Source organism: Paenibacillus arenilitoris (assembly GCF_014705655.1).
GTDB classification, from domain to species: domain Bacteria; phylum Bacillota; class Bacilli; order Paenibacillales; family Paenibacillaceae; genus Pristimantibacillus; species Pristimantibacillus arenilitoris.
In genome coordinates this window covers 1-57,671 of the sequence record NZ_JACXIY010000038.1, presented here as the reverse complement: position 1 = coordinate 57,671, position 57,671 = coordinate 1, and the positions used below count along the sequence as shown (strand labels likewise).

General features: G+C 52.6%; 34 protein-coding genes and 3 pseudogenes (1 of these 37 running past the window's edge). 26 read left to right on the top strand and 11 right to left on the bottom strand.

Annotated elements, in window-relative coordinates:
• The 7 genes from IDH41_RS25410 to IDH41_RS25380 all read left to right on the top strand — a co-directional run.
• Positions 1–562: the end of an ArsA family ATPase gene (locus IDH41_RS25410; RefSeq protein WP_190866161.1), read on the top strand. It extends 650 nt beyond the left edge of the window; the window shows 562 of its 1,212 coding nt (coding positions 651–1,212); the start codon falls outside the window, past its left edge; its stop codon occupies positions 560–562.
• Complete coding sequence (locus tag IDH41_RS25405) at positions 552–812, top strand: hypothetical protein (RefSeq protein ID WP_190866159.1); 261 nt, start codon at positions 552–554, stop codon at positions 810–812. Before IDH41_RS25410 ends, IDH41_RS25405 begins: the two co-directional genes overlap by 11 nt.
• Positions 813–853: 41 nt before the next feature.
• Positions 854–1,243: a hypothetical protein gene (locus IDH41_RS25400; RefSeq protein ID WP_190866157.1), complete on the top strand. Its 390-nt coding sequence runs from the start codon at positions 854–856 to the stop codon at positions 1,241–1,243.
• A gap of 129 nt (positions 1,244–1,372) precedes the next feature.
• A complete protein-coding gene (locus IDH41_RS25395; RefSeq protein WP_190866156.1) occupies positions 1,373–2,197 on the top strand; it encodes a DUF4097 family beta strand repeat-containing protein in 825 nt (274 codons plus the stop codon).
• 266 nt (positions 2,198–2,463) lie between these two features.
• Positions 2,464–2,778, top strand: coding sequence for a glycoside hydrolase family protein (locus tag IDH41_RS25390; RefSeq protein ID WP_190866154.1), 315 nt, complete (start codon positions 2,464–2,466; stop codon positions 2,776–2,778).
• A gap of 380 nt (positions 2,779–3,158) precedes the next feature.
• Positions 3,159–3,554: a gamma-glutamylcyclotransferase family protein gene (locus IDH41_RS25385; protein WP_190866152.1), complete on the top strand. Its 396-nt coding sequence runs from the start codon at positions 3,159–3,161 to the stop codon at positions 3,552–3,554.
• A 264-nt stretch (positions 3,555–3,818) separates the two neighbouring features.
• The gene (locus tag IDH41_RS25380; RefSeq protein ID WP_190866150.1) at positions 3,819–4,376 is read left to right on the top strand and encodes an NADPH-dependent FMN reductase; all 558 of its coding nucleotides are present in this window, start codon (positions 3,819–3,821) and stop codon (positions 4,374–4,376) included.
• 3 nt (positions 4,377–4,379) lie between these two features.
• On the opposite strand, the gene IDH41_RS25375 is transcribed toward IDH41_RS25380, so the two are convergent.
• Both IDH41_RS25375 and IDH41_RS25370 read right to left on the bottom strand, forming a co-directional pair.
• A complete protein-coding gene (locus IDH41_RS25375; RefSeq protein WP_190866148.1) occupies positions 4,380–5,591 on the bottom strand; it encodes a low temperature requirement protein A in 1,212 nt (403 codons plus the stop codon).
• Positions 5,592–6,300: 709 nt separating this feature from the next.
• Positions 6,301–9,561, bottom strand: a complete 3,261-nt coding sequence (locus IDH41_RS25370) for an FIMAH domain-containing protein (RefSeq protein ID WP_190866146.1) — start codon at positions 9,559–9,561, stop codon at positions 6,301–6,303.
• A gap of 342 nt (positions 9,562–9,903) precedes the next feature.
• Here IDH41_RS25370 and IDH41_RS25365 point away from each other — a divergent pair, with 342 nt between their 5' ends.
• From IDH41_RS25365 to IDH41_RS25300, 14 genes and pseudogenes are all read left to right on the top strand, one after another.
• Positions 9,904–10,668 (top strand): DeoR/GlpR family DNA-binding transcription regulator, encoded by a 765-nt coding sequence (locus IDH41_RS25365; RefSeq protein ID WP_190866144.1) that lies wholly within the window; start codon positions 9,904–9,906, stop codon positions 10,666–10,668.
• A gap of 13 nt (positions 10,669–10,681) precedes the next feature.
• Positions 10,682–11,458, top strand: a complete 777-nt coding sequence (locus tag IDH41_RS25360; RefSeq protein WP_190866142.1) for an alkaline phosphatase family protein — start codon at positions 10,682–10,684, stop codon at positions 11,456–11,458.
• Positions 11,446–12,744, top strand: a complete 1,299-nt coding sequence (locus tag IDH41_RS25355) for an MFS transporter (protein WP_190866141.1) — start codon at positions 11,446–11,448, stop codon at positions 12,742–12,744. Before IDH41_RS25360 ends, IDH41_RS25355 begins: the two co-directional genes overlap by 13 nt.
• Positions 12,741–12,932 carry an NUDIX hydrolase gene (locus tag IDH41_RS25350; RefSeq protein WP_190866139.1) on the top strand — a complete coding sequence of 64 codons (192 nt, stop codon included), beginning with the start codon at positions 12,741–12,743 and terminating at the stop codon, positions 12,930–12,932. The genes IDH41_RS25355 and IDH41_RS25350 overlap by 4 nt, the downstream gene beginning before the upstream one ends.
• A gap of 425 nt (positions 12,933–13,357) precedes the next feature.
• Positions 13,358–14,614, top strand: a complete 1,257-nt coding sequence (gene fabD, locus IDH41_RS25345) for an ACP S-malonyltransferase (RefSeq protein ID WP_190866137.1) — start codon at positions 13,358–13,360, stop codon at positions 14,612–14,614.
• Positions 14,599–18,003: a thioester reductase domain-containing protein gene (locus tag IDH41_RS25340; protein ID WP_190866135.1), complete on the top strand. Its 3,405-nt coding sequence runs from the start codon at positions 14,599–14,601 to the stop codon at positions 18,001–18,003. Before fabD ends, IDH41_RS25340 begins: the two co-directional genes overlap by 16 nt.
• Positions 18,004–18,056: 53 nt before the next feature.
• Positions 18,057–19,394, top strand: coding sequence for an FAD-binding oxidoreductase (locus IDH41_RS25335; protein ID WP_190866192.1), 1,338 nt, complete (start codon positions 18,057–18,059; stop codon positions 19,392–19,394).
• 36 nt (positions 19,395–19,430) lie between these two features.
• Positions 19,431–20,555, top strand: coding sequence for a 4-hydroxyphenylpyruvate dioxygenase (gene hppD / locus IDH41_RS25330; protein WP_190866133.1), 1,125 nt, complete (start codon positions 19,431–19,433; stop codon positions 20,553–20,555).
• Between the two features lie 18 nt (positions 20,556–20,573).
• Positions 20,574–21,758, top strand: a complete 1,185-nt coding sequence (locus tag IDH41_RS25325) for an aminotransferase-like domain-containing protein (RefSeq protein ID WP_190866131.1) — start codon at positions 20,574–20,576, stop codon at positions 21,756–21,758.
• A 6-nt stretch (positions 21,759–21,764) separates the two neighbouring features.
• On the top strand, positions 21,765–22,493 hold the full coding sequence (locus IDH41_RS25320) for a thioesterase II family protein (protein ID WP_190866129.1): 729 nt from the start codon (positions 21,765–21,767) through the stop codon (positions 22,491–22,493).
• Positions 22,487–24,886 (top strand): non-ribosomal peptide synthetase, encoded by a 2,400-nt coding sequence (locus tag IDH41_RS25315; protein ID WP_190866127.1) that lies wholly within the window; start codon positions 22,487–22,489, stop codon positions 24,884–24,886. Before IDH41_RS25320 ends, IDH41_RS25315 begins: the two co-directional genes overlap by 7 nt.
• Positions 24,887–24,942: 56 nt before the next feature.
• Positions 24,943–34,341, top strand: a pseudogene (locus IDH41_RS25310) (amino acid adenylation domain-containing protein); the annotation flags it as partial.
• 755 nt (positions 34,342–35,096) lie between these two features.
• The gene (locus tag IDH41_RS25305) at positions 35,097–36,413 is read left to right on the top strand and encodes an MFS transporter (RefSeq protein ID WP_190866123.1); all 1,317 of its coding nucleotides are present in this window, start codon (positions 35,097–35,099) and stop codon (positions 36,411–36,413) included.
• Complete coding sequence (locus tag IDH41_RS25300; RefSeq protein ID WP_190866121.1) at positions 36,410–37,126, top strand: 4'-phosphopantetheinyl transferase family protein; 717 nt, start codon at positions 36,410–36,412, stop codon at positions 37,124–37,126. The genes IDH41_RS25305 and IDH41_RS25300 overlap by 4 nt, the downstream gene beginning before the upstream one ends.
• Positions 37,127–37,794: 668 nt before the next feature.
• On the opposite strand, the gene IDH41_RS25295 is transcribed toward IDH41_RS25300, so the two are convergent.
• Positions 37,795–40,800, bottom strand: coding sequence for an NHL domain-containing protein (locus IDH41_RS25295; RefSeq protein WP_190866119.1), 3,006 nt, complete (start codon positions 40,798–40,800; stop codon positions 37,795–37,797).
• A gap of 51 nt (positions 40,801–40,851) precedes the next feature.
• Between IDH41_RS25295 and IDH41_RS25290 the strand changes: the two are divergent.
• Together IDH41_RS25290 and IDH41_RS25285 are read left to right on the top strand one after the other, a co-directional pair.
• Positions 40,852–41,395, top strand: a pseudogene (locus tag IDH41_RS25290) (TetR/AcrR family transcriptional regulator).
• Between the two features lie 516 nt (positions 41,396–41,911).
• Positions 41,912–42,706 carry a nucleotidyltransferase domain-containing protein gene (locus IDH41_RS25285; protein ID WP_190866118.1) on the top strand — a complete coding sequence of 265 codons (795 nt, stop codon included), beginning with the start codon at positions 41,912–41,914 and terminating at the stop codon, positions 42,704–42,706.
• On the opposite strand, the gene IDH41_RS25280 is transcribed toward IDH41_RS25285, so the two are convergent.
• Together IDH41_RS25280 and IDH41_RS25275 are read right to left on the bottom strand one after the other, a co-directional pair.
• Positions 42,643–42,918: a MerR family transcriptional regulator gene (locus tag IDH41_RS25280; RefSeq protein ID WP_190866116.1), complete on the bottom strand. Its 276-nt coding sequence runs from the start codon at positions 42,916–42,918 to the stop codon at positions 42,643–42,645. The two genes, IDH41_RS25285 and IDH41_RS25280, sit on opposite strands and share 64 nt — an antisense overlap.
• 43 nt (positions 42,919–42,961) lie before the next feature.
• Positions 42,962–43,782: pseudogene (locus IDH41_RS25275) on the bottom strand (NAD(P)-dependent oxidoreductase).
• Between the two features lie 267 nt (positions 43,783–44,049).
• Here IDH41_RS25275 and IDH41_RS25270 point away from each other — a divergent pair.
• Positions 44,050–48,222: a glycerophosphodiester phosphodiesterase family protein gene (locus IDH41_RS25270; protein ID WP_190866114.1), complete on the top strand. Its 4,173-nt coding sequence runs from the start codon at positions 44,050–44,052 to the stop codon at positions 48,220–48,222.
• Positions 48,223–48,303: 81 nt separating this feature from the next.
• Here the strand turns inward: IDH41_RS25270 and nikE are convergent, their stop codons facing one another.
• The 6 genes from nikE to nikA are packed head-to-tail and all read right to left on the bottom strand — an operon-like array spanning position 48,304 to position 54,594.
• Positions 48,304–49,110: a nickel import ATP-binding protein NikE gene (gene nikE / locus IDH41_RS25265; RefSeq protein ID WP_190866111.1), complete on the bottom strand. Its 807-nt coding sequence runs from the start codon at positions 49,108–49,110 to the stop codon at positions 48,304–48,306.
• A complete protein-coding gene (gene cntE, locus IDH41_RS25260) occupies positions 49,107–50,324 on the bottom strand; it encodes a staphylopine family metallophore export MFS transporter CntE (RefSeq protein ID WP_190866109.1) in 1,218 nt (405 codons plus the stop codon). Before cntE ends, nikE begins: the two co-directional genes overlap by 4 nt.
• A complete protein-coding gene (nikD, locus tag IDH41_RS25255) occupies positions 50,321–51,154 on the bottom strand; it encodes a nickel import ATP-binding protein NikD (RefSeq protein WP_190866107.1) in 834 nt (277 codons plus the stop codon). The genes cntE and nikD overlap by 4 nt, the downstream gene beginning before the upstream one ends.
• A 14-nt stretch (positions 51,155–51,168) precedes the next feature.
• Positions 51,169–52,002, bottom strand: a complete 834-nt coding sequence (gene nikC / locus IDH41_RS25250) for a nickel ABC transporter permease subunit NikC (protein WP_190866105.1) — start codon at positions 52,000–52,002, stop codon at positions 51,169–51,171.
• The gene (gene nikB, locus IDH41_RS25245) at positions 51,999–52,943 is read right to left on the bottom strand and encodes a nickel ABC transporter permease subunit NikB (protein WP_190866103.1); all 945 of its coding nucleotides are present in this window, start codon (positions 52,941–52,943) and stop codon (positions 51,999–52,001) included. Before nikB ends, nikC begins: the two co-directional genes overlap by 4 nt.
• A 16-nt stretch (positions 52,944–52,959) precedes the next feature.
• Positions 52,960–54,594: a nickel ABC transporter substrate-binding protein gene (nikA, locus tag IDH41_RS25240; protein WP_190866101.1), complete on the bottom strand. Its 1,635-nt coding sequence runs from the start codon at positions 54,592–54,594 to the stop codon at positions 52,960–52,962.
• A 254-nt stretch (positions 54,595–54,848) separates the two neighbouring features.
• Here nikA and IDH41_RS25235 point away from each other — a divergent pair, with 254 nt between their 5' ends.
• Both IDH41_RS25235 and IDH41_RS25230 read left to right on the top strand, forming a co-directional pair.
• A complete protein-coding gene (locus IDH41_RS25235) occupies positions 54,849–56,714 on the top strand; it encodes a DUF2075 domain-containing protein (RefSeq protein ID WP_190866099.1) in 1,866 nt (621 codons plus the stop codon).
• Between the two features lie 69 nt (positions 56,715–56,783).
• On the top strand, positions 56,784–57,638 hold the full coding sequence (locus tag IDH41_RS25230; protein WP_190866097.1) for a glycerol kinase: 855 nt from the start codon (positions 56,784–56,786) through the stop codon (positions 57,636–57,638).
• Positions 57,639–57,671: the final 33 nt, after the last annotated feature.

Genomic DNA, 57,671 nt, shown 5'->3' with positions numbered 1-57,671 from the left:
AAAAATGGTCATATCCGAAGCAAGACGGGCGTTTACTTACCTGAACCTGTTCGGCTTCAACACGGATGCCGTCATCGTCAACCGCGTCCTCCCCGCAGAAGCGGGTACCGGCTACTGGTCGGCGTGGCGGGACATCCACGCCAAGTATGAAGAGGAAATCCGCGCTTGCTTCAGCCCGCTGCCGATCTTCCGCATCCCGATGATGGAAATGGAGGTGCACGGGCTGCCGATGCTGAAGCGGATCGGCGATGCGGCCTTTGCCGGAAGCGATGCCGCGGCCGTGCTGTACCGGGGGAGAATTCAGGAGATTCGCAAGGAAGGCGATCGGTACGTTCTGGACCTTACTCTCCCCTTCATCGAGAAAGAGCAGCTGCAGCTCAGCGAGAAAGGCGACGAGCTGACCATCCAGGCCGGCCCTTACAAGCATAAGGTGCTATTGCCGCGGACGCTGCAGGGGCGGCCGATTACCGGAGCGCGATTCGCGGGGGAGAAGCTGTCGATCCGGTTTGGCGAGCGGGCTGCCGATAACGACACGGAAGAGGTGGAAGCAAATGGATCGTAACACGCGGTCGACTCTGGAAGCGATCGGCGACGTGCTGAACGGCCTGGACCACTTGCGCGAGACGATCATGGGGGATGTTGTCCCGGCGGAGGCGCTGCGGCATTTCCGTTCGTCGCGCCGGGAAGCGCTGCTCGGGCTGAGGAGCGTGTTGGATCGCTCCATCGAGCAGCTGGCCGAACGGCCTTCCCCGGATTCGCGGGCTTCGACGGGAAAGAAGTCCAGCCGTTCGGTCCCGATTTCCGATGAGTAGCTGATTTTACCATCCATAACATTCATTGGAGGTGCATGGCTATGGACTGGCAAAGTATTGCACTGATAGCAGCCGGGGCCATCGGCGGTATCACAGCTGCGGCTCACGGCATACTGATGCAGCGGCTGATCATCAAGCCGATCGAGGCGGTCTTCGCGGCGAACGGGCGGATAGCCGCACCGATGCAAAAGCTCGTGTGCTTGCTTCTTCATTTCACCACGCTCAACTGGTTCATCAGCGGGCTCGTCTTGATCGCCGCCGCAATCTGGTTCAAGCCGGACGCACGGCTCGTGACGGGCCTGCTTGCAGGCAGCTCTTATTTATATGGCGCCGTCATCTCGCTATGGGTCATGCGCCGCCCTCATCCCAGCTGGATTTTGATGTCCGTTTCGCTTCTTCTTATCGTCTTGGGAATTTCGCCGGTTTCATGAGGCGATCCCATGCCAACCTCGACCAAGGTCCGGGGCAAACACGGCCGCCGGACCGTTCCTGCCGGAAGGGGCGGTGTCTATAATGGAGAAGTCGGTAGAGATAAGGGATAGAAGCGGGAGGAAGAAAGCATGCGAAACTATATACAAATGGGAAAATTCATGCTGCTGGCGATGGTGGCGATCGGGCTGGCGAGCTGTTCGAGCCCGGTAACGTCGCTGACGGGTGCGGTCGAGAATGCCGTCATCGGCGAAGCTTCGGGTTCGGGCGAGCCGGAGAGCAGAGGGAAGGAAACGTTCGAGGCCGATGCGTTCGACAGCATCCGGGTCGCGGCGGAAGCGATGGAAATTTTCGTCACGAGGGGCACGGGCGACAGCGCCGAGGCGGAGCTGCTGGTCGACGATACGATCAAGAGCCGCTTCTCGTTCGAAGCGAAGATCAAATCCAGAGCGCTCGTCATCGACGTGGAAGAGAAGGAGCCGTCCGGCCTTTTTAACAAAGGGGTGCAGGAGGGCGAGCGCAAGCTGTTGATTTCGCTCCCGGACAAAACCTACGACGAAGTGAAGATCGAGAGCAGCTTCGGCATCGTTGCCGCTTCCGACCTGAACTCGGACAAACTGGACATTCAGGTCGACGCGGGCACGATTCGGCTGAATCAGGTGACGGGCGAAATGACGCTCAAGACGAACGCGGGCGATATCGAAGTCGAAGGGCTGAAGCTGGAGCGCGATTTGTCGGCGAGCGCGGACGTGGGCGAAATTCGGATCCGGCTGGACGAAGCGCCGGAGGCGGCCGAGATCGATCTGAGAACCGACGTCGGCGAAGCGACGGCCGAGCTGTCGGATATCGATTACAGCAAGAACGCCGCGAACGAGAAGGTCGGCACGATCGGCTCGAAGGGAGCGCGGATCGAGGCGCATACCAGCGTCGGGGCCGTGCGGGTGGATACGGAGTAATCGGACCGGGACAGGCAAGACGAATGGAATAACGGGGATACGGGGACTGCTTCTTCCAAGCGGTCCTTTTTTTTGTCGGCTTCGCCCGTTTCTCGCCTCTTGAACGCCGCAATGAACGGCCGACGGCCGGTTCGCCGCAGCCGATGCCGTTTCTTCGGGGGAAAAGTCTCGGCGATGTCGAATAGAAGATAAGAGTGTAGGGATGATGGCTGTTCCCCGCAAACAGTCGGAACCGCCGTTAAGCAAACGAAGAGAGGATGAATCGAATGAAAGCACCTTTATTTCGGGATCCGGTATACGACGGGGCGTGGGAGCGGGTCGGGATCATTCTCGATCAGCCGGGTACGCGCGAGGACGACGGCGCGATCGGCCTGCATGCCGACGTCGTCGTGCAGGGAGAACAGGCCTTTATCTTTTATTTCACGCATCCCGGAAGGAACGAGGCGCCGAGCCTGGAAGGGATGGAGGGCCGGTACGAAAGCCGCCGCTCTTCGATCCAGGCGGCCCGGCTCGACGTCGTCGACGGCGTGCTCGTCTGCGACCGGAACGAGCCGTTCGAGCTCGAGCTGCTGCCGGAGTAGGCGGGAGCGAGCGTCGGGGGCGCGATGAGTCGGTCGAGCTCGAGATGTTGCGGGAGTAGGGGCGGGCGAGAGAGGGGTTGTTACGAGTCGATTGAGCTTGAGCAGCCACCGGAGTAATAGGGGGTTAGCGTTGGGATTGTGATGAATTGGAGCTCGAGCAGCCACTGGAAGCAAGCGCAGGCGAGCGTGGGGTCCGTGCAGACGGATGCGAGCGAGTCGCGGGTTGTCGTGCGGGCGGGGAAGGCCGGCGTTCTATGGGGCGCCGGTCTTTTTTTTCGCGCGAAACGCTGTTTGCGGACATCCGTATACCCTACAATGCAGCATAAGAAGCGGGCGGCGGCACGGTCGCTGTCCGAACGATAGACGAGAGGGGAAGAAAGATGCACAACGTATTCGTGTACGGAACGCTGCGCAAGGGAGAGGGCAATCACGGGCTGATCGCCGATGCGGCTTGCTTGGCGATGACGGCGAGCATCAAGGGCGTTCTCATCGACACCGGCCTCGGTTATCCGGGGCTGCTGGAGGGGGAAGGCGAAGTGGCGGGCGAGCTGTACGTCGTGTCCGATCGCCACCTCGAGCGGCTGGACGAGCTGGAGGAGTATTTCGGCGAAGGCGATGAGGAGAACGAATACGACCGGGTCGAGGTGGAAGTCCGTACCGACGGCGGCTCGACGAGGGCGTGGGCTTATTATTACAAGAAGGCCGGCTATGGCGATGCGGCGGCGGGAAGCTATCCGTCGTTCCCGGATTGGAAGGCTTATCGGATGAGGGGATGATGGCCAGATGGTCTGGCGGTTAGTCCCTTGCAATTCTGGCGTAATCAATCGATGCGCCCCGCTCCCGAAAAAGTCGACTGCGGCAGAGCAACCGATCAGATAAGAAACCTAGCCTCTCCGAAGCAGAGAAGCTAGGTTTTTTGTTCATTCTTTGGGGATCAGTGCTGCCCTCTTAACCGCGGCAAAGAGGGGTTCCCGTGCCGAGCGGCGAAATCGTATGTGCGCGGCAACGTGCTCAAGCACCCGAATAAGGAGGAACCTGACATGAAGAAAATCGGCATTATCGTTGGCAGCTTGAGAGAGCAATCGTTCAATCGGATCGTTGCGGAGGCGATCCCCGAGCTTGCGCCCGGGGCCGAGTACGCGTTCATCTCGATCGCGGAGCTGCCTTTGTACAACGGAGACTTGGACAAAGGGCCCGGACCGGAGCCGGTTCGGCAATTCCGCGAAGCGATCGCCCAGGCGGACGGCATCGTCATCGTCAGCCCGGAATACAACTCGGGCATCCCCGGCGTCCTGAAGAACGCGCTCGACTGGGCTTCGACGCCCACCAAGACCGCGGCGCTTCTCCGCAAGCCCGCCTGCGTCATCGGCGCCACGCCCGGGGCGAAGGGCACGATGATGGCCCAGCAGCAAATCCGCCAGACGCTGGAGGCCGTGCAGGTGTTCGTGCTTCCTTTTCAGAAAATGTATATCTCGCAAGTGACGGACAAGGTCGATGCGGACCGGCGCCTGTTGACGGACGAAACGACCCGCAGCTATTTGCAGCGCTACGCGGAGGCGTTCATCCGCTGGATCGATCAGGCATCAACGCTGAACTAGACGCTAGACGGAGCCGCTAAGCTGATCCGCCGACGGCACGCGGCACATCCGATCCGAGTAGCGCGAGCCCCACAGGGAGACGCCGACCAGCACGAGACTGGACAGGACCGACAACAGCATCGCGTTCATGAAGGCGGACGCCGCGCCGAACGCCGCGAGCGCGACGAGCCCCGTGACGTAAGGCGCCGGGAAGACGCCCGACACGATCCGCATGAACAGGACGTTGCCGAGCAGGAAGAGGGCCGGTCCTCCCAGAATGACGGCCGTCGTTGCGGCTTCGATATGGCCGACCGGATGGGCGAGCACGAGTTCGTCGCCGACCGCCGTCACGATAATGCCCGCAACGAGCAGCAAATGCGTGTATGTGTAGGCCGATCTGGCGACCCGGCCGGGATCGGAGGAATGGGCGATGAAGTAATGGCCGGTCTTGGCCGTCGAATCGAAGTAAATCCACCACATAGCCGCCGTGCCGACGAAGGCTGCCGCGAAGGCGGCTAGCGTGGCCGGGTCCCACGCGAGCTTGGAGAAGGTCGCTCCGGTCAGCAGGATCGACTCCCCTAGCGCGATAATAATGAACAAGCCGCAGCGCTCCGCCATATGCGACCCTTCGACGTTCCAGACGACCGTCGGCGTTCGGCCGAGGCGAGGCGTCCAGAATCCGAGCGATGGAGCCGCGTATTCCACCAGCAGCGCGACGATCCAAAGCGCAAGCCGCCATTCGCCCTCCGCCATCCCCCCGGCGATCCATAACGTACCCGACAGCATCAGCCAAGCGAGTATTCGGACGAAGCTGACGCGAAGCTCGGGCAGCCCGTCGCGAAGCATCCATACGGTATAGGCGGTCCGTCCGACTTGAAACAGCGTATAAGCGACGGCAAAATAAAGTCCGGTCGACTCGAACGCTTTCGGAATCGAAGAGGACATGACAAGCCCGAGCAGCATGAGCGCGATCAGCAGGACGCGAACGTGCTTGCTCTCGGGATTCAGCCAGTTGATGACCCAGGCGGTGAAGATCCACGCCCACCAGACGGCCATCGTGAGCAGCGCCAGCCGAACGGCGCCTTCGATCGTGAAATTTTCCAGAAAGGAATGCGATAGCTGCGTTACGGCAAATACAAAGATCAAATCGAAAAACAATTCAATGAACGAAACTTTCCCCGAGTCGATGTTTCCTCGGGTGCGCAGCAGCACGGTTCTTGCGGACAACGGCTTCATCCTTTCTCCTGAACGATATAAGAAGTCCAAAATGGCTAGCTCTTATTGTAGCATGGACGGGAAACGGAAGTCTCGGAAGGAAATCGGGTTTTCAAAAGAGAAAGACGGACATCCTGCGGAATGCCCGTCTTTCACTTTTATTATTTCTTTTTCGTCGATTCGGCTGCTTCGGAATCCTTGTTGTTGCCGGGGCTCGGCTTCTTGTTCGGGTTGTTTTCGCGCGACACGGTCCTTAACCTCCTCCTGCCTTATTCCCAATCCATTGTGCCCCGTTGCCTCCCGGAATATGTCATTTCGTCGCAAATCAAACGGGGCTGTCCCAAAAGCAGGTGTGCTCGTCTTGATGAAAAATCGGCGGGACGGCATTCTTCGAACCGACAGCGCGTTTCATTGCTCGCTCCCGAGTTTGGGACAGTCTTTTTTAATTTCAAAAACTGATATTAAGTGCGAAAGAAAGGGGTGCAGTAGGCGTATAGTTTCAAATATTGAAACTAAAGCGGTTAATATCGAAAGGGATAGCGCGAATGGAATCGTTTAAATTCAAATATTGAAACTAACTAAGGTAGGTGTGGGGTTGAGAGCGATTTAGTTTCATTTTTTGAAATTAGCACCGTCGGTCGTCTCATGGTCAAAGAAGCTATACAGGGCTGTCTCTCAGACCGGTTCACGGCCTTTTGAGACAGCCCCCGCTGCATTACTCGTTAACAGATCACGCCTGCTCCAACCGGTCCACGAACAATTCCGCGTAGTAGGAAAGCGTCCGCTTGGCCTCGGCGGAAATATGCTTTTGCATATTTTTGGCCTCCAGCTGCGTCATGTATTTCTCCAAAAAGCGAAGGGCTTCTCTATTCGAGCCTTTCTCCAAGTGGTGCTTCGCCTGCTTCAAGCTGTTCGCCAGCTGGGCGGCGAGAGGCTTCTTCAGGTCGCCGGTCGCCATGTACTGCGCCATGTAGTTCTCCAGCACCGTGACGAGTCCCGGCGTCGCCTTGACCCGGTTCGACGCCTCGGATTCGCCGGCGGCGTTCTGCGCCTTGACGTAGTAGGTGTAATCCACGCCGGGCTCGGCCGTGCGGTCGTAGAACGTATGCACCTTGGCCGCTCCGACGTTCTCGACGACGCCGTTCGCTTCCCGGTACACGTTGACCTGGGTATCCCCGCCGCCCGAGGTCCAGATGAGCCCGACAAAAGCTTCGCCGACCAGCCCGACGACGAGATCGGCTGGCTTGCCGGGAACGGGCATTGCGATCCGCAGCGGCTCCGTCGGCGCCGTCTCGCCCATCTCATTGACCGCGGTAATCCGGTAGCTGTAGCCCGCGCTGCTCACGCTGACGCTTTCGTCGACGTAGGAGGCCGATGCGACGCGGGCGATGAAGGCAAAAGCCTCTTCGCCGTCCGCTTTCCGGTAGACGTTGTAGCTTTCCGCGCCGTCCGCCGGCGTCCACTGGAGCTCGAAGGAATCGGCGCTTACTTCCCCGGCCGCCAGTCCCGAAGGCACCGCGGGCAGGGTCACCGGCGCCTTCGTCGTCGCCTCGACGCTGCCGGAGCGCTCGGATTCGCCGCCGATTCCCGTCGCCGACACCCGATAAGAGTAGGAGGCGGAAGGATTTACCGTCTTATCGGCGTAGGCTGCCGACGCGGTCGTGCCGATTTCGCTATATTCGCCAGCCGAACCGTCCGCCCGGTACACGGTGTAGCTGATCGCGTCCGCCGCCGGCGTCCATGCCAGCTCGACGGACAAGCTTCTGGCCGCCGCTATGCTCAGTCCCGTCGGGGCGGAAGGCGCGGGCTGCGACGTATCGTAGACAGCTACTTCGATCGCCGCCGAGAGCGGAGATTCGCCGCCGGCGTTCAGCGCCGACACTTTGTATTGGTACGCGACGCCAAGCTCCGCATCGGCGTCCGCGTATTGCGTCTGCTCCGCCGCCGCGACCGCTCTGAAGTGAGGGTCCTTGGAGGAGGAACGGTAGACGAGATAGGCGTCCGCCCCTTCCGCGGCCGACCAGCCAAGCGATACCGCGCCGTCCGCCGCCGCCTCGCCCGCCAGATCCGCAGGCGCAGACGCGGGAGGCGCCGTTTCCGGAGCCGACGGCTTCAGAATGACGATATACGGGCACCTCGACGTGTTGTTGTTCGCGCCCATGACGACGCGGGAGCCCGCCGCGTAACGCTTCTTGTACAGCTTGTACGTCACCGGCTGGCTGTCGACGATCGTCTCGCCCGTATCCTCATAGTGGGCGGTCAGCCATTCGGGCTCCGTCGTAATCCTCGAATCGTACGCGACATACACGTCGGCGTCGGCGGCCAAGTAGAAGGAGAGCAGGTCGCTGCTCGTCGCGCTCCTTGAGCCGACGGCCGAGCGGATCCATTCGAGCCCCTTCAGGTGTTCCGGGATGGCGTCGAACTTGTAAACGCTGCTGCCGGTCATCCGGTCCCCGAACACGATGTCGCCGGACTGAAGATTGTTCCGGACCGACCAGTTGGCCGCATTCGCGCTGCCGCTCGCGCTGTTGTCGTTAATGACGACATTACGCAGCAGCTCCCCGTCCATGCTCGGCGCCGGCTCCGGCGTCGGCTCCGGCTCGGGCGGGACGGGCGGCGGCGTGAACGGAGGGCCGGACCAGGCCGGCGGCGTCATCGGGTAGTCCGCCGGGAAGCCGGGCGCTGCCAGCTCGTTCAAATACTCCTCCAAATTCGTATAGCCGTTCCCGTTGGCGTCGCCGTTGCGGTCCGCCGGATCGGCCGGGTTCAGACCGGCGGCCAGCTCCCAAGCATCGGGCATCCCGTCCCGGTCCTGATCGGCGGGAGCCGTATCTCTCGCCAGCGGCGGGAAGCCGCCGACATCGTCCTCGTCCCCGATAATGACGCCGGTCTGGTTCCGGACGCTGTTCATGACCCGCGCGTCCACCGCGTCCCGCGCGAGCGACGAGCCGGCGTGGTTCAAAATATGCTCGTACGCGGCCTCCGGCGTCTGCGTATGCACGAGCGGGTATTCGAAGCGGTCCGGCACGACGACGCTCGGCCGCTCCGCCTCGATGATGCCGGTGCCCGCGTCCGTGCCGTCGAGCCGGCCGTTCTTGTTGCCGTCGATCCGGTTGTCCGCCAGGTACACCTGATAATTCTCGTTGCCGCGGACGACGGCGTACTCGGGATCGGCCGAATTGCGGCCCGCGACAAAATAATTCCCGACGACGTTCCCGTAGCCCTTCGTCCCGGACTCGCCGCCCGCCACATAGGGGAAGCCGCCCCAGTTGTAGACGATGTTGTTCACGAAGTCGATCTGGCCCTTCGTCTTCGGGTTCCGGTCGTTGTTGTGGGCGTAGAGGTTGTGATGCATCGTGATCGTGTTCATCTCGATCAGGCCGCCCATCGAATGGGTCAGCAGGCCTTCGGAGATGACGGACCATTGGACGGTAATGTTGTTGGAGCGGGGATTGTCGTAGTCCTTGCTCTTGATGGACAGCACCTCGTCCGTTCCCCAGGAGAAGGAGGAGTGGTCGATGATGACGTTCCGGCAGTCTTCGAAATACATCGTGTCGTCGTTAAACGTCTGCTTCCCGATGCGGAAGCGCAAATACCGGATCACGATATCGCTCGACTCGATGAACCGGATGTTGTTCCCTTTGATCGTCACGCCCTCCCCGGGCGCCGTCTGGCCCGCGATCGTAATTCGGGATTTGTTCCTCGCCACGATCTGGGGAATCGTGATTTCGCCGGAGATGTCGAACACGATGGTGCGCGGCGTATCGCCGGCCGTCATGATGGCGTCGTGGAACGTTCCGGGTCCCGTCAGCTCGTAGCTCGTGACATGGTACACCTCGCCGCCGCGGCCGCCGGCGGTCGCATAGCCGAAGCCTTCCGCCCCGGGAAAGGCCGGGAGCTTCGAATTGTCCGCCCGCGCGGGCAAGGGCTGAAGCGGGTAAATCGAGCAAATCAACATCATGCTGAGCAGCAGTGCCAAAATACGCTTCATTTGCTTCCTCCTCCAAAGTCGATTATCGTTTGTTGCCGGTGAAGCCGTTCGAACGTTCCGCCTCCCTTCCTCTAAATGGGTTAGTCGTTCACGCTCATTATAGATAGCGCTTTCATTCGCGAACAATCAATCATTCCGCCACGGGGCGCACAAATCGCGGATTCGGGAGCGGCTGGCGGATCGGTTGGTGCGGGGAGGGATTGGTTGGTTGCGTAACGACCGGGGGAGTGGTAGCGGGAGGGGGGGCGGGATGCCTTACGGCTGCCGATGATGCGAAATCCTCTTGACAGCTTCCGGCGTTCGCCTTATATTGATTGTGTATTTGTGAGGAGTTGATTGCATTTGTTTGCAAATGAACGACGGATGAAAATTATGGAGCTGCTGGAGCAGAAGACGTCCGTGACCGTATCGGAGCTCATGAAGCGGTTCGGCGTGTCCATCGAAACGGTGCGGCGCGACCTGGAATACCTGGAGAGCCAGCAGGCGCTGAAGCGCGTGCACGGCGGCGCTGTCTCGAACCAGAAGATGAAGCGCTTCGCCAGCCTGGAGAGCCGCATGTCGGAGAACCGGGAGCTGAAGCGGCAGCTCGCCGGCATCGCGATCCGGTACATCCGGGAGGACGACACGATCGCCCTGGACACGGGCAGTACCGCGATGGAGCTGGCGCCGCTGCTCAAGGAGCATTTTCGCCGCTTGACGGTCGTGACGAATTCGCCGGAGGTGTTCGGGGCGCTGACCGATGCCGAAGGGTTCGAGCTGATCCAGATCGGCGGGCAGTACCTGCGCGGGGAGAAGGCGTTCTACGGCCATATGGCGCTCGATGCCGTCAACCGTCTGCATGTTGCCAAGGCGTTCGTGTTCCCTTCGGCCGTCTCGCTGCGCCACGGGGTAGGCGTGTTCGTCCATGAGCTGTTCGATATCCAGCGGGCCTACATTCACAACGCCGACGAAGTGTTCATTCTGGCCGACAGCTCGAAGTTCGAGATCGCCGCCACCGTCAAGCTGTGCGATGTGTCCCCGTCGCATACGATCATTACCGACCGGGAGCTGCCGGAGCCTATTTACAGTCTGTATAAGAAAAATGCCATTCCCATCGTAAAAGAATAGGAGCTGATCGATCGTGAGCGACAAAGTACTGCTGATTCTCGTCGACGGCATGCGTCCGGACAGTCTGGAGCTAGCCGGTCATCCTTATATTGCGGAAATGAAGGCGAAGGGGAGCAGCGCGCTGGATGCGCGGACGGTGATGCCGAGCGTCACGTTGCCTTGCCACATGTCGCTGTTCCACGCCGTTCCGCCGGAACGCCACGGCATCGTGGAGAACGTCTATACGGCTCAGGTGCGGCCGATTGCCGGGCTGTTCGAGCAATTGGCGGCGCATGGGAAGAGCTGCGGCCTGTTCCACAATTGGGCGGAGCTGCGCGACCTGGCCCGTCCGGGGGCGCTCGCCCATAGCTGCTTCATCTCGGGCAGCGTCTATACGTACGAGGCGACCAACCAAATGCTGACCGACCGGGCCATCGAATATATGAACGAGGAATCGCCGGATTTCGTCTTCCTCTACTTGGGGCTGGTGGACGAGATTGGCCATCGGCACGGCTGGATGTCGGAGGCATACATCCAATCCGTCTACGATTCGTGGGTCTGCATCGAGCGAGCCGCGCGCGCGATACCGGAGGACTACGCGGTCATCGTCATGGCCGACCACGGCGGACACGACCGGACGCACGGCACGGACATGCCGGAGGATATGACGATTCCGATAGTGATGAAAGGCGGCTCGTTCTCGCCCGGGCAGCGGATCGAAGGGGCAAGCATCATCGACGTTGCGCCGACCATTGCGAAGCTTCTCGGCGTGCCGGGCAACAAGGATTGGGAGGGCAAATGTCTCGTATAAGCGCGGCTGGGCAGGAGACGGAGACAGAGCCGGCATTGACCAAACAGCGAGTCTTCCTGTTCAGCGCCTTGTGCTGCCTCGTCTACTTCACCAGTTATATGACTCGGCTCAACTATGGGGCGGCCATCTCCGAAATCGCGGATTCGCTCGCCATCTCCAATCAGGCTGCCGGCATGGCCTTGATCGGAGGATTTATCGCTTACGGCGCCGGCCAGCCGATCTTCGGCCTATTGGGCGACCGCGTCAAGCCCCGGTACATGATAACCGCAGGGTTAACGGCAACCGCGGTCTGCAACCTGGCCGTCTCGGCGTTGCATGACATTTCGGTTATTACGGTCGTCTGGTGTTTTAACGGATTTTTTCAAGCGATGCTCTGGCCGCCGCTAGTGCGGATCATGGCGCAGACGCTGACCAGCGAGAACTATCGCAGGGCCAGCGTCAGCGTCTTCACGGCGTCCTCCGCCGGGACGATCGCGGTCTACTTGCTCGTGCCGCTCTGCATCTGGCTGTCCGGCTGGCGGCTGGCGTTTGTCGCTACGGCTGCGTTAGGGCTTGGCATAGCGGCGGTGTGGTTTGTCGGCGTCAAAGGATTTGCGGTGCGGGAGTGGATCGTGGACGAGAAAGCGGTCGAGCGTCCCGTACGGGAATCGACAGGTGCCCTCGTCATGGCCTCCGGCCTTCTGCCGATCATGCTGGTCGTCGTGCTGCAGGGGGCATTGCGCGACGGCATTACGACGTGGATGCCGACCTACTTGAACGAGGTTTACCGCTTCGGCAATTCCATCTCGATCTTGAGTACGGCCATTCTGCCCGTCTTCGCGATCGTGAGCGTGTCCGCCGCCTCGTTCGTTCAGCGGCTGATCGGGAACGAGCTCAAAACCGTCGCCTGCATCTGGGGCATCGCCCTTGCGGCCGCGGCCGGCCTGACCGCGGTCTATGCCTCGAATGCCGCGGCCTCCCTGCTGCTCATGGCCCTCTTGACGAGCTGCGCGAACGGGATCAACCTGCTGCTGATCAGCCGGCTCCCGATGCACTTCGCCCAATACGGGCGGATTTCGACCGTCTCGGGCCTCCTCAACGCCTTCGCCTACCTCGGCAGTGCCGTCTCCATCTACGGCATCGCGGCCATCAGCCATCATTTCGGCTGGAAGGCGACGATCGTCGTCTGGGGCGTAATCGCGTTGATCGGCATGCTCCTCTGCGCGCTGTGCGTCAGGAAGTGGGGGCGGTTTACGGCGGGGGGACCGGAGAAGGTGAAAGTGTTGCGGGTGAGCGTCAATGATTGAAGCGGCTGCGGAGAGAGCTGCTGAAGGAAATGGGTATTGAGATCGAGCCATATGCTGATCTTAGCGTGATTGAGCGTGACTATGGGACTGTGACGATTCGCTTAATTACTTATAAAGCAATGTATGCGAGCGGGGAGATTGCGCCGACGGATCACGATGAGGATCTTTGGGACCTTTTTTTGCGTTAAGGCGGAGCTGCTTATTGGTAGGGTTTCTTACAGGCAATCTGAACTATGACAAGGGAAATTCTCAACGATAAGGGCGGAACGGGGCGGCAGTTACTATTTAAATAGTCCGCAAGAAATGTTCCGCTTTTCGAATCGCAGTGTTATTATTTGGATGAAAATACGCACGGCTACAATTTTGTAAAGATTTCGCAAATCATTATCCAGTCTATCTTAGCCCTCAACTTGCAGACAAGGTGGGGGCTATTTTACGCATACCCGAAGGATGATGCGGCTCTGGACAAGTAACAAAGCGATAAAGCGCTCCTAAAAGTCTGAAAATTTCGTCATTTGAGCAGCCTTCGGTCTACATTCCATTCCAAAAATTTGAGGGGGGTGATTCTCCACAGAAAATAAAACTTAAAAATATCTTTTAGGAGGACAAATTATTGATTGCTCTATTATTTCCTGGTCAAGGATCTCAATACGCAGGGATGGGTAAAAGTCTTGCCGACGAATTCCCTATGGCTCGAAGAACATTCGAAGAAGCGGATGACGTACTGAAAATGAACCTGTCTTCATTATGTTTTGAGGGTGAGTTGTTCCAATTAACAAGAACGGAGTACACGCAGCCTGCCGTATTGACGGCAAGCGTAGCCGCATACCGTGTCTATATGGACGAGATTGGGCTTAAACCGGACTTTGCCGCCGGGCATAGTTTGGGAGAATTTTCCGCACTAACCTGCAGCGGCGCGATTTCGTTTGCCGATACTCTGCAAATTGTACGCCATCGCGGTCAATTGATGCAAGAAGCGGTGACAAACGGTCTGGGCGTCATGACGGCAATCGGTCAGGCCGATCGTAAGCGGGCCCGGGAGTTGTGTAAGCAAATCTCAACCAAGGAGAAGCCGGTTGTGATTGGCTGTTACAATGCCCCGGAGCAGCTCGTGTTATCCGGGCATGAAGAGGCCGTTAACGAGGTGGCTTCCGAACTGTTAAAGATCGAGGGAGTAACGGTTAATCCGTTGAATGTGAGCTCGGCTTTCCATAGTCCAATGATGGAGCCTGCTGCCGGTCGGTTTAAAGAAATACTTGCCCCCTATCGCTTCGGTTCAGGTGACTACCCGGTGATCTCTAATGTGACCGCTCTTCCGCATGAATCGCAGCATCTGATGGATCTCTTGACCCGGCAAATGACGGAACCGGTTCGGTGGCAGGAATCGGTCGAGTATTTACGGCTTCACAAGGTGAAGATTGCCATCGAGCTAGGGCCTAAGCAAGTGCTGCAAAGCTTAATGAAAAAAAATGCTCCTTCCATCCTGACCGTGTCTTTAGGAGAGACGGATGATCTTCCAAAGGCAAAGGGAGCGTTCAACCGGGAGAATGCCGAGCCTTCTATTATCGGAAAGTGTCTGGCGATCGCGGCAGCGACCAAAAATCGCAATTGGGATAACGAGGCTTATGCAAAAGGCGTAATCGAGCCTTATCGAAAGGTGAAGCAAATCGCCATGCAATTGGATCAATCCAAGCAAGAACCGACCAGAGAGCAGCTGGCAGGAGCTCTATCGATGCTGCGTTCCGTATTTGAAACGAAAAAAGTACCGCATAGCGAGCAACAAAATCGGCTAAAACCATTACTCCGAATGCCTGTCGTAAATGAGCTTATGCGAACGGAACAGGGGGATTTCACATGGCCAAACTTCTAAATTTTGATATAAAAAGCAATAAAAGCAAAACGGAATCATCCGCACCAATCATTCATGAAGGATCGACCAAAGAAATTGCGATCATTGGTATGGCCATGCAATATCCCAAGGCGGCGGACCGGCATGAATTTTGGAGTAATCTGATTCATGAAATAGACTGTTCAGGCGATTTTCCACAAGAGCGCAGAGGCAACATCGAAGCCTACTTACGCTTTAAAAACGCTAATGATAAGATCAAGTATTTTCGAGGATGTTATCTGGAAGAAATCGATGGATTCGATTATTCGTTTTTCGGGATAACGCCGAAAGAAGCCGAGCTGATGGATCCAAACCAGCGATTGTTCCTGCAGACGGTTTGGCAAGCGATAGAAGACGCCGGTTATGGCGGCAAGAAGCTGATCGGATCCAATACAGGCGTGATCGTGAGCAGTGAAGGCGCCAAGCCGTTAAGCTACCAGACGATCGTCCAGGATGTAGAACCGGAATCGACTTATTTGGCCTACCCGGGGAATTCGGGGCCAATGACGGCAAGCCGCATTTCCTATTTATTGGATCTGCATGGACCGACGATGCTGATTGATACGTCTTGTTCTTCTTCGCTTAGCGCGATCCATGTTGCGGTTCAAATGCTGCGTAACGGCCAGATGGATCAGACGATTGTGGGCGCGATTAAGCTTAATTTGCTTCCGGTCGATATTGGATCGCGCGTGGGCATGGAATCATCCGATGGCCGGACGCGAACCTTCGCGGATAACTCGGAAGGAACCGCGCTCGGCGAAGGCTCTGCAGCCTTGATCCTCAAGCCGTTGAGTAAAGCGATGCGCGATCATGATCATATTTATGCGGTGATTAAAGGCAGTGCATCCAATAATGACGGACGTGCGATCAGCATAACCGCTCCCAATCCGATCACGCAGGAAGCCGTTATTGTAGAAGCGTGGAAAGATGCCGGAATCCATCCGGAGCACCTCTCTTATATGGAAGCGCATGGGACGGCAACCCAATTGGGCGACCGAATCGAGATTTCGGCCATTACGAACGCCTTCCGGCGTTACACGGATAAGAAACAATTTTGTGCCATTGGATCAGTCAAAACCAACTATGCCCATACGTATTCTTTGTCCGGCATAACAGGGGTCATTAAAGCGGCGTTAAGCTTACAGCATAAGAAGATTCCCGCCAGCCTACATTTCCATAAACCGAATTCTAATATTTCGTTTGAAGAATCGCCTGTTTATATCAATGATCAATTGACGGATTGGGAAACGGAAGGCATTCCCCGTCTTTGCGGAGTCAGTTCTTTCGGGATGAGCGGCACCAATTGTCACCTTGTGCTGGAAGAGGCGCCGCCAAGGAGGGAGGAACAGGCGGTACAGAAAGGTCCTTATTTGTTTACGCTCTCTGCCAAGTCGGAAACGGCACTGCGCGAGCTGTTGACCGGCTATGTGCGTGATATTGCCCGGAAACAGAGCGAACAGGCAAGTCTAAGGGATATCTGTTACACGGCGAGTACGGGAAGAGAGCATCATCCGCATCGTATGGCTATGGTCGTAAATGATTTACGGGACCTTGAAAGCAAACTATTGAAACTGGCACGGGACGGTTGGGAAGAAGCGGAAAATTATCAACACGCAATCGAGTCTTCTGAAAGGGAAGAAGCGAGTCGATATGCGGAACAAGCTCTTGAAGCCGGCACTGGGAAAGAGGGCTTGCTTCTAAGGCTGGCGGACTTATATGTAAAAGGAGCCGACATCGATTGGGACAAGCTGTACAGGAAGGAATCCGCGTACAAAGTGCCGCTCCCAACCTATCCGTTCGATCGCGTTCCATGCTGGATTCATATTCCCGATCGATCGGAATCGCCTTCAAAAACCGTCGAACTGACGGGCAGAGAAGATAACGACTATAGCAAAAAAGAGCAGGATGTCGCAGCGGTTTGGCAAAAGATCCTGGGATTAAAAGTGGTGAATATCCATGAAGATTTCTTTGATCTGGGAGGCGACTCCTTTATTGCGATTCAATTTGTATCGAAGCTCCATGAAACCTATCAAGTGGCGCTAAACGATCTATTCACCTATCGGACGATCCATCAGCTTGCCAAAAACATCAAGGAGCAATCGGACAGCCCCGAAGCGAAGCTGGAGAAATTAAAGAAGAGCTCACCGTCGCGAGCTGCGATTTCTGCGGAGATGCAGCGATTTATTCAAGAAGAAGCGAATAAATATGAGGCGCAATATAAGGAATTGGAACGTGTAGATCTGACACAGGTGAAGCATTACGCCAATATTTTGTTGACCGGCGCTACCGGTTACTTAGGTATTCACTTGTTGCACGATTTATTAAAAGAGTCGAACGGTCGTCTCCATGTCCTTGTCCGAGGCAAGACGCAAGCGGAAGCCGAGGCGCGGTTAGCCGATAAATGGAAGTACTATTTCGGGTTTGCTTTATTCGACCGAAATCGAGTAACCGTCGTAAACGGAGATCTGCTCTATGACAGGTTCGGTTTAACGGATGAACAATATGATTCTCTCGCCCAAACGATAGATTGTATCATCCACTCGGCCGCGACGGTGAAACATTATGGTCATTACTCCGAATTTGAAGAGCTGAACGTAAACGGCACGAAGCGGATGATCCGGTTTGCTCAGGAACATCAACCAAAAGATTTCAACTTTATTTCGACTACGGCGGTTTCCAAAGGAAGCATACAAAATCGCAAATGCGTGGTGTTTACGGAATACGATCATGATATCGGTCAAGAAGTAGGCCATCCCTACGGCGAAAGTAAATTAGCAGCGGAAAAGCTGATTGTAGAAGCTAGAAGCCAGGGATTAAACGGCAATATATTCAGGGTTGGGAATATTATGGGTCATTCCGAAACGGGCAGATTCCAGGAAAACATAGAGGACAACGGATTGTATACCATTATTCAGTCTATGGCTAAGATGGGGATTTTCCCTGACAGCAGTCAAGGCGAAATTGATTTTACCTACATCGACTATGTCAGCCGCAGCATCTGTCTGCTGTATAATCGGGAGCATTTAAAGAGCGAAACTTATCATCTGATGAACAGGGATAAAACCAGCTTCTGCGAACTGGGAGAAGCGGCAAAGGCATCCGGTTTAGCTGTGACAATGGCGCCTTATGAACAATTTATCGATTTTATGAGCGATAACTATACAGATGAACGTTTAGGCCCCTATATTCATAACCTATTGCTTCATTTCGGTTTCTTCGAGGAGCGGGAGGAGGAAGCGCGCGCACACTTTGTCATGCTCTCGGACAAGACCGAATGGTTATTGAAGCCATTTGGACTGGTTTGGAGAAGACCGAACCAAGAGCAATTGAAAAAAGTGCTGGATCATTGCATAGAGGTTCAATTTATCTGACGCGGTCGTAACGGGAGGAGAATAGGTAAGCCTTGTTAGAGGATCTGAACAAAATGATTCGCGACCCAAAACGTTTGAGTACGAGTGAGGCTATACGTCAGCAGCACGGCCGGGATCTTACCTCTTATCATGCCGGGCGTTTTCCTGACGTGGTTCTCTACCCTAAGGACAAAGAAGAGTTAAGAGAGATTATCGCTTATGCCAATCGGATCGGATGCCCTATCGTGCCTTTTGGACTGGGAACAAGCGTCGAAGGACAAGTCGTTCCCGTTCAAGGAGGAATCAGCCTAAATTTCACCCATATGAACCGGATTTTAGAGATTAGAGCAGATGATTTTGCCGTACGGGTGGAACCGGGCGTGACGCGAATGCAGCTTAATCGCGAGCTGAAGAAATATGGACTCTACTTTCCGATTGATCCGGGAGTCGATGCGACACTGGGAGGCATGGCAGCTACCAATGCCAGCGGCTGCAGCGCAGTACGTTATGGATCGACAAGAGAACAAATTTTAGGAATGGAAGCTATCTTGGCGGATGGTTCACCCATTCGGACCGGGAGCTTGGCCAAAAAATCTTCGGCAGGCTATAACTTAACCCAGCTGCTGGCGGGATCGGAAGGAACGCTTGCCGTATTTGCAGAGCTTACTTTGCGCGTATACGGGCTGCCGGAGACATTTCTGTATGCGAAAGCGGTTTTTCCCGATTTGCAGCAAGCTTGCAAGGCTGCGAATCGAATGCTGTACCGTTCGATTCAACCGAGTAAGATCGAGCTGGTAGATGCGTATACGATTCAGGCGATCAATTCTTACAAACAGACGAAATATGAGGAAAAACCAACCTTGTTCCTAGAGTTAAGCGGTTGGAAGAGCGCGGTTACGGCTGAAGTGGAACGAGTCAAAGAAATCATCCAGGAGGAGGGAGCCGGTGCTTGGAGCCATACGTTCGATGAATCATTCGGCGAGCAATTATGGGATGCCAGGCGACATGCGGCTCTTGCCATAGCGGCATTAGCACCGGAGAAGAAATTAATGACGACGGACGTATGCGTTCCCTTATCCGTTTTGCCGGAAGCCGTAAGCTTTGCCAGGGAAGTCATGCAAGCGGAGGACCTGCAAGGCGCTATTCTCGGACATATCGGCGACGGCAATTATCATGCGGTGTTTCCGATTGACCCGTCTGTTCCGGAGGAAGCGGCGAAAGCGGCGAAAGTCAATGAGCGGATCGTTCGCTTCGCGCTGGAGCGCGGGGGAACTTGTTCGGGAGAGCACGGCATCGGACTTGGAAAAAAGCAGTATCTCACCGAAGAGCATGGAGATGCCGTGCCGTGGATGAAAAAAATAAAAGAAGCGTTTGATCCGAACCATATTTTGAATCCAGGGAAAATCTTTTGATGAGCAAAGATGAATTGGACAGAGGAGGAGAAAGAGATGAGCAATACAAAGGTGGAGCTGAAAGCGGACCAATTCGTGAGCGACGTGTTTCCGATCGAGGATATCGATTATGTGGAAATTTTAGTGGGGAACGCAAGACAGGCTGTCTTCTATTATAGCAAGCTGTTCGGTTTCCGAATCGCCGGGTATAAAGGGCTGGAAACGGGCCACCGTGATGTTTGTTCCTATTTATTGCAGCAAGGCGAGATCCATCTCGTCCTTACTTCCGCCTATGAGCCGGAGCATCCAATCGCGAAGTTTGTTCATACGCATGGGGATGGCGTGAAGGATGTTGCGTTCCGCGTCAAACAGATCGAGAAGCTCTATCAAACGGCGATTGACAATGGCGGAATTCCAATCCAGCCGCCTCAGGTCATAGAAGATGAATATGGCAAGGTGACAATGGCACGGATCGGCGCATATGGGGAAATGGTTCATACGCTGGTTGAACGTACGGAATATACGGGATTCTTTTTACCTGACTTTAAGGAAGTCAATCAAAGCGTTTCTTCCTACGACACTTGCTTAACCCGCATTGATCATCTTGCCATTAACGTAGAAAACATGGACAAATGGGCGAAATATTATGCCAACGTATTTGGTTTCCATTTGTTGAACGCCTTCAATAAAGACGATATAAGCTCCGATACTTCTTCCTTGATGACCAAGGCGATGCAAAACGATACGGAACGAGTGAAATTTCCGATCGTAGAGCCTGCGCCGGGAAAAAAGAAATCGCAAGTGCGGGAGTTTCTTGACTATAACCGGGGGGATGGGATCGGTCATATCGCGGTTGAAACAGACGACATTATCAAGTCTGTCGAGAACCTGGAGAAAAACGGACTGAAATTTCTCTATACGCCGGACGCTTATTATAACTTGCTGCCTGATCGCGTAGGCGAGATCGATGAATCGGTCGATAGCTTGAATCGGCTTAATATTCTGGTTGACCGGGATGAGGAAGGTTATTTGCTGCAGATCTTTGCTCAACCGATGGAGGATCGTCCGACCCTCTTCTTCGAAGTGATTCAACGGAAAGGCTCGCGCGGCTTCGGAAACGGGAATATTAAAGCTTTGTTCGAAGCGGTGGAGCGCGAGCAATTAAAAAGAGGAAATTTATAGAGGCAGGGAGAGATTCGTATGGCTCAGCGGTTAGCGGCTTGGACGCAGCGGACGAAGCGTTCCGCGTTACAGGATATGCTTGAGTTAACAAGCGGTCCGGAGTATATCTCGTTTGGCTTGGGCTTGCCGAGTACGGAGTGTTTTCCGGCGGAGCAACTGGCAATTTCGGCGGGGGAAGTGCTGCTCCGGCAATCGGATCCTCTGCAGTACGGTCCTCCGACGGAACGGCTGAAGCGGCAAATTCAGCTGTTGATGAGTGAGCGCGGCGTTACGTGCAGCACTTCGCAAATTTTTCTCACTGCAGGGGCGCAGCAAGGTATCAGTTTATTGGCACGGCTATTGCTGGATCCCGGCAAGACGATATTGACCGAAGAAGTGACCTATACGGGATTTCTGCAAGCAGTGGAGCCTTATCAACCGCGGATTTTGACTGTACCGACCGATCCGGTCATGGGGATTGATGTGGAACAGGCGGAGAAGGTATTGCAGACTGGGGAGCGTCCGGCTTGTATGTATGTGATCCCGAGCGGTCACAATCCGCTTAGTTATACATTGAGCAGAGAAAAGCGGCAAAGGCTGGCTCAACTGGCGGCGGATTATGAAGTGCCGATTATCGAGGACGACCCCTATGGCTTCTTAGCCTATGAAGATAGCGAGATTCCGGCGGTCAAGTCGTTTCAACCCGATTGGGTCTATTATGTCGGATCATTTTCCAAAATTCTTGCGCCCGGCTTGCGATTGGGCTGGATCGTTGCGGGCGGGGAGATCGTCGAGAAGCTGTCTATCGTGAAGGAAGCGGCTGATATTAATACGAGAACGCTAACGCAGCAGATTACCGCCAACTTCCTTCAAAAAGACGAGTTTACCGAGCATCTTCAGCATTTGCGTCAGGAATACCGTTCACGGAGAAATAGTATGATCGATCATTTATATACGCAAATGGGGGACTATGCATCGTGGACAACCCCTTCGAGCGGGCTGTTTATTTGGGTTCGTTTTCCCGAATCGGTCGACACGATGGAGCTGTTCAGAGAATCGATCGCGACGGAGAAGGTCACCTTTTTCCCGGGCAATATTTTCGCCGTCAATGAAAGCCAAATGGCTGCTTCGTCGGTCCGGTTGAATTTTTCATTTAACAACCATGACAAGATCGAAGAGGGGATAACGAGGTTGTCCCGATTGGTGAATAGACATAGGAAGTGAATGAGCATGGAACGGAAAATAAGACTGTATTGCTTTCCTCCCGCCGGGGGAACGGCACAAATTTATTACAGCTGGTTGAAGTATGCGGATCAAGCGATCGAGCTCGTACCCATTGAGTTGTCGGGGCGAGGGAGGCGGCTTCCTCAGCCGTTATTAACGAATATAGCGGATATCGTAGAAGATGTATGTTCCATGATTCAGCCTGACATCGGGCAGAAGCCTTATATGCTCTTTGGTCATAGTATGGGGAGCTTGATTGCCTATGAGCTTTCAAGAAAGCTCATGCAGAGTGGAAATCAAGGCCCCTTGCATGTTTTTTTCTCGGGGAGATCCGTTCCGCATCAGCCGGCGAACAAAATACGGCATCAATTACCGGACGAGGAGCTGAAGAAAGAGATTTTCCAATTCGGAGGAACTCCCAAGGAGCTGCTGGATGATCCGGATTTTATCCGTATGTTTCTTCCGATTATCCGGGCCGATATGAAAGCGGTAGAAACCTATCGGGCGGAGGAGGAGATTGCCCCATTACCCTGTAACCTCTCCATTTTCAATGGAAAACGGGATCATTTGATTACTAATCTGGAAGAGTGGAGGAACTATACAACCGAACAAATCGAGTATCGGTTCTTTGAAGGGGGTCACTTTTATCTACTCGACCATGACCAAGAAGTCGTGGATCTCGTCAATCAAAGAGCGCTTGAATGCGTGAGGCAGATGAGGAGGGAATTATGTTAACGACGAAATGCCGATGCGTTACCTTTCGTTTTTCAAGTGAGCTTGTTGAAAAGCTTATTTCGTTTAGCCATACAGAACGAATAGAGCTTCAAGCTCCTTTGCTGACAGCCTGGGCCGGTTTATTTTATCGCTATACGGGACTGGAACAGATCGTTGTCGGCATCGGGAGGGAAGGAGAGCAGGACAAGGCGGTTCCGTTAGCTGTCGATTTTTCGGAGATAAATGGTTTTCGCGGCCAAGTAAAAGCGGTTCACGCGATGCTGCAAACCGTTTTATTCGATCGGGATGAAACGACTTCTGTATTTACCTGTTCGGCTCTTCCTTCTCTTGGCGGTCTGCAGGGAAAAAGTACAGTTACGCTGGAAATTGCGCGAGAAGGGACAAAATGGACAGCGTCGCTGCTCTATCCTGAACATGATTTCGAAGAAGCCGCGATTAGGCGTATGTCAGGACATTTGCTGCAGTTACTCGCGGGTTATATGAATCAACCGGAAGTCCCAATGGACCGAATTCCGCTGCTTACCGGGCAAGAAGCGGCGCAGCTGCTGCTTGAATGGAACAGCGCCGGAACGAAGCCGGCGGAGAATCCATGTATTCCGCATTGGTTCGAAGCACAGGTCAGGCGGACTCCCGATGCGGCGGCTATCGTCCATGACACAGACAGGCTCACTTATGCTGAACTGGATCAACGCGCGAACCGGGTAGCCCATTATTTATTGCAAAAAGGGATTGGTCCCGAGACCTTGATTGGCGTGCATATGGAACGGTCGATAGACATGGCGGCCGCCATCCTGGGGATTTTGAAAGCTGGAGGAGCTTATGTCCCGATGGACCCCGCGTATGCGTCGGAGCGGCTCTCCTATATCCTGGAGGATGCGAAAGCTCCTCTATTAGTAACCCAAGAGTCCTTGGCGGAAGCTTTCGCCGGGCGAGATATAGAAGTGGTGTGCATGGACCGGGATCGGGATGCCATTAGGGAGGCGGGAAGCCATCCTCCCCGTATTCCGGCGCCGATTCAAGGGGATCATCTGGCGTATGTCATTTATACTTCCGGCTCTACCGGGATACCGAAAGGCGTTGCCGTCGAGCATAGCAGCGTCATTGCTTTAATGCAATGGGCTCAGGAAGTCTATACGCCGGAGGAGATGGCCGGTGTATTAGGCTCTACTTCGATTAATTTTGATCTGTCCGTGTTTGAAATGTTTGTCACCTGGAGTATGGGCGGAACCTTGATTTTGGCCGAAAATGCTTTACAGCTCCCTCATCTGCCGGCAGCCGGCGAGGTCACCTTAATCAATACCGTGCCGTCGGCGATCCGGGAATTGGTAAGGATGAAGGCAATCCCTGCCTCCGTGCGGACGGTGAATTTGGCCGGCGAACCGTTAAAGCGCGCGCTTGTCGAACAAATCTATGAAATAGAAACGGTGGAGAAGGTCATCAATCTATACGGACCTTCAGAAGATACCACCTATTCGACTTTCAGCTATGTCGATCGAGGGCCGGAGCTGCCCGTTTTTATCGGTCGTCCGATACCCAATACGCAAGCTTATGTACTGGATAAACACTTGCTGCCCGTTCCGGTCGGAGTGCCGGGAGAGCTGTATTTGGGCGGAGCGGGGTTAGCGCGGGGGTATTGGAATCAGGAGGAGCTTACGAAACAAAAATTTATTTCGAAGGTATGGCGCAACCAATCGAATGAACGATTATATCGCACAGGCGACCTGGTCCGGTATGCGGCGGACGGCAACCTGGAGTACTTGGGCCGAATGGATCACCAAATCAAAATACGGGGATTTCGGATTGAGTTAGGAGATATTGAATCGACTTGCATGAAACATCCCGATGTGCAGGAAGCGGTGGTCGTTGCCAAGGCATTCAACTCGGCTGATGATTTACGATTAGTCGCCTATTTTACGACCAAGACGGAATATTCCCAATTGAAAAGAGAGTTAAAGATTTATTTGCAGCAAAAATTACCCGACTATATGATTCCGTCTTATTTCGTACCGCTGGAACAAATCCCATTAACGGCTAATGGAAAAATCGATCGCGGGGCTCTGCCTCAGCTGGAGATGATTCAAGCATCCCAGGTTGCTCCACGAAATGAAACGGAAGAGAAATTGGCTGCGATTTGGCGCGACGTTCTACAGCTGGAATCGTTGGGGATAGAGGATCCGTTCTTAGCCGTAGGCGGTCAATCGATATTGGCGGCACAGATCCTTGTAAGGATGCGTTCGGAATTTCAAATCGATTTGACTCAGCGAATGGTGTTCGAAGCCTCAACGATTGCCGAGCAGGCGCAAGTCATAACGGAAGCGCGGAAGCAAGGGATAAGAACGGCTTCCAATGTCATCGTTCCCCGAGACCGGGTGGCACGTCATCTTCAAGGATAAGGAGCAGCAAAAAAATGAACGAACAACATCAACCATACTATGTATTTCCGGCATCGGATGCTCAGCAGAGCCAATGGTTTTTCCGTGAAATGGCTCCCGATAGCCCCTTATACAATCTGCCTTATCTGATCCGTATGCAGGGTGTCTTAGATCGAGACGCTTTGGAAAAAAGCTTGCAAGCCGTTGTTGACCGGCATGAATCGCTTAGAACTTCATTCCGTATGGAGCAGGATCGACTGGTTCAAGTCATTGCTCTCGAACGATCGATATCGCTCCCTGTCTCCCGCCTCGATCGTTCAACCGGCATGGATCAGGAAAGCTGGATTCAAGCTTGGGCGATGGCGGAAGCCAGCCGATTGTTCGATTTGCAAGACGGTCCCTTGCTTCGAGCACACCTTCTGGAAGTATCGCAGGATGAGCATTATCTGGTCGTTACCATGCACCATAGCATTACAGACGGCTGGTCGATGGCTGTTTTTATTAAAGAATGGCTGGCCTTTTATCGCCATTTCGTTGAAGACCAGCCGATCGGCTTAGCTGAACCATCGCTTCAATATGCAGATTTTACGGAGTGGCAGAGAGAAAGATACGAATCGGGCGAATGGGCGGACCAGCTCGCTTACTGGAAGCGGCAATTGCAAGGCAGTCCGGCAGCCTTGCCATTGCGGGCAGATCGACCCCGCCCGCCCGTGCAAGCCTATCAAGGAGCTTCATATTCCTTCTCTATCGGCCCGGAACGGACAGAGGCCGCGGCAGCCTTCAGCAGAGAGGAAGGCGTTACGTTATTTATGACTTTATTCGCGGCGTATCAAACGCTGCTCTATCGTTATACGGGACAGGACGATCTGGTCGTGGGGACCCCGGTCGCGGGCCGAAATCAAGCCGGAATGGAAGATTTGATCGGTTTTGTCGCGAATACGTTAGCGCTGCGGAGTCAAATTGGAGAAGGCTGGTCATTTAGGCAATTGGTCGAGCACATTCGTCATGTCACGTTAGACGCCTACGATCATCAGGAAGTTCCGTTCGACAAAGTGGTCGATGAATTGCAGATTGAGCGGAGCGCCGCCCATTCGCCGCTCTTTCAAGTGATGTTTGTGTTGCAAAATATGCCGGTTGCGGCATGGGAGCTGCCAGGCGTTACCTGCACCCCGGTGTTGCTTCATAACCGGACGGCAAAGTTTGATTTGACTTTGACTATTGCGGAAGAGACGAACGGATTAACATGCTCCTTCGAATATAATACCGCTCTCTATCGGGAAGAGACGATTCGGCGCATGGCCGGTCATTTCGAACGATTGCTTCGGCATGGAACGGAAGCCCCGGATCAATGGCTGACCCGATTACAGATGGTCACATTGGAGGAAGCGGCGCAAGAAGCCGCCCGAATGAAGCAAAATAAACGTTATTTTGATACGGAACATGCGATTCACCAATTATTCGAGAAACGGGCTGCCCGTACGCCTCATGCAATTGCCGTTGTCTTTGAGGAGAAAGCCTATACCTACCAGGAACTGAATGAAAGAGCCAATCAATTGGCTCATGAGCTGGTGCAACGAGGGGTTCGTGCAAATTCGCTTGTCGGGATTTGCATGGAACGTTCTTTGGATCTGATTGTTGCGATTGTCGGCGTCTTGAAAGCAGGAGGGGCTTACGTTCCGCTGGATCCGAAGATTCCGTCCGACCGGTTACAATTCATCCTGGGGGATTCTCAGGTTAAGGCCTTATTGACTCAGAGCGAAGTGAGCCGAAGCTGGCCGTCGCTGACCGTGACGCCGATTCATCTTGATGCGGATTGGGAGAAGATCAGCCGGCAAAGCAAGAATAATCCGGAGCTGCCGGTGTCTGCACGCCAACTGGCTTATGTCATTTATACTTCCGGGACAACGGGCAAGCCCAAAGGCGTATTGGTCGACCACGGAAATGTGACGCGTTTGTTTGCCGCTACGGAAGATTGGTATCGATTTACGGATCGCGATGTATGGACGCTTTATCATTCGTATGCCTTTGATTTTTCAGTGTGGGAGATTTGGGGGGCTCTGCTCTATGGCGGAAAATTAGTAATTGTCCCGTTCTGGATCAGCCGTTCTCCGGAAGATTTTTATCAGCTGCTACAACAGGAACAAGTGACCGTGTTGAATCAGACGCCGTCTGCTTTCCGGCAATTGATCGCGATGGCCAGAACAGACCCGGGCCGGAAGTTAACCTCCTTGCGCTATGTCATCTTCGGCGGAGAAGCGCTCGATCTTCAAGGCTTGCGCCCTTGGTTTGAGCGGTATGGCGATCAAACGCCGCAGCTGGTCAATATGTACGGGATCACGGAAACGACGGTTCATGTTACCTATCGCCCGATTACCTTGGCGGATCTTGAAGAAGGGCAAGGAAATGTCATTGGCATTCCGATTCCCGATTTGCAGGTATACGTATTGGATCGGCATCTTCAGCCTGTACCTAAGGGTGTAGTAGGCGAAATGTATGTCGGCGGAGCAGGTGTCGCTCCCGGGTACTTACGGCGGCCCGAATTAACGGCGGAACGATTTATTATCAATGAAGCCGGAGAACGGCTCTATAAGACAGGCGACTTGGCCCGTTATTTGCCAAGCGGCGAGCTGGAATACCATGGACGAATGGATCATCAAGTGAAAATCCGCGGTTTCCGTATCGAGCTGGGGGAAATCGAGTCGGTCCTTAGCCAATATCCGGGCATTCGCGAAGCGGCTGCAGCCGTGAAGGAAGATGAGCAGGTCGGAAACCGGATTGTCGCTTATGTGGCAGGGGAAGAGGCCCGATTATCCGAACGGATGGATGATCTTCGTCGTTATTTACAGGAGCAATTGCCTGATTATATGATCCCTGCGGCATTTGTTGAAGTAAGCGCCATTCCGCTCAACCATAATGGAAAAGTGGATTATCGCGCTTTGCCGGCGCCTGATTTTACAGCTGTTCCAAGAAGTTATGTCGCTCCCCGCACGGATTTAGAGAAGAAATTAGCTGCAATCTGGGAGCAGGTGCTGCAGGTTCAACCGATTGGCGTTGAAGATAATTTCTTCGAAGCGGGCGGCGACTCCATTTTGAGCATTCGAATTTTGGGCGATGTGCGAAAGCTGGGGTATACGCTGACGGTGCAGGATCTATTTCGTTACCAGACTATTCGCGAATTAGCTCCTATCATTGAAAGTTCAAACCGGATGGAAGATCGCCTGCCTGTCACTGCACCGTTCCAGCTGATCACGGAGGAGGACCGTACCCGTTTGCCTGCGGGTGTTAGGGATGCCTATCCATTGACCAAGCTCCAGGAGGGAATGTTATTTCATAGCAGTTATCGGCAGGATGCAACGACTTATCTCAATGTTTCTTCATACCTCCTGAAGGCTCCCTTTCATCTGCAAGCATGGGAGCAAGCGATTGCCGGCTTAATGAACGATCATTCCGTATTGCGTACTTCGTTTGATTTAACCCAATATACCCGCCCCCTGCAGCTGGTACATGAAGAGGTGGAGCTGCCTTTCGAAGTGGTTGATTTGCGCCATCTGTCGTCACCGCAGCAAGAACAATGGCTCACAGACTGGAAGGAGAACAAAGAAACGGCTTCCTTCGACTGGACCAAGGCTCCGTTGTTTAAAATCGTGATTCATCTCCGCTCGGAGGAGACCTTCCAGTTCACCTGCATCGAACACCATGCGATATTAGACGGATGGAGCGTGGCATCTTTATTTGCCGAGGTATTCCGACTTTATGTCGCCTTTATGAATCGCAAAGAAAATAAGGGGCAGGCGCCGCAAGCCGAATTTCGTGATTATGTCGCGATGGAAGGAGAGGCGCTGCGGTCCGAGGAGCATCAACGGTTTTGGAAAGAGCAAGTCTCCTCCTCCCCGTTCCATGAGCTTCCCCGTTGGCACAAAGCCAAGACGGAGCAGCGACACCAAATCCGCGAAAGGGGAGTCGAGATTCCGCTAGCTGTATCCGATTCGGTGAAACAGCTTGCCAATCAGCTGAAAGTGCCGTTAAAAAGTATATTGCTCGCTGCCCATTTCCGTGTGCTGCAGATGGCTAGCGGACAGTCGGAGGTCGTTTCGGGCGTGCCGTTTAACGGACGAACGGAAGGCCATGACGGCGAAAGAACGCTGGGACTTTTCCTCAATGCCTTGCCGTTTGGAGTTGCCTTGTCCGGCGGTACCTGGACGGATCTCATCCATCAAGTCTTTGAACAGGAGCAATCCTATTTGCCGTATCGTCGTTATCCTTTGGCGCAAATTCAGCAGGATTCGGGCGGAAGCCCCTTATATGAAGTGATCTTTAACTTTACACATTTTCATATTCTTGATTCCTTGCAGGATTTGGACGATTTCCATGTGCTGGCGTTTTCCGAGAGAACCTATAATAACTTTGCGATGTCGGCAGAGTTCAGATTAGATCGGTCTGATCACCTGCAATTATTAATCCAATGGGATCATACGCAGTTCTGTGAAGAACAAATGGCTTTGATATCCGGTTATTATCGGAAGGCATTGGAGTCCATGATTCAAGATCCTATGGCACGTTATGAAGAACAGGACTTAATGACGGAAGCGGAAAGAAATCGGATTGTCACGATATTTAACCCGCCGGAGTCAGAAGAAGAGTCGGCTGTATTGCGGTCCAAGACCATCCATCGATGGTTTGAGGAGCAAGCGGCAAAAACGCCCGATCAAAGCGCCGTTGTTTATGAAGGAATGCAACTGACTTACCGGGAGTTAAATGAAGAAGCGAATCGATTGGCGCACAGGTTGCGGGCAAAAGGGGTTGTACGGGAATCTATCGTAGGCATTATGGTGGAACGCTCCATCGAGATGGCTGTCGGAACGCTGGCTATTCTGAAGGCTGGGGGGACTTACTTGCCTATCGATCCCGAGTATCCTGCCGAGCGAATCGAATATGTGCTTGAGGACAGCCGAGCATCCTTGCTATTAACCAAACCGGAATGGATCGGGCGCTTCCATTACGCAGGCGAAGTGATTGATTTATGCCATCCGTCAGACGAGGCAAACTATCCGCACAATTTACCGGATGTGAACGATCCGTCAGATTTGGCTTATATCATTTATACGTCGGGTTCAACGGGAAAACCAAAAGGGGTGATGGTCGAGCACCGCAACGTCCTTCGACTAGTCATCCAGCAAGATTTTATTGACTTTATGCCAGGTTACCGCCTTCTGATGACAGGCAACTTTGCCTTCGATATCTCCACCTTGGAAATTTGGGGTCCGTTATTAAACGGGTTAACGCTCCATTTGCTAAGTAAAGAGAAGCTGCTGGATCCTGAACAAATAGAGCGTGAATTAGCAGACAATCAAATCGATATCGTCCATCTGGTCTCCCCTTTGTTCAGTCAATTATCGCAAGGGAATCCGAAGATGTTCTCCACGGTCCGGACGTTGTTGGTGGGCGGAGACGTCGTATCGGCAAGCCATGTGAACGTGGTGAGAAAGCATTGTCCGAAGCTGAAGGTGATCCATTCGTACGGACCGACGGAAAATACGACGTTTTCGACAACCTATCAGGTGAATCGCGATTTCGATTCTTCTCTTCCTATCGGTAAACCGCTGCGCCACTCCACCGCCTATGTCGTTGATCCAAAGACGGAATGGCTGCGTCCGGTCGGCGTACCCGGCGAGCTGTGGGTTGGAGGAGAAGGCGTTGCCCGAGGTTACTTCAATCAGCCTGAAATGACGAAGGAGAAATTTATCGAGAGCCCGTTCCAAGCAGGGGAGAAACTATATAAAACAGGCGATCAAGCCAGATGGCTCCCCGACGGTACGCTTGAGTTTCTCGGACGGATCGATCAGCAGGTCAAAATCCGCGGTTACCGGGTGGAGCTTAGCGAGATCGAGTACAGCTTATTGCAGCTGGAGAATGTGAAAGAAGCCGTCGTCATCGCAAGAGGAGAGCAGCATGATAAATATTTGTGCGCCTATGTGATCGGCTCGGAGCCATTATCCGTGTCCGATCTGCGCGAGCATGCCGCCGAGTCGTTGCCTGCGTTTATGATTCCCAGCTATTTTGTACAGCTGGAACAAATCCCGCTGACCGCGCACGGCAAGGTCGACCGCAAGCAGCTGCCGGCACCGCAAGCCGGAGGCTATCTTGAACAGGAGTGGATCGCGCCTCGCAATGAGTGGGAGACCAAGCTGGCCAGCGTATGGCAAGAAGTATTGGGGCTGGAGCGGATTAGCGTCCGGGCATCGTTCTTCGCGCTGGGCGGTCATTCCTTGAAGGCAACCATTCTTGTCAGTAAATTGCGCAAGGAATTACAAGTGGAAATAGAGATCAAACATATTTTTACGCATCAGACGGTTGAAAGGCTGGCTCAGTTTGTCATGCAGGCGGAAGTACGGCAGTACGAGAACATTCCAGTCGTTGAGCCGCAGGAGTACTACCCGGCATCCTCCGCGCAGAGACGAATGTTCACCTTGGATAAGATTGTAGATAACAAACGGCTGTATAACATTCCTATTGCCGTTAGGATCAGGGGAAATGTAGATCGGGGACGATTCCAGGAAAGCTGGCAGACGCTGGTTGATCGGCACGAATCGTTACGCACCGGCTTCGAGCTGGTTCATGGCGATGTCGTACAGAAGGTTCATCCGACCGTTCCATTCACGGTCGATTTCATGCCGGTTTCATCTGAAACCGAAGAAGCTTGGATACAACAGCTGGTAAACCAATCGTTTGATTTAAAACAAGCGCCGCTCTTTCAAGCGACCGTTCTGGAACGTACGGCAACGGACTTCATTCTTGTCCTGAATATGCATCACATTATTTCGGATGAAGCCTCGATCGGAGTCATCCTTCGCGAGCTCATTGTGATCTATGAAGGACGTCCGCTACCGGAGCCAAAAATCCAATACAAAGATTATGCCTCCTGGCACAATCAGCTGCTGCAATCCGAAGCCATGAAGCAGCAAGAATCCTATTGGATGAACCAATTTATAGATGAGGTGCCCGTTCTGCAATTGCCGACAGACTTCGGGCGTCCCGCCGTTCAACCATTCGACGGGGCTTCCGTATCGTTCGTTGCGGACTCTTCTGTCATGACCGGTTTAAGGAAACTGACGCAATATACCGGCACGACGAGCTATATGGTTCTATTGGCGGCTTTCAACGTGCTGCTGGCCAAATATAGCCGTCAAGAGGATGTGATCGTCGGTACGCCAATCGCCGGCCGAACGCACGCGGATGCAGAGAATGTAGTCGGAATGCTTGTCAATACGTTGGCTATCCGTACGAATCCTCGAAGCGACAAAACCTTCCTGCAGTATGCAGGCGAGGTGAAATCGCAAGCATTGGAGGCGTATCGTCATCAAGATTATCCGTTCGATTATTTGGTCGATCGGTTGAAAGTAAAACGGGATCTCAGCAGAAATCCGTTATTCGATGTCCTGTTTTCGATGGAGTATCCGGCTATTCCGCAAAGCGGCACCGATGAAATCCGTTTTGAGCCTTATGAGGCGCCTTATCCGTTCGCCAAGTTTGATCTTAGTTTATATGCGCAAGAAATCGATGAACAGCTCCGGTTTACTTTCCAATATTCAACGAGGTTGTTTACTAAAGAAACGATGGAACAGATGGCCGAGCACTACCGGCGAATTCTTCAATCCATCCTGGCCCGGCCGGAGAAGAGCTTGGCAAGTATCCAAATGATAACCGATAGGGAGAAACAACAGATCCTCTTCGGCCTCAATGAGACGGAGGCAGCGGCTCCGGCCGATCGGACCATTCATCAGTTATTCGAAGAACAGGTGCGCCAAACCCCGAATCGGATAGCCGTTGTTCATCGCGAGGTCAGCTTAACCTATCTTCAAGTAAACGAACGAGCCAATCAGTTGGCGTGGCTGCTTCGTCACGAGGGAGTAACGGCCAATACGATCGTGGGATTGATGGTAGAGAGATCGGTTGAAGCGGTCGTCGGCATTCTGGGCATCTTGAAGGCAGGCGGAGCTTACGTCCCGGTGGATCCGGAGCTGCCAGCGGAACGAGTCCGCTATTTACTGGAAAATAGCGGCGCTCCTATGTTGATTACGCAAAGCAGCTTGCCGGATCCAGCCGATTACAAAGGCAAGAGGATCGATATTCATGATCCAACGCTTGCCAAACAGCAGGTAACGAATCCGGAGAGCGTGAATCAGCCGGACGATTTGATGTATGTCATCTATACATCCGGCAGCACGGGCAATCCAAAAGGCGTGATGATCGAGCATCGGAGTATGGTCAACTATGTCGCCTGGTTTACGGAGACGGCGAAGCTGACCGCTGACGATCGTACGATTCTGCTCTCCTCGTATGCCTTTGACCTTGGCTATACCAGCTTGTATTCCTCTTTATTAAACGGATGCGCGATTCATATCGCCGATAAGGACCTGGTGCGGATTCCGGAGGCGTTATTAGCCTACTTGGGCGACCATCGCATTCGTTTTATCAAAGGGACGCCGTCGCTATTTCGCATGATGCTGCATGCCTCTTTCGAGCATTGGCGGAAAGCGTGTGAAACGCTGCGATTAGTGGTACTGGGCGGTGAATCGATGAATGCGGAGGAAATGAGAGGCTTCCTTCAATCGTATCCGCATGTTCAAGTCATGAATCATTATGGACCGACAGAAGCCTGCGTCGGCGCAATTGCAGGGTTCGTAGATCCGGAGCAATTGGCGGATCGAGTCGGTATACCGGTCGGAAGACCAATAAACAATACTAAAATATACATTCTGGATTCGGAATTTCAGGCTGTGCCCGCAGGTGTACCCGGCGAATTGTTTATCTCGGGAGCGGGGCTCGCGAGAGGCTATCTCCATCGTCCGGAGCTGACGGAAGAGAGATTTGTAGCCAATCCTTTTGTGGATGGAGAGCGAATCTATCGTACCGGAGATATCGTACGGTTATTGCCGGATCGAAGAGTCGAATTCCTTGGTCGTGCCGATCATCAGGTGAAAATCAGAGGCTATCGGGTAGAGCTTGAAGAAGTCGAAAGCCATTTGCTTCTTCACCCGTCGATTCGTCAAGCAGCGGTCATCTGTAAAGATAGTCAATCGCTTGTCGCCTATATCGTCACGGAGGAAGAGCTTACCCTTGCCGCGCTGCGGGATTATTTGGCGGAGAAAGTACCGGACTATATGATTCCGGCACAATTTGCGGTATTGGATCGGATCCCGCTTACGCCAAACGGGAAAGTCGATCGGCGAGCCTTGCCTGAAGTCGCGGGAATCGCATTGGAAGCCCCGCCTACACCGCCATTCGATCAAATCGAACAAGATCTCGTTCAAATCTGGGAGCAGGTGCTCGGGATTAAGGGGGTAGGAACGCATCATAACTTCTTTGATATCGGCGGGAACTCGATGTCGTTGATCCGGATGCATAGTCTCATTGAACCGGTGTATGCCGGCGTGACGGTGATCCATTTGTTTGCTTACCCGTCGATTTCGAAATTAGCGGCGTATATTCGACAAACCGCCAGCCAGGATCAAACATCGAATATAGAAGCAATCCCGTATCCTGAAGACTACTTCGCTGCGGACCAAGGATTAAAGGGTACATTGAATTTCACCATTGAGGGCGAATGGTTTGCGTCCATACGAGATGCTGCCGAGAGCATGCGGCTTAATCAATCGGTAGTCATGCTCGCTCTGTTCCTCTATCTGCAAGCCGAGCTTACGGAGCGGGAACAAATCACGATCCCGGCGATTACAGGCTGGGACGGCAGGATCCATCTCGTAACCATCGATTTAAGGAAGATGGAGAAGCTGTTGGACCTGTTCCGAATCGTACAGGATCAGGTAGAAGAAGCGGCTTCCCCGAAGGATCCATCCATGGATCCGGCGTTTATGAAGATCGCGAAGGATGAACATGCTTTGATCCCTGGATTTATGAGCAGTAGCGCTTCTGCTTCAGAAATGAGATTCGCGGAGATGTGCGACCTGCTTCTAGTGCTCCACGAGCATCCAACCCATCTGTATGCGGAGTGTATGTACAATGCCCGTTTAAACAAAGCGAAAATAATAGAAATGATGCAGCAATACATGCAAATCGTCCAATCTTTAGCGGAGCAGCTTGAACCGAGCAAAGGATAAACGCCGAGGCGATAAGGACCAAGACAGTTCTTCATGGATGCCCTCTCAAGCAGGATGGGCAGGAAGTGGAGAACTTGTCTAGTCCCTTTCTTGCAAAGAAGGTGGGAGATAAGAAGATGAATTTCTCATTATTTAGACAACGCAGCTTTGCGTTATTAATTATTTCGGAGGCTACCTCTTTATTCGGCACCTTCTTTTTGAATGCGGCATTCGCCCTCTATGTGTTGAACCTGACAGGATCGGCGGAGAAATTTGCGGCGGTCTTAGCGCTGGGGATGGTTCCCTATCTCATCGTGGGTCCGATTGCCGGCGTATTAGCGGATCGATTCGACAAGAAAAAATGGATGATTCTGCTGGATGTATTGCGAGGCATGCTTTGTATTGGCTTATTTGTCTTTAGTTTATTTGAGACGATCACGATGCCCTTTATCTATTTCACGGTCTTATTTATATCCACTTGTGAAATCTGTTACGGTCCTGTATTTATATCTCTGCTGCCTAGCGTAGTAAAGGAAGAAGAGCTTGTTTCCGCCAATTCATTTGAAAAAACGATTAACGAAACGATGAAAATCCTCGCCCCTTTTCTTGGAACCCTTGTCTATAGCTTGGTAGGAATCGGACCTGTGTTATTGGTTAACGGGTTTACTTTCCTGATCTCCGCTCTGGCCATCTTCTTTATGGTCATTCCGAAAGTAGAGGGCGTAATATTCAGACAGATCCATTTGTTTAAAGATATGTGGGAGGGGTTTAAAGTCTTTTTTATAGACAAACGATTGACTTCGATCGTTTCCAATGCCTTTTTGACTCACTTTTTTATGTATCCGTTTATCTTATTGGGCTTTCCTTATATCATTGTAACGATACTAGGCGGCAAGGAGACCGATTATGGGATCGTAGAAAGCATTTCAACGATAGGAGCGATCCTTGCGATCTTCATTGTGCCTCCGATGAAGAAATTTGGCGTAGCCAACAATATCGGAATCGGTATCCTGGGCATGTGCGTGCCCGTTATTCCGTTATTATTTTTAGGCAATCCGGATTTCATCCAACTATTGAAGGACAGTGACTATTATCCTGTCTTATTTTTCGGTCTGATCAGCTTCCTGCTGTTCCTGGCCTTTAGTTTTTATCTGGTCTTTTTTGCCACCTTTTATCAAACGGTGGTGCCAAGAGAACTCTTCGGCCGATATGGAGCGGGAATGATGCTGTTGAACGGGTTGGCCAGATTGTTCGGATTTCTGATTTTCGGTTATTTATTCAGCCTGGATTCCTTATTGTATGCCGTTATTTTCTTTGGGACCGGTATGCTGCTGAAAATTGTCGTACATATCCCGTTTATGGTCATTACGAAGAACCTGGAACAGCAACGGAAGCAAGCGGCACAAGGGAAAGAGAGGGTTGGGACTCAATTGGGAGCGGGTGCGAACGAATGAAAGTGAAGTCAATCCTGAACGTATACTGGGTACAAATCCCCGAGGAGATCAGCTTATCGGATTGGATAGATGATTTCGATCTGTTGGATAAAGAAGAAAGAACGATCTATGAACGGTATCGGGTCGATTATAAAAAAATCGAATTTTACACCGGAAGATTGCTGTTGAAAAAGTTGCTGGGGCAGAGGCTCGAGATTCAACCGGAGAAGGTAGCCTTTGAGAAGAATCCATTCGGCAAACTATATTTGCATCCAAAGCACGTCAAGGAAAGGGGGATCGATCCCCTATTTTTCAACTTGTCCCATTCGAAAAGGATGGTGACCTGCGTGATTTCTTCTATCGACGAGGCGGGCATTGATGTGGAAGGGATAACCCAAAATCCTCTGGATGTCATGAAGGTCGTCTTTGTGCCTCGGGAGCGAATGCTTATCGAAGGAGAGATATCCCATGCCAAGAAGGTTGAGGCGTTCTATAGAGTCTGGACACGCAAAGAAGCCGTGATGAAAGCAGTTGGCAAAGGATTTTCGCTTTCACCCTTGTCCTTTGCCGTACCCGTTCACGGAGAAAGAGTAATGGATGAGCATTATCACTACTATACCTTCCAGCCGATTCATGGCGAAATCATTTCGATTGCCGTACGCAGAGAAGATGAGGTCGAGATCGAATTTGAATGCAACGAAGTTGCGTTTTCCTGTCTGTATGCCAGTGGATAGCCGTTCGGGTCTGTCCAGATGAAAATAAAGAATTAGACTGGAGTCATTGATTTGACGCGTTTTTTGAATTGAAAAATCGTCAGATTTTGAAAAAAGAGTTTTAGACTGATCCATTAAAAGAAACAGCTGCGGACCAAGACTTGAAAAATAAAGACTTAGACTGCTGCTGGTATCATTCAACTAACGTCCCCGTTAGCGGAATGACTTGACTTTTATCTAAGGAACAGTTACCCAGACGAGTTGTAAAGGCACGTCCTAGGCTTTCCTTTTCAGGAGGTTTTTCTTACGGCGAAGGGATCGTGATTTCCGAATATCCATCCGTATCACTGGACTCACTCTTAAATGAACAACGCATATATGGAAACGTATCATTATCAGTTTTTCGATAACTGCAAACCGCATGCACTTTATATAAATCCTTGCTCAAATATGCAGGCAATTCACCAGCATTGGCAGCGAGTCTCTCTACCTCGCCGTTGGCATGGCATTGCTGCCAAAATCCCCCCGGGGTAGTCGGTTCTTCGCCACCTCCGCTAGTGTGAAACACTCTCTCAATACCAAATACTTGGAAAGCCTCCTTGGTTTCATCCTAATAACAGAGCAAGCCCGTTCAACCGGAGACGGGCGTTGGCCCAGCCGTCCGATAGAACGGGCTTGCGGGAACCGGTTTACGGTTCCGGAATGTACTTCTCCGTGCCGTCCTGCTGCTTCTCGTATGAATGGTCCATGGATGCTTCCTGGATATAACCGTATGCCCAGTGGGCTTGCGTGACATCCGGCCATTGCTGCGGCGCTCCGATCAGCGGTCCGCGGCCCAGCAGCCTGTCGAGCATCGTGACCGCCTCGGCGCGGGTCAGCGACGAATTCGGGCGGAACGTGCCGTCCTCATACCCGTATACGATACCTGCCGCATTCGCTTTCTCGATGACGGCTTTCGCCCAACTTCCTTCGGTATCGGTAAATCCCGCGCTTGCGCCCGTTACTTCGGGCAGCAATGGGGCGATCGCGCTCGCCATCTCCGCCCGTGTGATCGTCGCGTCCGGCTTGAAGATGCCGTCGGGATATCCGATCATGAGGCTCATGCCGGAGGCGCGGTCGATGTACTCCTTGGCCCAATGTCCATCCCCCACGTCCGGGAACTCTCCAGGCGCCGCATCCTCATCCCGGTCGAAAACCCTGACCAGCATCGCGGCGACTTCCGCGCGGGTTACGTTCCGGTCTGGAGCGAACGTCCCGTCGGCATAACCGAACAGAAACGCTTGATGCACCGGATTCATCCAACGGATGACGGTAAACGTGCCCGTTTTGCCGGCGGAGACGGGAAAGCGGATCCCAAGCCGATCTTCGCCGTCATATGGGACGATGCTTCCTCTCGCCAGCTCCTTCGTACCGTCGTCATACAACGCGAAGACCGCGACTCTCTTCAGCTGTTCGTCGTTAAGCGTCGCACCGGTCAGCGGCAGAATCGCCTCGTATCTATCGCTGGTCGCGTTCGATCCGATCGTCATCGGACGGCCGACGGTTTCGACCGTGCCGCCTCTCGCGGCTTCGAGTACGAGCGGATCCGTCGTTGCCAGCCTTTCGATCGATGCGAGGTCCTCATCCCAGGCCGGTTCGATGCGGAAACGAAGCCCGTCCGTGACCCCTTCGAACGTTGTATCCGGAATGACGACACGCGCCCGCGTCGCTGAAATCTCCATCCGGATCTTGCTTTCGGACAGCAGATCGGCCGAAGCCTTCGGGAACTTCGCAATTAACTTTGCGTCCCTTTCCTGGACATCCGTAATCAGCATTTTCGCATAATCGGACTCGAGCGTCTTCAGCCTTTCGACTGCATGGGCCGCCTGATCTCTTGTCAGTTCGACTTCTGCTTGCCGGCGTCCGTCGGCATCGGATGAACGCAAGATGTATGCGGTCGATACAATGGAACCGCTGTTGCCGTCTACGACTTGAACCGTAGGCCGTCCGGATTCGGAACCGGAGTCCGGCGTCGAAGGCGCTTGCGGTGCGCGCGGCGTCGCGCGCGCTTCGTTCGAAAATCCGCTGGCTCCTGCGGCGTTATGCGCCTTCACCGCGAAATAATAAGTCGTATCGTTGACAAGACCCGTCGCCGTATAGGTCACTCCCGTCACCGTGGTCAACGGCAAGGGGTCGTACGCACCGGATGCAGTGCCGATATAAAGGCTGTAATAGACGGCTGAAGTGACACTGTCCCAGGTCAAAGACGCTTGGCCGTTTCCGGGAGAAGCCCTGAAATTGGCGGGAGCATTGGGAGGGTTCAGACTCCACTGGGCGTAGACGGTCACATTTCCGCTCACGACGGTCGTCGCGTCGAAGACGGTTCCACCCCCGTTCGGCAGCGTATTCCAGCCCGCGAACGCATAGCCGGGACGGGTCGGCGGCGCGGGGAGAGCTGCCACTGTGTCGCCGTCCGTCACGATCAAGGTCGAGGGAGTCGCCTCCGTATCCCCGCCGTTCTTTCCGAACGTGACCGTGTGGGTAACCGCTTCAAGCTTTTTGATCTTGTGGTTGCCGCGGTCCGCCACAAACAGGTTCCCGTTATGATCGAGATCGATCCCGAGAGGGACGCGTAATTGCGCCGCCTTTGCCGGCCCGCCGTCACCGGAATCGCCGAAAGTGCCGGTCCCGGCAACGGTCGTGATGATGCCGGTCGGACTTATTTTCCGAACGATGTGATTGCTGTTCTCCGCGACGTATAGCGTTCCGTCGTCGTCTACGGCGAGTCCGATCGGGTTCCACATATTGGCCGCCGTCGCCGGACCGCCGTCGCCGGAATAGCCGGCAACTCCCGTGCCGGCCACCGTACTGATGTTCCCTGACGTTTCTACTTTCCGCACCCGATTGTTATTGAGGTCCGCGATGTACAGATTCCCGCTGTCGTCAAAGTCAACGGAATACGGAGTATTCAACTGCGCCGAAGTCGCCGGTCCGCCGTCCCCCGAGAAACCTGAAGCTCCCGTCCCGACTACCGTGGTGATGATGCCTGTCGTTTGATCCACTTTCCGAATGGTATGATTAAAAATTTCCGCGATATATAAATTGCCGGCGCTGTCCACGGCAACATCCACCGGATTGTTCAGCAGGGCCGAAGTCGCCGGTCCGCCGTCGCCGGCATAGCCCTGAGCGCCCGTGCTCGAGCCGGCCACCGTACTGATGATGCCGTTCGTATCCACCTTGCGTACGCGCTCGTAGCCGAGTTCCGTTATGTACATATTCCCTGCGCTATCGAAGGTCACGCCCCCAGGGAATCGCAATGTAGCCGAAGTCGCCGGTCCGCCGTCCCCCGAAGGGATGCTCCAGTTCGCCTCGACCCCGGGCCTTCCGGCTACCGTCGTGATGATGCCGGACGTATCCACTTTCCGAATCACATGATTCGACGAATCCGCAAAATACAGATTTCCGGCTGCGTCTACGGCAATGTGGTACACGATGTTGATATGGGCCGAAGCTGCCGGCCCTCCGTCTCCGGAGAAGCCCGGTGCACCTGTTCCGGCGATCGTGTCGATCGTATAGTTCTCCGCCGCCGCGTAAGCGCGGCTCCCCCAGTCTGCCGGCAGCAGGGGAACCATGCCGTTCACCGACATGACCACAAGTACGATTAGAAGCAGCTTGACTGCTCGTCCTTTCCATGTTTGCATATTGGCTCTGCTCATCATTCTCCTCCGTTCTTGAAACGCGTCTCCAAAACTTCTTGTTCGATAACCATTCTATTATACGGGATACGACCGAAGGTGAATATACTTCTTTTTGGGATTGTTATTGAATTAATGAGTAAGAAAAGTTTCGATGAGATCACTATTCAGGATATTGCAGATCAGGCAAACCTAAACCGCGGAACCATTTATCTTCATTATCAGGATAAATACGATTTGTTGGATAAACTAATCGAATCGCACATGGATGAATTAGGTGAGATGGATGAATGGGCATGTAAGCTTGATTGGAGCAATGGGCTTGCCCCTTTTTTTGAGTATTTTGAGAAAAATTATTTATTCTTTTCAACCATGTTAGCCAGTAAAGGAGCCCCCGGTTTTAGGACTCGGCTTCTTAATTACATTATGGAAGGATTCAAGGGCGAGATTGATAGAGAAAGTGGGCGAAATGTGGACTTAAGTGAAGATGTTATGTTGCAATATGCTGGCACCGCTTATGTAGGGGTAAATTGAATGGTGGATTAGAAATGGAATGCCGTATCCGCCGCAAACCATGGCTAAACAAGTTGGAGCCTTATTGGAGAGAAGTCTATAGAATATATTCAATACGTTCTGCTTAATTGGCATATTCGATGTTTAATAAATTTTCGCCTCAATCATTAGCGTAAACTGCCAGTTAGTTTAACGCTATCGCTAGTCTAATACTTTATTTTCCCAGTCTACAACTATATTTTCCTTGTCTAATACTTTATTATTCAGTCTAGTACTTTATTTTCTTTGGACAATCAGAGCAAGAAAGATGGTTTTTTGTTTTCGGTTTCATTGTTTGAAGGAGAGAAAAAGAAGCTGTCCTTCGCGCCTAATTTTGTTAATAAGAAGTACTATGAACCCGATCAAACTCTTATTGCGTCTATAAAGCGTTTATTTGAGAACAATGAATAGGTCGAGGTTGAGCACGATAAACCATACGGACCGGATTATCCTCGTTCGTCATACTTTCACCCTGTTCGTTAGCTGGTAACTCGGCGACAATGATGAAGGGTCTACAACGGTTCGCGTAAATTATGGATTCGGCGCAGTATTTCATATGACAAAAGAGGGGGAGACCGGCATGTCGGACGTAAGACAGCAAATACTAGAGGAATTGCGAAAAATCGAACGGGAAGAAAACGTGCGGATATTGTACGCGTGCGAGTCGGGCAGCCGCGCATGGGGCTTCCCGTCCAAGGATAGCGACTACGACGTAAGATTTATTTATGTCAGACCGGTCGAGTGGTACTTATCGATCTTCGAGAAGCGGGACGTGATCGAACGGCCGATCAGCGACATGCTGGACATTAACGGCTGGGATTTGAAGAAAGCGTTGAATTTGTTCCGCAAGTCCAATCCGCCGCTGCTCGAGTGGCTTCAGTCCCCGATTGTCTACGGCGAGATCAGCGAGGCAGCGGACCAGATTCGCCGCATTGCTCCATCTACGTTTTCCCCAAGGTCGTGTATCTTCCACTATCTGCACATGGCGAAAGGGAATTACCGGGAGTACCTGCAAGGCGAACAGGTGAAGATCAAAAAATACTTCTACGTTCTCCGCCCGATACTGGCCTGCGAATGGATCGAGAAGCACAACGCCATGCCTCCGATGGAATTCGACCGGCTGCTCGATGCGCTAGTGCCCGAGGGAAGTGAGCTTAAGGCGGTTATTCAAGATCTGCTAGCCCGTAAACGGGCAGGAGACGAGATGGATTACGAGCCGCGGATTAACCCGATCAACGTTTTTCTGGAAGAGAGGATCGCCTATTACGACCGGACGGCTTCGGGCATGCAAGCGGCGGATGGCGGACAGGATCAGCGGCTAGATGATGTATTTCGATTGGTGTTGAGGGAAGTGTGGGGGAGCTCTCCAAAATAACCGTCCGTGCACTTCAACGTTTCTTCTATTTGTTTCGTCGTCAAACCTAAGTTCAAGTAAGCTTTGATCGTTTTGATCCGCTCAATGGCAGCCTCATCGAACGCTCGGTGACCGTTTTTAAGGCGGGAAGCAGTGAGCAGACGGGTTGCTTCATAATGCCGGATCGATCGGATACTGACGCCTGTTGTTTTAGACAATTGGCTTATTTTCATAGAAACGGCTCCTCTCAAGTGGAATGTGCCGACTGACGCTCAGTCACGCGGACGGGTTCCGGATCAGCTCTGCCAAACGCGAGAAGTCTTGCTTGCCGTAGCCCCTGTCGATCGCCTGACGGACGATAGATTTTGCGGCGTCCATTACGCCAACGTCGATGCCGCGGGCTTTGGAGGCATGGATAATGTTATCCATTACAGCCCCGGTGGAGATGAGATTGGATTCATTCCCGGGTAATGGCTGTTGTCGACCTGATTCGCAAATTCGGCCATTATATCGGGCATCATGCCGATGATGCTCCGAGCATACGGCACGAGGCGCGTCGCCGTGATGTTCTCCGCACTGGCTAGGGCGAGGGCGTGGATGTAGCCGGTCATCGCTGTCCAGAAAATATCGAGCAAAGCTACGTCGTATGCGGCTGCACGGCCTGGATCGGTACCCAGATAGGAAGCCGTGCCTCCCAGACTCGTTAGCGTTCGCTGGTGTGTAAGATAGGCGTGCTCAGATCCGCTGTACAAAATAGACGCTTCCGGCTGACCGATGGCTGGCACTATCATCGCACCGTCGAGATAGTGGAATCCGCCATCTGCAGCCCGTGCAGCCATTTGCCTCGCTCCATCGGGAGAACCGCTGGTCAGATTCACCAAAGTCCGCCCCTTCAGCGAAGCAGCCGAATTCTCAAGAATAGCGTATACGGCATTGTAGTCGAGTACACAAACGATTACGAGCGGACTTGCCTCAACCGCATCGGCAGCCGTATCGGCAACCGTCGCTCCTTGGCTGACAAGCTCGTCGGCTTTGCCGGAGGTACGGTTCCATACCGTAGTCGGATGGCCGTTTCGTAAAAATGCAGCTGCCAGCATTCGGCCCATATGACCAAGGCCAATGACCGTAACCGGCGAGCGATCGGAAGAATAAGGCGATCAGGGCTCCCATTTCACCGATTAGCTACTTTAGTAGCACGCTCTCTTCTCCGTTCAACCAGGTCCTTTCTCCCCTTTTTGCGAAAATCAGGATCTAATACCCTCTTTTCACCATTTCTATACGTGGATTTGACATTGTTCATCATATCGATTGTTATCATGGCCAAGTCGAGCTTTTATATATTGTGCCAAGAGGGAGAATCGAGAATGAGAACAACAAGGAAAGTGACAGGCTGGATGCTGGCATTCGCCATGCTGTGCGGAATGTTCAACGTTCAGGGAACAACGGTAAATGCGGAGGAATCAACCGCTAAATCGATGACCGTGCAAAAAACATCAACACCTCCGGTTATTGACGGCACGACAGACGAGTCCATATGGACCGTGCAAGAGCCTATGACAGTCAAAATAGGCGAAGGTAACCCGGACGAAGCCAAATTCGGCTTACTTTGGGATAACACTTACTTATACATTGCCGTGAACGCGGCGGATGATAAGCTCGTTCATAATGGAACGGGATATTGGTTCGAGCAGGACAACATCGGTATCTTCTTCGATCCAAGCCGTCATAGGTCCGCTCCGTTCGTCGACAGCGATATGCAGATCGGCATCGGGTTTCAGCCGGATACGACGACGCCGTCCTTCAACTTTGGAGCTGCACCGAACCATGCCAATAAGGATGAGAAGAAAATATTAAGAGCTATTCAGAAGACGGACGCGGGTTGGACGGGCGAAATCGCCGTTCCTTGGGACATGCTGAATTTCGATCCTGTCACTGCCAAGGAGCTTGGCTTCGAAATCGGCGTCACGGACAGGGACGACGCTGCCGCGCCGGGACCAACCCAGATGTGGAGCGCATACAATACCACTTCGTTCTGGAACGATACAACCGGTTATGGTTCCCTGATCCTTGAAGACAGCGGACCGGTCTCCGGACAAATATCCGATGTGCTGCTCGAGGACAATTTCGACGGTTACCAGAGCGGGGAAACACCGGCAAACTGGATTTCCGACGTGAACGCGGGAAGCTCCCCTATCACGGTGTCCAAAGCCGAAGACGGCAGCGGCAGCTTATTGTTCGACGGCAACGCGGCAGGCCGGCAAGCCCGAATATCGGCTCCCGTCCAATGGGATAACTACACGGTCGAAGCCGACGTTACGTTCGAAGGCGTCCTGAACTCCGGCAGATGGGCCTCCCTCATGTTCCGCGGAGCGTCGAGCGGCAAGCAGCCCTATAATCAGATGGCCGTCAGACAGAACGGAGCGTATGAAATAGCTTACCGGAAGCCTGACAACAGCTGGTCTGTCCCCGTAAGCGGAACGTGGGGCAAGCCGCTCGACTTGAACCAGACTTATTCGTGGAAAGTCCGCGTGTTCGGCCGCAATGTGAAGCTGTACATCAAGGCTTCGGACGAAGCCTCCTACACCTTGCTGACGGACAAAACGCTGTCCGCAGAGCTTCTTGAGCGGGGCAAGGTCGGCTTCCAGGCCGATCAGAGCAAGGTCCGGTTCGATAATCTGAAAGTAACCCGCATCCACGCGCTCAGCCTGGAGGCTGCCGTGCCGGAGTCGCTTGAGGCGTTGACCGGTCCGGCCGAGGTTGCTTTTACCGCTCACTATTCAGACGGGATCGTAGAATCCGTTCCCGCCGATCAAGTGAAGCTATACTCTTCGGACGAGAGCATTACGAAAATTGTAAATAACAAGCTCTATCCCGTAAAAGCCGGACAAGCTGTCATTAAAGCCATTTACGGAAATGCCGAAGTCCAGCGGCAGATCACCGTGACGCCGTCAACGACCGGAGCGCAAATCGTCTCCTTGAAGCATGCGGAAGGATATGTGCTGGCCGACACCGGCAAGGAAATCGATCCGGCCGCTCTCACGTTCCAAGCGGAATTTAACGATCTGACAAGCGGAACGGTACGAGGAGACGCGCTAACATGGACCTCGGAGAGCCTATCCGTTACCGTGGAGAACGGCAAGCTGAACGTGCTGGATAAAGGCGTTCATTGGGTGACGGCGCAGGGAGGTTCTGCAACGGTAAAACTTCTTGTCGTTGCCAAAGCTCCAGCAGATTCGGAATATGTACTGTACGAAGAAAACTTCGACCAGCTCGCGGAAGGCTCCATGCCTATGGATTGGAAACGGATTGAAGGCACCAGTCCCGCACTCGCGTCAGTGACGGCTGGCTCGTTCATCCTGGACGCCCGTACATCTCCGGATAATCCTTCCCGAGTGCTGCTGCCAGGCTATCTAAGCTTGTTCGGCAACTATACCATTGAAGCGGATATGACTCATCTTGCCGCGAACGATGCTGCCAGATGGCATTCCATCATGTACCGGGTACAGAACGGCAATTATCCTTATTACCAGATGGCGGTAAGACAGAATGCGTCCGCGGTGAACGGCGTGGAGTTTGCCGAGAGAACGCCGGCGAACGCCTGGAATGTCCCGGACAAAGGCGCCTTCACGGAATCCATCGCCCCGGACAAAATGTACCATTACACGGTGAAAGCCCATGGAAACCGAGTGCAGCAATGGATTAACGACAAGCTCGTTGTGGATACGGACGCCGCTTCGGCCTACAGCAAAGGAGCGATCGGTCTTCAGGCGAACGGCAGCAAGGCGAAGGTGGACAACGTCCGGGTCACGCTCCTGCAAGAGCAGCTCCCTCCAATGCCAGCCGACAGATTCGTCCATGTAGCGGAGCCTCATACCGGCATTTCGCTTGCGCCGTCTGTCATTGCGAATATTGAATCCAAGGAGCAATGGAACAGACTGACGGACGACAAAGCGGCTTCACTTCCTGCAACGGTGATTTTGCACCTCAATAAAGATTTATTCGTTACGGAAGGCAAAGGCCGGAAAACGATCGGCAGCCTGGATGAAGTGCTTCAATCTATGAATAACCGGATGATTCCCGCTTTTTATGTAGAGGATCAAGTAACGGTGACCCAGCTTGCGGAATACCTCAAATCCGCCGGTCTGGAAGACGCTTTTGTTATATCGGATAAGGCTGACCTGGTTCGGATGACCAGAGAAGCTTACCCGATCGTGCGAGGCATCGTTGATTTCGGTTTGAAGGGGAAGATCGACCGGTTAACGGCTGAACAATTAATGGAGATTCGCCGCACCACGAATCGAGGCTTGGCCAAGATCGCCCTTCTGCCGCAGAAGGCGGCGACGGCTGAGCAGACTGTTTACCTGCAAGAGCGGCTTATTACCGTATGGGCGATGGAAGAGGAGAAGAAAGAGGATGAGCAGCAGCTTGCGCTTCACCGGCTCATCACATCCGGCGTGAACGGGATCGTGACGGACGCCCCGGAGAAAGCCGTTAGCGCGCTCGGCGTCTATAACCATGGCACAACGCTGATCCGCAAGCCGCTCATTATCGGCCATCGGGGAATTCCTTCCCTTGCGCCAGAGAATACGATGGAAGGCTTTAAGCTGGCGTATGAGAAAGGCGCCGACATGATCGAGAACGATATCTTCATCAGCAAGGACGGACATTTGGTCATCATGCATGACTCTACCTTGAACCGTACGACGACAGGAACGGGCAATGTGGAGGATTACACGCTGGAACAGCTGAAGACCTTCAAAGCGAACAAGCAGTTCCCGGAAACGTATCCTGACGCGGGAATTCCAACCTTGGCGGAGGTGTTCGACGAGTTCAAGGATAAGGACGTGCTGCATTTCGTTGAGATCAAGAGCTACAAGCCGGAAACGGTCGACGCGTTAGTCAAGCTCATTAAGGAAAAGGATGTCGAAGACCAGGTTGCCGTCATTTCCTTCAGCGATCAGCAGTTAAAGCGGCTGGGCGAGCAGATGCCCGAGATGTCCATGGGCTTCCTTACCGGCGGATACGCGAATGAAGCGAGCGTGAACAAGTCGCTGCGCGAAACGCTTAAGGTGATTCAGAGCTTAAACACGACGTTCAACACAAGCTATCCCGGAGTCGGTCCGAAATTTATGGAAGCGGCCAAGCACCGCGGGATAACCCTCTGGCCATGGACGTTCAGAGACTTGAACGAAACGATGAACTATTATGCTAGGGGTACGCACGGACTCACGACCGATTATGCGCAGTGGGCTTCCGATTGGCCCGCAGAGTTAAAGCCGGAAATGCCGGAATACAAGCTGAAGGCGAATAAAGCTTTGGAGCTTTCCGCTATTGTGAAAACCCATATCGGTACCGAGAGCAAAGTGACCCCTGAAATTGTGGTGATAGACGGAAACGAGAAAGTAAAAGTAGAAGGAAACAAAGTAACCGGCTTGAAAAAAGGCAAGGTATATGTATTGCTGAGGTATACGGCAAGCCTGGATGCCGCGAGGCAATACGATCTCTACACGGTGCCGGTGATAATTACGGTACAATAAATAATAGGAACGAGAACCGTCGGGACGAGCCTGACGGTTCTTGGCGTGAATTTGATGCATCGTTCGAAGAGGCAAGCAATATTAAGTTTCCCTTCCGGAACGTAAGCGGGGATGTTCGGGGAGCATCGATTGAACGAGCTTTTGCACGCTTGGATGCTGCAGCCCCATAAATTGCTCTTTATCCGCGCAATAAACAGCCAGCTTACCTTGTTCCATGACGGCCAGCGCATCGGAAATGTGATAGGCGGCCTTAATATCATGTGTAATAAACAAATAAGACAGGCCAAAATTCGTCTTTAAATCGCATAATAAAGCGAGAATGTCAGATTGGGTCACCATATCCAGACTACTGACTGCTTCGTCTAACACGATCATTTTCGGCTTCAACGCAATCGCTCTCGCAATATTGATACGTTGGAGTTGTCCTCCGCTAAATTGATGCGGGTACTTACTTCGGTCCTCCGGATGAAGGCCGACGATTTCCAGCAGTTCTTCAACCCGGCGTATGTGTTCCTGCTTCGAGAGCGGTTCATAGTTCAACAGCGGCTCACCGATTATTTGCTCCGCATTCATTCTCGGGTTAACGGATGAATAGCAATCTTGAAAAACGACTTGCAGATCGCGGCGGAGCTTGTTGCGGTCGGATGCATGAGCTGCATACAGATCGACGCCTTGAAACAGTACTTGCCCTTGCTGCGGTTTTTCCAAACCAAGAATGACTTTGCCTAGTGTGCTTTTACCTGCTCCGCTCGTCCCCAGGAGACCTAGGCATTGGCCTGGTTCGATAGAGAGGGAGACGTCGGTAAGCACGTTTGATCGCTTTGCTCTTCTAAACAGACGGAATGCGGAGTATCCATGCGTAACATGACTAACGTGCAGCAGACTCATATTCTAGCCCCCCATCTTCGATAACATACGAGCAGCAATAGGGCTGCTCCGCCAATCCCGGCACAGCTGGAAAACATCGTTTCGTAAGTGAATGCATTCGCGAGCAGACTTAACGCCCAAATTCCGACAGACGTCCCAAAGTCGGCCGCTGCAATAAACAGTCCGATTCCTTGACCTTTGAACCGTTCCGGTACAATGAACGAGACATAGGTCAGCAGCGTCGGATAAAGCATGGAAAGCGCAATTCCGTTGCATACAGCGGCGAGCATAACGACCGTCAGCGAGTCTGCGATTCGCAGCAAACCGACGGCAGCAGTCATCAGACAGATAAGCAGAACGACCAATTTGTAAGGGAAACGTTTCTCCGTCGGAATGAATTTTCGCCCAAAAAAACGAAGAAAGACGAGAACGGCCGTTTCCGTCAGAAAATACAAGCTGGCATAAGGCAATCCGCGAATCTCCAAGTAGATCGGGAGAAACGCAGCTATGGTACCAATAACGGCCGATGCTAGAAGCATGATGAATGAAGGAAACAGCAGTTTCCGGTCGCGCCATCCGGAATATTTTTCATTTGAGGCCGTTACGGCCTGCGAATGGTCATTATTCCGCCGCTCAGGCATTCGGACGTTTGCTCCAATCAGGAGCGTTATCAGACCGAGAGGAATAAGTGCGACAAATAGGAACGTCGTCGGCACATGATCGATGAAATAGAGAACGAGAAAAGGACCGTATGTGTATGGCAGCATAGACGAAAGAGAAAACAGGGACAAGCCTTGGCCACGCGCGTCTTCCGGTAAAGCTTCTATGATCATCAGATGTGCTATCATTGAGAAGAAGGAAAGGATTACGCCTTGCAGAATACGAAGCCCCGCGAATAGCCATAGTTCTTGAATCGAATATAACGATAAAACAACTGCATTCAAGATTAGCGTAGCAATGAAAATCCGTTTCGTTCCCAGCTTGTCGACAATTTTGCCGGCAATAGGCCGCAAAAACATCGATGTAAACATGTACGCTCCCATGATAAAGCCGATCAGCGCCGGACTTGCTCCAAGCTTCTGCGAGCTAAGCGGTAGAAGAATAAGCAGGATGTGGCTGGTCGTATAGAACAAAACCGCCATGCTGTATATCTGTATCGCTCTTAATCCGAAGGGATGATTCTTCGCCAATGCGGCCGATGCTTCCGATTTATCGGAATCCGTTGAGGCGCTCATGCCAGTATTAACTCCTTGGATTGCTGTTTAGTGGAGAAGGAAGGTCTGGCATTGAGCAGTTTTTGCGTATATTCATGCCGCGGGTAATCGAATAACCGAAAAACCTCCGCTTTCTCGACAATACGCCCATGCTGCATGACGGCAACTTCGTCGGCTATTTCCGCAATCACTCCCAAGTCATGAGTAATTAACAAAATGGATGTACCGTATTCAGAGCGAATACGATCGAGCTGCCGCAATACCCGCAGCTGATTATCTACATCAAGTGCGGTGGTGGGCTCGTCTGCAATGATAACCGAGGGGCGGAGGCAGATGGCCGTTGCAATCATGACCCGCTGAAGCATACCGCCGCTGAGCTGAAAAGGGTATTGCTTCATAATCCCGGCCGGATCCGTCAAGTTTACGTCTTGAAGGGAAGATACGGCCAGCTCATAGGCTTGTTTTTTCGAAAGAGACGTATGCGTGCGGATCGTTTCGATCAATTGATTGCCGACGGTCAACACCGGACTAAAGGCATTCATCGGATTTTGCATAATAATCGAAATTTCTTTGCCGCGAATGGCACGCATCGATTCCTTACGAATTCCGTTCAACTCGCGTCCATTTAATTGGATGCTGCCATCAATTTTTGTTGTTTTCCGGTCCAGCAGCTGCAGCACAGACAGGCTTGTGACCGTTTTGCCGCATCCGCTTTCTCCAATTAAGCCAAGCACGCGGCCGGGTTGAAGCTCCAAATCGACGGCATGAACGAGCGGCGTCTCACCTTGGGCCGTTTTCGCCGATACGCGCAGGCCGCTTACTTGCAATACAGGGTTATGATGTGCTGTCACTAGGGTTGCTCCTTTCAAAATCGGCGTTTGACGCCGAAGCGCTCCGACAGAGCCTCTCCTAAAATATTGAACGTTACGACAATGATTAAAATCATCATGCCCGGATATAACATGAGCTCAGGATTGCTGCGAATGTACGATTTGCCTTCATGGATCATCGATCCCCACTCCGGAGAAGGCGGCTGAATGCCGAGTCCCAGAAACGACATTGCGGCGATGTCCATGATCGCCCATCCGATCTCAAGCGTCCCCATAACGACAATAGGAGGGAGCACATTCGGAATCATATGCCGTCTAATGATCGTCCACTGCGAGGAGCCGCTTATTTTCGCCGCCGCAATGAAATTCCGCTCTCTTAAGCTGAGCACCATACCTCGAAACATTCGTGCGTAATAGACCCATTGCACCATAACCATTGCTAAGATTACCTGCGGCAATCCCGGGCCGAGAATTCCGACTAGCCCCAACACAAGCACAAGCGACGGAAAAGCCATGACACCTTCGCAAAAACGCATCAGCACCTGGTCAATTAGGCCGCCTTTATATCCGGAAAACGTCCCGATCAACAAACCAATCAGGAGCGAGGAGATGAAAATAATTGACGCGAAACCGAGTGAAATACGCGATCCGTAGAGTAAACGGGACAGGTTGCATCGTCCGAGCTGATCGGTGCCAAGCGGATAATTCCATGAAGGGGATTGCAGCTTAACGCCCAAGTTGACATGAACCGGGTCATGCGGCGCGATCCACGGAGCCAATATGGAAAGAATAAAAAGGACGGCCAGAATAACCGAGCACACGGCTGCGGTCTTCTGGCTTCTAAGTCCGGTACGTATGCTCGCTATCAATGATCGGTCCGTCCTTTCCAAGAGATTCTAGGATCCAAATACATTTGCAGAAGATCGACAATCAGATTGCATACGATGAACAAGCAAGCGGAAATGAGCACATAAGCTTGGATAACCGGTATGTCCCGATTAAAAATCGCTTCAACAAAATAACGTCCGAACCCTGGCCATGAGAAAACTTCTTCGGTGATGATCGTTCCCGCAAGAAGTCTCCCTAAATTCATGCCAAGACCGGTCAGCATGGGGGATATGGCGATTTTTAAAACATGCTTGCTCAGGATGACCTTTTCCTTGATCCCTCTGGTCCGCGCGTACAGCACGTACGGCTCTTGCAATTGTTCCAGAACGCCGGTGCGCAGCAGCCTTGAATAGATGGCGATGAGCCCAAGCGCGAGCGTAATCGACGGAAGAATAAGATGCTCAAAAGAGCCTTTGCCCTGCACAGGCAACAAGTCGAGCTTAACCGAAAAAAAGAAGATCAGCAGATATCCGAGCCAAAATTGCGGAATCGATGCGCCGAAATAGGCGAGCAGCCGGCTTATGTGATCAAACACGCTGTTTTTGAATACAGCGGCCAAAAAACCGATGGGGATGCTAACGATTACGGCGAGCGCGATGCTGCTAAAAGCGAGCTGTAGCGTTGCCGGGATCCGCAGGACAATCTCTTGCCAAACAGGCTCGTTCGAAACATAAGATGTGCCGAAATCAAGTCGGCACATCTTAAGTAAGGATTGGGCGTATTGAACGAGCAGCGGCTGATCCAAGCCGAACTCCTGTCTTTTCTGTTCGAGCAGCTCCTCCGTCGGATGAATATGCGCCGCCGTCAAATAGGCTTCGGCGGGATCGACGGGTGAGAGATAGATGAGTAAAAATGTGAGAAGCGTGGCAAAAAGGAATATCGGGATGACGGCCAGAAGCCGTTTACCTATGAAGCTGCCCATGATACGCCTCCCCGAATTACCGATTTAGCTCAATGCTGGAGAACGGGTTATCGTCCCGGTTTCCAGGAAACGCAAAGCTGCTAATTTTTTTATTGTATACAACGGTTTTCTTAATGTAGGAGATCGGCACAAGCGCACCTTCTTCGTGCAACGTTGTCTGAATAGCGTCAAACAGCTCCTTGCGTTTATTCTCATCCGTCGTGGCGAGAGCTTCTTGCACTTGCCGGTCGAGTTCATCCTTCATCGGCAGGTTGGCAAGAGCCTCCGCAATACCGAAGCTCTTCTCCGCCACAATATGGAAGAAGGAGCTCGGATCGTACGGCGCGCCGTAATTGCTGAAGAAGTACAAATCGAATTGTCCCGCACGGAACCGTTTGATTTGCTCTGTAAGCTCAAGGCCCGAAAGGTTCAATTTCACGCCAATGCCCGCCCATTCCGCTTGAAGCGTTTCTGCCATTGGCTTTATAATTTGATCCGTTTTCTCGTAAATCAATTCCACTTCGAGCGGTTTGCCGTTCTTCTCGCGCACCGACTTGCCTTCCGGGAGAAGCCAGCCCGCCTCGTCCAAATAAGCTTTCGCTTTCTCAACATCGTAGCCGAGCGGAGCGGGGTTCGTCTGCGCATAAGGGAAGTTGGAGGACAACAAGCTGTCCGCCAGGTCTTCCAATCCGGAAGTGATGCCTTGTACCATCGCTTCTTTGTTGAAGCCGTGCTGCAAGGCCAACCGAACGTTCTTATCCGACAGCGCCGCGTTTGTCGTGTTCATAACCAGCTGTCTTGTTGCGACCGGGCTGGATATTTGCGTTTCGTAATCGTCGTTATCCTGCAGCTGCAGAAATGCGTCCATGCTGATGGCACCTTCGCCGTAGATCAAGTCCAATTCGCCTTTTTCGAAGGCAAGAACACGGGTGTCGCCGTCCGGAATGATTCTGAAGACCAATTTATCCGCTATCGGTTGCTCGCCCCAGTAATTGGGGTTGCGCGTAAACTCCGCATACTCATCTGTTTTATAATCCGTTAGCATCCACGGGCCGGTGCCGATCGGCTCCTTCACGCCTTTGGAAGTGTCGCCGTCATCCGGGAAGCCGGCTTCACCGAGAAAACGTACCGGACGAACGACCGACAGCTCCTGCAATGTTGGAAAATAAGCTTGTTTCAATACGATGTTGAAGGTATATTCGTCAACCGCTTCCGTTTTGTCCAGCAAGCCGATGAAACCGAGCCAGCTGTGATTTTCAACGTGCTTCATAACCGCATCGAAATTTTTCTTGGCAACCTTCGCGTTAAACAAAGTGCCGTCCGAGAACGTAACATTTTGACGAATTTTAAACGAATAGGTTTTACCGTCCTCCGAAATCGTCCACGATTCGGCAAGGAATGGCACAACTTCGCCGCCCTCGGTATAGTTGACCAGCGGCTCGTAAATCATCGATTGCGCGATAAGCTGGGAGGGGTTATAAACGTGAGGGTTCATCGGGCCAACGTCCCGCGGCCACGATACGGTGATCATTTTATTGGCAGGTGCCGTTTCCGAAGGTTGTTCTTTGCTGCCGGCATTATTATTAGTTGTATTCGTGCCGGAACAAGCTGCAAGCGCTATGGAAAATAAAAGCAACATTAGCAGCAGCATATTCGATTTTGAGCTAAACATGTTGTAGTACTCCTCACTTCCATGTCTCTTTTTAGTTATTGATAATGATTATCAATTTCTATAACAGAATATATGATTCCCATTAAGCTGTCAATAACAAAGACCCTGACTTCTTCTTTTCCATTCTTGAAGCTCGTTTAGCGCGTTCAGATAGATTAAATAGGAAGGACTTTTTACCCAATTTGTCGAATTAAACCAAAGAAAGAGTAAAGATCGGAATTTCTAGATGTACTACTAAGATAAGAAGGTGCCCAATGATCGTATACAGCAGCTCTGTTGCCGACTTTAAAGAGGCAGTGGATGACAATAAAATCGCCGTTAATATCGAAGCCGCATTCATAGAAAAGCTGGGCAAGCGGCCTTCCGTTTCGGAATGGCGCTCTTGGAATAACTCCATGCAGTTCATGGAGCGGATCATTCGCAATTCGAGAGTCGCCGACGACTGTGGCGTCATGATCGAATACAATATCCCGGCTACGAGCAAACGAATCGATTTTGTCATTGCCGGACAAGACGATGAGCAGAACCGAAATTTCATAATTGTGGAGCTTAAGCAGTGGGAAGACGCATGGTCGACGGAAAAAGAAGACATCGTCAAGACATCGATTAACGGCGCAGTAAGAGAAACCACGCACCCGTCGTATCAAGCCTGGTCTTATAGGCAATTCATCGTCGATATGAATGCCGCCGTATATAGCCAGGATGTCCATGCGCACTCCGTAGCTTTTCTGCATAACTATCGGGAAAAGAATCCGGAACCGCTTAAAGCGAAGCAGTACGAGAAAACGATTGCGGAAGCGCCGCTATTTTTATCCCATGAAACGAAGAAGCTGCAGGATTTCATTTTCAAATATGTCGGCAAGGGCAAAGGGATGCAGCTTCTATATGAGATTGAGAACGGGAAAATAACGCCGTCTAAATCTTTGGTCGACCACATCAACGCTTTGTTTGAAGGGAATTCGGATTTCGTATTGCTTGATGAACAAAAGGTTGCCTACGAAACTATCGTAGCCTTGGCCAAGAAACAGGACAGGAAGAGGACGATCATCATAAAGGGCGGACCGGGCACGGGGAAGTCCGTCATATCCATGAATGCGCTTGGCGGCTTGCTGCGTCATAGCTTGAATGCCAAGTTCATCGCGCCGAATTCTTCTTTTCGGAATGTCATGGTGGAGATGCTAACGAAACAAAGCTCCAGATCGAAGATGAGAACGAAGAGTTTGTTTCTAGGGTCGGGGAGCTTTGTAGAAACGGAGAACGATCAATTCGACGTTCTTATCGTAGATGAAGCGCATCGTCTGAAGGGGAAAGGCGCCTATATGTATAGGGGAGATAACCAGATTGAGGATATTGTCAAAAGCGCGAAAACGAGCGTGTTCTTCATCGACGACCTGCAAAGAATTCGTCCTGACGATATCGGCACGATCGAGGAGATCAAGAGAATTGCCAAAATGCGAGGTTCTGAAGTCCATGAGTACTCGTTGCATGCGCAGTTCCGGTGTGCTGGTGCGGAGGGCTACTTAAACTGGGTTGATGACGTCCTGGGCATACAGAACACGGGGAATTTTAACGGGTGGGATAAGGCGTTTTTTGACTTTCGCATTGTCGATTCGCCTCATCGTTTATATGAACTAATTAAAGATAAACAAGCTAACGGTCACAAAGCAAGACTAATAGCCGGCTATGCATGGGATTGGACATCTCCTAAACAAGGAAATCCGAATGGGCAGATCGAGGATGTTGTTGTGGAGGAGCATGACTTTAGAATGCCGTGGAACGGCTATGCCATTCGAGAATCTTGGGCGATCCACCCTGACGGAATCAATCAGGTGGGCTGCGTTCATACCACCCAGGGGCTGGAGTTTGATTATGTCGGCGTCATCATCGGGAACGACTTGAAGTACGATTCGGAGACGGGCGCGTTATACTCCGATTACAAAGACTACAAGGACGTCACGGGGAAAAAAGGGTTAAAGAACGATCCCGCCAGGCTTAATTCGCTTATTAAAAATATCTATAAAATCCTGATGTCGAGAGGGATGAAGGGCTGTTACATCTACTGCAGGGATCAAGCGCTTCAGGCTTATATGAAGGAACGGCTTGCAAAAACGACGGAATAGAAGGAGGACTCCTATCAATGCCAACATACAACAAACTCGTCCGAGAACGGACTTAGAGAAGGGGATCATATGAGCCAGAAACAACTATCAACATCTGCACTAGCGAGAGAATTGGGACTGCCCGCCAAGCATCTCTTCCAAACTTTAATGGATGCCGGATGTATTCAAAGAGAAGACGAGGCTTGGGTGCTGACCAATAAAGGAGCTGAGCTGGGAGGCACTATGAAGAGCCATCCTCAGCACGGTACCTATATTGCATGGGACGAAAAGATAAAGGTCTTCTTATCGGAGCAGGGCGGAGCAGAAAAGCTCATAACCGCTGTTGCCTTGGGCAAGTATTTTAATATATCTAAATTTAGAGTAAATCCAATTCTATCCGAACTCGGCTTGGTTCAAAAAAGCGTGAAGGGATGGGCGGTAACCAAGCTGGGCGAGAGCCTGGGCGGCAAGCAGTTTGAATTCGAACAAACCGGTATCCCTTATGTTAGCTGGGAGCCGAGCATCCTTACAAACGATAGGCTTCTTGAGACGTTCCAATCCGTTCAAGGTGTCGCGATTGAGGAAGTGAAGGAAGAGAAAGAAGCATCCGCGATTAATTTCCGTGATAAATTCGAGGCTAAGCATCGCGCAGCCGATGGGCATTATGTCCGTTCACGTGCGGAAATGTTGATCGATAACTGGTTGTATATGTCGGAGATCGTTCATGCTTACGAAAGAAGGCTGCCTGTCGAAGAAGAGGTGTATTGCGATTTTTATCTGCCAGTCGGCAAAGTTTATATTGAGTTCTGGGGCCTGGAGAACGATGAGCGCTATGCCGAACGCAAAAAAGAAAAGCTTAAGGTTTACGAGAAATATGGATTTAACTTAATTGACTTGAATCTTGCGATTTTTCGATACAGTGTGCCTCAAAAGGCAGACCTGTAGCGTGAAAGGTAAATCAACGGTTTAGGCCGTGAG

Excerpts from the sequence above, each read along its gene's own strand:
- IDH41_RS25300 (WP_190866121.1), top strand. The coding sequence starts at position 36,410 with ATGAAAGTGAAGTCAATCCTGAACGTATACTGGGTACAAATCCCCGAG.
- IDH41_RS25280 (WP_190866116.1), bottom strand. The coding sequence starts at position 42,918 with ATGAAAATAAGCCAATTGTCTAAAACAACAGGCGTCAGTATCCGATCG.
- IDH41_RS25380 (WP_190866150.1), top strand. The coding sequence starts at position 3,819 with ATGAAGAAAATCGGCATTATCGTTGGCAGCTTGAGAGAGCAATCGTTC.
- IDH41_RS25305 (WP_190866123.1), top strand. The coding sequence starts at position 35,097 with ATGAATTTCTCATTATTTAGACAACGCAGCTTTGCGTTATTAATTATT.
- IDH41_RS25385 (WP_190866152.1), top strand. The coding sequence starts at position 3,159 with ATGCACAACGTATTCGTGTACGGAACGCTGCGCAAGGGAGAGGGCAAT.
- nikE (WP_190866111.1), bottom strand. The coding sequence starts at position 49,110 with ATGAGTCTGCTGCACGTTAGTCATGTTACGCATGGATACTCCGCATTC.
- cntE (WP_190866109.1), bottom strand. The coding sequence starts at position 50,324 with ATGAGCGCCTCAACGGATTCCGATAAATCGGAAGCATCGGCCGCATTG.
- IDH41_RS25230 (WP_190866097.1), top strand. The coding sequence starts at position 56,784 with ATGAGCCAGAAACAACTATCAACATCTGCACTAGCGAGAGAATTGGGA.
- IDH41_RS25390 (WP_190866154.1), top strand. The coding sequence starts at position 2,464 with ATGAAAGCACCTTTATTTCGGGATCCGGTATACGACGGGGCGTGGGAG.
- IDH41_RS25315 (WP_190866127.1), top strand. The coding sequence starts at position 22,487 with ATGTTAACGACGAAATGCCGATGCGTTACCTTTCGTTTTTCAAGTGAG.
- IDH41_RS25400 (WP_190866157.1), top strand. The coding sequence starts at position 854 with ATGGACTGGCAAAGTATTGCACTGATAGCAGCCGGGGCCATCGGCGGT.
- IDH41_RS25340 (WP_190866135.1), top strand. The coding sequence starts at position 14,599 with ATGGCCAAACTTCTAAATTTTGATATAAAAAGCAATAAAAGCAAAACG.
- nikA (WP_190866101.1), bottom strand. The coding sequence starts at position 54,594 with ATGTTTAGCTCAAAATCGAATATGCTGCTGCTAATGTTGCTTTTATTT.
- IDH41_RS25335 (WP_190866192.1), top strand. The coding sequence starts at position 18,057 with ATGATTCGCGACCCAAAACGTTTGAGTACGAGTGAGGCTATACGTCAG.
- IDH41_RS25405 (WP_190866159.1), top strand. The coding sequence starts at position 552 with ATGGATCGTAACACGCGGTCGACTCTGGAAGCGATCGGCGACGTGCTG.
- IDH41_RS25325 (WP_190866131.1), top strand. The coding sequence starts at position 20,574 with ATGGCTCAGCGGTTAGCGGCTTGGACGCAGCGGACGAAGCGTTCCGCG.
- IDH41_RS25375 (WP_190866148.1), bottom strand. The coding sequence starts at position 5,591 with ATGAAGCCGTTGTCCGCAAGAACCGTGCTGCTGCGCACCCGAGGAAAC.
- IDH41_RS25270 (WP_190866114.1), top strand. The coding sequence starts at position 44,050 with ATGAGAACAACAAGGAAAGTGACAGGCTGGATGCTGGCATTCGCCATG.
- IDH41_RS25235 (WP_190866099.1), top strand. The coding sequence starts at position 54,849 with ATGATCGTATACAGCAGCTCTGTTGCCGACTTTAAAGAGGCAGTGGAT.
- IDH41_RS25320 (WP_190866129.1), top strand. The coding sequence starts at position 21,765 with ATGGAACGGAAAATAAGACTGTATTGCTTTCCTCCCGCCGGGGGAACG.
- IDH41_RS25355 (WP_190866141.1), top strand. The coding sequence starts at position 11,446 with ATGTCTCGTATAAGCGCGGCTGGGCAGGAGACGGAGACAGAGCCGGCA.
- nikB (WP_190866103.1), bottom strand. The coding sequence starts at position 52,943 with ATGGGCAGCTTCATAGGTAAACGGCTTCTGGCCGTCATCCCGATATTC.
- IDH41_RS25395 (WP_190866156.1), top strand. The coding sequence starts at position 1,373 with ATGCGAAACTATATACAAATGGGAAAATTCATGCTGCTGGCGATGGTG.
- hppD (WP_190866133.1), top strand. The coding sequence starts at position 19,431 with ATGAGCAATACAAAGGTGGAGCTGAAAGCGGACCAATTCGTGAGCGAC.
- IDH41_RS25370 (WP_190866146.1), bottom strand. The coding sequence starts at position 9,561 with ATGAAGCGTATTTTGGCACTGCTGCTCAGCATGATGTTGATTTGCTCG.
- IDH41_RS25285 (WP_190866118.1), top strand. The coding sequence starts at position 41,912 with ATGTCGGACGTAAGACAGCAAATACTAGAGGAATTGCGAAAAATCGAA.
- IDH41_RS25295 (WP_190866119.1), bottom strand. The coding sequence starts at position 40,800 with ATGAGCAGAGCCAATATGCAAACATGGAAAGGACGAGCAGTCAAGCTG.